This is a genomic window from Rhodobacter flavimaris (assembly GCF_021378075.1).
Lineage (GTDB): Bacteria > Pseudomonadota > Alphaproteobacteria > Rhodobacterales > Rhodobacteraceae > Rhodobacter > Rhodobacter flavimaris.
Genome location: NZ_JAJUOS010000010.1, coordinates 112,401 through 165,369 on the forward strand (window position 1 = coordinate 112,401; position 52,969 = coordinate 165,369).

The 52,969-nt window shown below is 64.3% G+C and carries 67 protein-coding genes (2 of these 67 only partly in view); 9 read left to right on the forward strand and 58 right to left on the reverse strand.

From position 1 onward, the window contains the following. Positions 1-446, forward strand: the 3' portion of a protein-coding gene (locus LZA78_RS13300) for a lytic transglycosylase domain-containing protein (protein WP_233677418.1). It extends 19 nt beyond the left edge of the window; the window shows 446 of its 465 coding nt (coding positions 20-465); its start codon lies off the left edge, out of view; it ends in the stop codon at positions 444-446. A 7-nt stretch (positions 447-453) separates the two neighbouring features. Here LZA78_RS13300 and LZA78_RS13305 read toward each other — a convergent pair whose 3' ends face one another. Both LZA78_RS13305 and LZA78_RS13310 read right to left on the reverse strand, forming a co-directional pair. Beyond that, positions 454-2,952: an ABC transporter permease gene (locus LZA78_RS13305; protein WP_233677419.1), complete on the reverse strand. Its 2,499-nt coding sequence runs from the start codon at positions 2,950-2,952 to the stop codon at positions 454-456. Continuing rightward, positions 2,949-3,629, reverse strand: a complete 681-nt coding sequence (locus tag LZA78_RS13310; RefSeq protein ID WP_233677420.1) for an ABC transporter ATP-binding protein — start codon at positions 3,627-3,629, stop codon at positions 2,949-2,951. The genes LZA78_RS13305 and LZA78_RS13310 overlap by 4 nt, the downstream gene beginning before the upstream one ends. Here LZA78_RS13310 and LZA78_RS13315 point away from each other — a divergent pair. After that, on the forward strand, positions 3,628-4,317 hold the full coding sequence (locus LZA78_RS13315) for an arylesterase (RefSeq protein ID WP_255697488.1): 690 nt from the start codon (positions 3,628-3,630) through the stop codon (positions 4,315-4,317). The genes LZA78_RS13310 and LZA78_RS13315 overlap by 2 nt on opposite strands. Position 4,318: 1 nt before the next feature. On the opposite strand, the gene LZA78_RS13320 is transcribed toward LZA78_RS13315, so the two are convergent. From LZA78_RS13320 to hemC, 3 genes are read right to left on the reverse strand one after another with little or no spacing between them, the layout of a single operon-like run. Next, positions 4,319-5,524, reverse strand: a complete 1,206-nt coding sequence (locus LZA78_RS13320; RefSeq protein WP_233677422.1) for an MFS transporter — start codon at positions 5,522-5,524, stop codon at positions 4,319-4,321. Positions 5,525-5,579: 55 nt separating this feature from the next. Further along, a complete protein-coding gene (locus LZA78_RS13325; protein WP_233677423.1) occupies positions 5,580-6,959 on the reverse strand; it encodes an FAD-binding oxidoreductase in 1,380 nt (459 codons plus the stop codon). Continuing rightward, a complete protein-coding gene (hemC, locus tag LZA78_RS13330) occupies positions 6,956-7,900 on the reverse strand; it encodes a hydroxymethylbilane synthase (protein WP_438811079.1) in 945 nt (314 codons plus the stop codon). The genes LZA78_RS13325 and hemC overlap by 4 nt, the downstream gene beginning before the upstream one ends. Positions 7,901-8,005: 105 nt before the next feature. Between hemC and hemE the strand changes: the two genes are divergently transcribed. Continuing rightward, positions 8,006-9,037: a uroporphyrinogen decarboxylase gene (gene hemE / locus LZA78_RS13335; RefSeq protein ID WP_233677425.1), complete on the forward strand. Its 1,032-nt coding sequence runs from the start codon at positions 8,006-8,008 to the stop codon at positions 9,035-9,037. A gap of 46 nt (positions 9,038-9,083) precedes the next feature. Here the strand turns inward: hemE and LZA78_RS13340 are convergent, their stop codons facing one another. Together LZA78_RS13340 and hemF are read right to left on the reverse strand one after the other, a co-directional pair. After that, positions 9,084-11,006 carry a DEAD/DEAH box helicase gene (locus LZA78_RS13340; protein WP_233677426.1) on the reverse strand — a complete coding sequence of 641 codons (1,923 nt, stop codon included), beginning with the start codon at positions 11,004-11,006 and terminating at the stop codon, positions 9,084-9,086. Positions 11,007-11,122: 116 nt separating this feature from the next. Then, entirely contained in the window at positions 11,123-12,004 is an 882-nt protein-coding gene (gene hemF / locus LZA78_RS13345) for an oxygen-dependent coproporphyrinogen oxidase (protein WP_233677427.1), read from the reverse strand. A gap of 111 nt (positions 12,005-12,115) precedes the next feature. Between hemF and LZA78_RS13350 the strand changes: the two genes are divergently transcribed. Next, positions 12,116-12,523 (forward strand): hypothetical protein, encoded by a 408-nt coding sequence (locus tag LZA78_RS13350; protein ID WP_233677428.1) that lies wholly within the window; start codon positions 12,116-12,118, stop codon positions 12,521-12,523. A 3-nt stretch (positions 12,524-12,526) separates the two neighbouring features. Here the strand turns inward: LZA78_RS13350 and LZA78_RS13355 are convergent, their stop codons facing one another. The 3 genes from LZA78_RS13355 to clpS are packed head-to-tail and all read right to left on the reverse strand — an operon-like array spanning position 12,527 to position 14,793. Continuing rightward, positions 12,527-13,336 (reverse strand): SDR family NAD(P)-dependent oxidoreductase, encoded by an 810-nt coding sequence (locus tag LZA78_RS13355; protein ID WP_233677429.1) that lies wholly within the window; start codon positions 13,334-13,336, stop codon positions 12,527-12,529. A gap of 41 nt (positions 13,337-13,377) precedes the next feature. Continuing rightward, positions 13,378-14,415: a class I SAM-dependent methyltransferase gene (locus LZA78_RS13360; protein ID WP_233677430.1), complete on the reverse strand. Its 1,038-nt coding sequence runs from the start codon at positions 14,413-14,415 to the stop codon at positions 13,378-13,380. 54 nt (positions 14,416-14,469) lie between these two features. Then, the gene (clpS, locus tag LZA78_RS13365; RefSeq protein ID WP_233677431.1) at positions 14,470-14,793 is read right to left on the reverse strand and encodes an ATP-dependent Clp protease adapter ClpS; all 324 of its coding nucleotides are present in this window, start codon (positions 14,791-14,793) and stop codon (positions 14,470-14,472) included. 152 nt (positions 14,794-14,945) lie between these two features. Between clpS and LZA78_RS13370 the strand changes: the two genes are divergently transcribed. After that, positions 14,946-15,641, forward strand: coding sequence for an HAD family hydrolase (locus LZA78_RS13370; RefSeq protein ID WP_233677432.1), 696 nt, complete (start codon positions 14,946-14,948; stop codon positions 15,639-15,641). Here the strand turns inward: LZA78_RS13370 and LZA78_RS13375 are convergent. Next, the gene (locus tag LZA78_RS13375; RefSeq protein ID WP_233677433.1) at positions 15,638-16,369 is read right to left on the reverse strand and encodes an SDR family NAD(P)-dependent oxidoreductase; all 732 of its coding nucleotides are present in this window, start codon (positions 16,367-16,369) and stop codon (positions 15,638-15,640) included. The two genes, LZA78_RS13370 and LZA78_RS13375, sit on opposite strands and share 4 nt — an antisense overlap. 133 nt (positions 16,370-16,502) lie before the next feature. On the opposite strand from LZA78_RS13375, the gene argB reads away from it, so the two are divergent. The 4 genes from argB (at position 16,503) to trpB (ending at position 19,735) form a co-directional block, all read left to right on the forward strand. Further along, on the forward strand, positions 16,503-17,381 hold the full coding sequence (gene argB / locus LZA78_RS13380; protein WP_233677488.1) for an acetylglutamate kinase: 879 nt from the start codon (positions 16,503-16,505) through the stop codon (positions 17,379-17,381). A 218-nt stretch (positions 17,382-17,599) separates the two neighbouring features. Beyond that, positions 17,600-18,004 (forward strand): hypothetical protein, encoded by a 405-nt coding sequence (locus LZA78_RS13385; protein ID WP_233677434.1) that lies wholly within the window; start codon positions 17,600-17,602, stop codon positions 18,002-18,004. Then, complete coding sequence (locus LZA78_RS13390) at positions 18,001-18,513, forward strand: SixA phosphatase family protein (RefSeq protein WP_233677435.1); 513 nt, start codon at positions 18,001-18,003, stop codon at positions 18,511-18,513. Before LZA78_RS13385 ends, LZA78_RS13390 begins: the two co-directional genes overlap by 4 nt. Before the next feature lie 22 nt (positions 18,514-18,535). Then, complete coding sequence (gene trpB / locus LZA78_RS13395) at positions 18,536-19,735, forward strand: tryptophan synthase subunit beta (RefSeq protein ID WP_233677436.1); 1,200 nt, start codon at positions 18,536-18,538, stop codon at positions 19,733-19,735. Positions 19,736-19,813: 78 nt separating this feature from the next. Here trpB and LZA78_RS13400 read toward each other — a convergent pair whose 3' ends face one another. The 47 genes from LZA78_RS13400 to LZA78_RS13630 all read right to left on the reverse strand — a co-directional run. Next, positions 19,814-20,605 carry an amino acid ABC transporter ATP-binding protein gene (locus tag LZA78_RS13400; protein ID WP_306798983.1) on the reverse strand — a complete coding sequence of 264 codons (792 nt, stop codon included), beginning with the start codon at positions 20,603-20,605 and terminating at the stop codon, positions 19,814-19,816. Between the two features lie 10 nt (positions 20,606-20,615). After that, on the reverse strand, positions 20,616-21,926 hold the full coding sequence (locus tag LZA78_RS13405) for an amino acid ABC transporter permease (protein WP_233677437.1): 1,311 nt from the start codon (positions 21,924-21,926) through the stop codon (positions 20,616-20,618). Position 21,927: 1 nt separating this feature from the next. Continuing rightward, a complete protein-coding gene (locus LZA78_RS13410; protein ID WP_233677438.1) occupies positions 21,928-23,193 on the reverse strand; it encodes an amino acid ABC transporter permease in 1,266 nt (421 codons plus the stop codon). A gap of 127 nt (positions 23,194-23,320) precedes the next feature. Further along, positions 23,321-24,337, reverse strand: coding sequence for an amino acid ABC transporter substrate-binding protein (locus LZA78_RS13415; protein WP_233677439.1), 1,017 nt, complete (start codon positions 24,335-24,337; stop codon positions 23,321-23,323). A gap of 209 nt (positions 24,338-24,546) precedes the next feature. Beyond that, positions 24,547-25,257: an ATP12 family chaperone protein gene (locus tag LZA78_RS13420; protein ID WP_233677440.1), complete on the reverse strand. Its 711-nt coding sequence runs from the start codon at positions 25,255-25,257 to the stop codon at positions 24,547-24,549. Next, a complete protein-coding gene (locus tag LZA78_RS13425) occupies positions 25,254-25,919 on the reverse strand; it encodes an HAD-IA family hydrolase (RefSeq protein WP_233677441.1) in 666 nt (221 codons plus the stop codon). The genes LZA78_RS13420 and LZA78_RS13425 overlap by 4 nt, the downstream gene beginning before the upstream one ends. Further along, positions 25,916-26,986, reverse strand: coding sequence for an RluA family pseudouridine synthase (locus tag LZA78_RS13430; RefSeq protein ID WP_233677442.1), 1,071 nt, complete (start codon positions 26,984-26,986; stop codon positions 25,916-25,918). The genes LZA78_RS13425 and LZA78_RS13430 overlap by 4 nt, the downstream gene beginning before the upstream one ends. Then, positions 26,983-27,363: a fluoride efflux transporter CrcB gene (gene crcB / locus LZA78_RS13435; RefSeq protein WP_233677443.1), complete on the reverse strand. Its 381-nt coding sequence runs from the start codon at positions 27,361-27,363 to the stop codon at positions 26,983-26,985. Before crcB ends, LZA78_RS13430 begins: the two co-directional genes overlap by 4 nt. Before the next feature lie 44 nt (positions 27,364-27,407). Continuing rightward, the gene (locus LZA78_RS13440; protein ID WP_233677444.1) at positions 27,408-28,715 is read right to left on the reverse strand and encodes a replication-associated recombination protein A; all 1,308 of its coding nucleotides are present in this window, start codon (positions 28,713-28,715) and stop codon (positions 27,408-27,410) included. Between the two features lie 71 nt (positions 28,716-28,786). Continuing rightward, complete coding sequence (locus LZA78_RS13445) at positions 28,787-29,143, reverse strand: Rid family hydrolase (protein WP_233677445.1); 357 nt, start codon at positions 29,141-29,143, stop codon at positions 28,787-28,789. A 109-nt stretch (positions 29,144-29,252) separates the two neighbouring features. Beyond that, positions 29,253-29,741: a GFA family protein gene (locus LZA78_RS13450; RefSeq protein WP_306798984.1), complete on the reverse strand. Its 489-nt coding sequence runs from the start codon at positions 29,739-29,741 to the stop codon at positions 29,253-29,255. Between the two features lie 187 nt (positions 29,742-29,928). Further along, complete coding sequence (locus LZA78_RS13455) at positions 29,929-30,513, reverse strand: acyl-homoserine-lactone synthase (RefSeq protein ID WP_233677447.1); 585 nt, start codon at positions 30,511-30,513, stop codon at positions 29,929-29,931. Positions 30,514-30,560: 47 nt separating this feature from the next. Next, positions 30,561-31,145, reverse strand: coding sequence for a helix-turn-helix transcriptional regulator (locus tag LZA78_RS13460; protein ID WP_233677448.1), 585 nt, complete (start codon positions 31,143-31,145; stop codon positions 30,561-30,563). 291 nt (positions 31,146-31,436) lie between these two features. After that, entirely contained in the window at positions 31,437-31,856 is a 420-nt protein-coding gene (gene rplQ, locus LZA78_RS13465; protein WP_218630861.1) for a 50S ribosomal protein L17, read from the reverse strand. A gap of 151 nt (positions 31,857-32,007) precedes the next feature. Then, positions 32,008-33,024, reverse strand: coding sequence for a DNA-directed RNA polymerase subunit alpha (locus LZA78_RS13470; RefSeq protein WP_233677449.1), 1,017 nt, complete (start codon positions 33,022-33,024; stop codon positions 32,008-32,010). Positions 33,025-33,144: 120 nt separating this feature from the next. Then, the gene (rpsK, locus tag LZA78_RS13475; protein ID WP_068765008.1) at positions 33,145-33,534 is read right to left on the reverse strand and encodes a 30S ribosomal protein S11; all 390 of its coding nucleotides are present in this window, start codon (positions 33,532-33,534) and stop codon (positions 33,145-33,147) included. A gap of 15 nt (positions 33,535-33,549) precedes the next feature. After that, positions 33,550-33,918: a 30S ribosomal protein S13 gene (gene rpsM, locus LZA78_RS13480; protein ID WP_233677450.1), complete on the reverse strand. Its 369-nt coding sequence runs from the start codon at positions 33,916-33,918 to the stop codon at positions 33,550-33,552. Between the two features lie 171 nt (positions 33,919-34,089). Beyond that, entirely contained in the window at positions 34,090-34,746 is a 657-nt protein-coding gene (locus LZA78_RS13485) for an adenylate kinase (protein ID WP_233677451.1), read from the reverse strand. Between the two features lie 14 nt (positions 34,747-34,760). Then, positions 34,761-36,119 carry a preprotein translocase subunit SecY gene (secY, locus tag LZA78_RS13490; protein ID WP_233677452.1) on the reverse strand — a complete coding sequence of 453 codons (1,359 nt, stop codon included), beginning with the start codon at positions 36,117-36,119 and terminating at the stop codon, positions 34,761-34,763. A 103-nt stretch (positions 36,120-36,222) separates the two neighbouring features. After that, the gene (gene rplO, locus LZA78_RS13495; RefSeq protein WP_218630866.1) at positions 36,223-36,693 is read right to left on the reverse strand and encodes a 50S ribosomal protein L15; all 471 of its coding nucleotides are present in this window, start codon (positions 36,691-36,693) and stop codon (positions 36,223-36,225) included. A gap of 149 nt (positions 36,694-36,842) precedes the next feature. Continuing rightward, positions 36,843-37,172, reverse strand: coding sequence for a hypothetical protein (locus LZA78_RS13500; RefSeq protein ID WP_233677453.1), 330 nt, complete (start codon positions 37,170-37,172; stop codon positions 36,843-36,845). 80 nt (positions 37,173-37,252) lie between these two features. Further along, the gene (gene rpmD, locus LZA78_RS13505; protein ID WP_218630868.1) at positions 37,253-37,441 is read right to left on the reverse strand and encodes a 50S ribosomal protein L30; all 189 of its coding nucleotides are present in this window, start codon (positions 37,439-37,441) and stop codon (positions 37,253-37,255) included. Between the two features lie 12 nt (positions 37,442-37,453). After that, positions 37,454-38,014, reverse strand: a complete 561-nt coding sequence (gene rpsE, locus LZA78_RS13510; protein WP_233677454.1) for a 30S ribosomal protein S5 — start codon at positions 38,012-38,014, stop codon at positions 37,454-37,456. A 123-nt stretch (positions 38,015-38,137) separates the two neighbouring features. Continuing rightward, the gene (gene rplR, locus LZA78_RS13515) at positions 38,138-38,497 is read right to left on the reverse strand and encodes a 50S ribosomal protein L18 (protein WP_233677455.1); all 360 of its coding nucleotides are present in this window, start codon (positions 38,495-38,497) and stop codon (positions 38,138-38,140) included. An 11-nt stretch (positions 38,498-38,508) separates the two neighbouring features. After that, positions 38,509-39,042, reverse strand: a complete 534-nt coding sequence (gene rplF / locus LZA78_RS13520) for a 50S ribosomal protein L6 (RefSeq protein WP_233677456.1) — start codon at positions 39,040-39,042, stop codon at positions 38,509-38,511. Positions 39,043-39,052: 10 nt separating this feature from the next. Beyond that, positions 39,053-39,451: a 30S ribosomal protein S8 gene (rpsH, locus tag LZA78_RS13525; RefSeq protein ID WP_218630872.1), complete on the reverse strand. Its 399-nt coding sequence runs from the start codon at positions 39,449-39,451 to the stop codon at positions 39,053-39,055. 12 nt (positions 39,452-39,463) lie between these two features. Continuing rightward, positions 39,464-39,769 (reverse strand): 30S ribosomal protein S14, encoded by a 306-nt coding sequence (gene rpsN, locus LZA78_RS13530; RefSeq protein ID WP_233677457.1) that lies wholly within the window; start codon positions 39,767-39,769, stop codon positions 39,464-39,466. Between the two features lie 18 nt (positions 39,770-39,787). Continuing rightward, a complete protein-coding gene (gene rplE / locus LZA78_RS13535) occupies positions 39,788-40,345 on the reverse strand; it encodes a 50S ribosomal protein L5 (protein ID WP_218630874.1) in 558 nt (185 codons plus the stop codon). After that, positions 40,345-40,650 carry a 50S ribosomal protein L24 gene (gene rplX / locus LZA78_RS13540; protein WP_233677458.1) on the reverse strand — a complete coding sequence of 102 codons (306 nt, stop codon included), beginning with the start codon at positions 40,648-40,650 and terminating at the stop codon, positions 40,345-40,347. The genes rplE and rplX overlap by 1 nt, the downstream gene beginning before the upstream one ends. Further along, the gene (rplN, locus tag LZA78_RS13545) at positions 40,650-41,018 is read right to left on the reverse strand and encodes a 50S ribosomal protein L14 (protein ID WP_022705624.1); all 369 of its coding nucleotides are present in this window, start codon (positions 41,016-41,018) and stop codon (positions 40,650-40,652) included. Before rplN ends, rplX begins: the two co-directional genes overlap by 1 nt. A gap of 91 nt (positions 41,019-41,109) precedes the next feature. Beyond that, positions 41,110-41,343: a 30S ribosomal protein S17 gene (rpsQ, locus tag LZA78_RS13550; RefSeq protein WP_113902045.1), complete on the reverse strand. Its 234-nt coding sequence runs from the start codon at positions 41,341-41,343 to the stop codon at positions 41,110-41,112. Positions 41,344-41,354: 11 nt separating this feature from the next. Next, positions 41,355-41,555: a 50S ribosomal protein L29 gene (gene rpmC / locus LZA78_RS13555; protein WP_038144431.1), complete on the reverse strand. Its 201-nt coding sequence runs from the start codon at positions 41,553-41,555 to the stop codon at positions 41,355-41,357. Between the two features lie 182 nt (positions 41,556-41,737). Beyond that, positions 41,738-42,151: a 50S ribosomal protein L16 gene (rplP, locus tag LZA78_RS13560; protein WP_233677459.1), complete on the reverse strand. Its 414-nt coding sequence runs from the start codon at positions 42,149-42,151 to the stop codon at positions 41,738-41,740. 13 nt (positions 42,152-42,164) lie between these two features. Further along, a complete protein-coding gene (gene rpsC, locus LZA78_RS13565) occupies positions 42,165-42,875 on the reverse strand; it encodes a 30S ribosomal protein S3 (protein WP_233677460.1) in 711 nt (236 codons plus the stop codon). Next, positions 42,875-43,255: a 50S ribosomal protein L22 gene (rplV, locus tag LZA78_RS13570; protein WP_218630879.1), complete on the reverse strand. Its 381-nt coding sequence runs from the start codon at positions 43,253-43,255 to the stop codon at positions 42,875-42,877. The genes rpsC and rplV overlap by 1 nt, the downstream gene beginning before the upstream one ends. A gap of 5 nt (positions 43,256-43,260) precedes the next feature. Further along, positions 43,261-43,539, reverse strand: coding sequence for a 30S ribosomal protein S19 (gene rpsS, locus LZA78_RS13575; RefSeq protein ID WP_218630880.1), 279 nt, complete (start codon positions 43,537-43,539; stop codon positions 43,261-43,263). A gap of 3 nt (positions 43,540-43,542) precedes the next feature. Continuing rightward, complete coding sequence (gene rplB / locus LZA78_RS13580; RefSeq protein WP_218630881.1) at positions 43,543-44,379, reverse strand: 50S ribosomal protein L2; 837 nt, start codon at positions 44,377-44,379, stop codon at positions 43,543-43,545. A 141-nt stretch (positions 44,380-44,520) separates the two neighbouring features. Then, a complete protein-coding gene (locus LZA78_RS13585; RefSeq protein ID WP_233677461.1) occupies positions 44,521-44,817 on the reverse strand; it encodes a 50S ribosomal protein L23 in 297 nt (98 codons plus the stop codon). After that, a complete protein-coding gene (gene rplD, locus LZA78_RS13590; protein WP_233677462.1) occupies positions 44,814-45,434 on the reverse strand; it encodes a 50S ribosomal protein L4 in 621 nt (206 codons plus the stop codon). Before rplD ends, LZA78_RS13585 begins: the two co-directional genes overlap by 4 nt. Then, entirely contained in the window at positions 45,431-46,150 is a 720-nt protein-coding gene (gene rplC, locus LZA78_RS13595) for a 50S ribosomal protein L3 (protein ID WP_233677463.1), read from the reverse strand. The genes rplD and rplC overlap by 4 nt, the downstream gene beginning before the upstream one ends. A 10-nt stretch (positions 46,151-46,160) precedes the next feature. Beyond that, a complete protein-coding gene (gene rpsJ, locus LZA78_RS13600) occupies positions 46,161-46,469 on the reverse strand; it encodes a 30S ribosomal protein S10 (RefSeq protein WP_013066043.1) in 309 nt (102 codons plus the stop codon). Positions 46,470-46,681: 212 nt separating this feature from the next. Then, the gene (gene tuf, locus LZA78_RS13605; RefSeq protein WP_233677464.1) at positions 46,682-47,857 is read right to left on the reverse strand and encodes an elongation factor Tu; all 1,176 of its coding nucleotides are present in this window, start codon (positions 47,855-47,857) and stop codon (positions 46,682-46,684) included. A 66-nt stretch (positions 47,858-47,923) separates the two neighbouring features. Further along, positions 47,924-50,047, reverse strand: a complete 2,124-nt coding sequence (gene fusA / locus LZA78_RS13610; RefSeq protein ID WP_233677465.1) for an elongation factor G — start codon at positions 50,045-50,047, stop codon at positions 47,924-47,926. A gap of 14 nt (positions 50,048-50,061) precedes the next feature. Then, on the reverse strand, positions 50,062-50,532 hold the full coding sequence (rpsG, locus tag LZA78_RS13615; protein WP_218630889.1) for a 30S ribosomal protein S7: 471 nt from the start codon (positions 50,530-50,532) through the stop codon (positions 50,062-50,064). 12 nt (positions 50,533-50,544) lie between these two features. Then, a complete protein-coding gene (rpsL, locus tag LZA78_RS13620) occupies positions 50,545-50,916 on the reverse strand; it encodes a 30S ribosomal protein S12 (RefSeq protein ID WP_010399029.1) in 372 nt (123 codons plus the stop codon). A 272-nt stretch (positions 50,917-51,188) separates the two neighbouring features. Continuing rightward, complete coding sequence (locus LZA78_RS13625; RefSeq protein WP_233677466.1) at positions 51,189-51,914, reverse strand: phosphatase PAP2 family protein; 726 nt, start codon at positions 51,912-51,914, stop codon at positions 51,189-51,191. Then, positions 51,901-52,969, reverse strand: the 3' portion of a protein-coding gene (locus tag LZA78_RS13630; protein WP_233677467.1) for an ArnT family glycosyltransferase. It continues 353 nt past the right edge of the window; 1,069 of the gene's 1,422 nt are visible here — the last part of the coding sequence; its start codon lies beyond the right edge, outside the window; it ends in the stop codon at positions 51,901-51,903. The genes LZA78_RS13625 and LZA78_RS13630 overlap by 14 nt, the downstream gene beginning before the upstream one ends.

A 52,969-nucleotide genomic window follows, 5' to 3' on the forward strand; every position in this document is an offset into this window, starting at 1 on the left:
CCGCGCTTTTGTCGCTGATCGCACTGGCCGCCTGTGGCACTGCCCCGCGCGAATCCTCCAAATCGGTCGAGTTTGACCTGCATCCGGGCGAGACCCCGGAACTGCGTCGCCTGATCAATCGCTATGCCGATGAATACGAGGTGCCGCGCAGCCTGGTGCATCGCGTGATCCAGCGCGAGAGCGGCTATAATGCCGGCGCGCGCAATGGCCCCTATTACGGCCTGATGCAGATCCTGCCCCAGACCGCGCGCGGCATGGGTTTCGACGGCACGCCGACGGACCTGCTCGACGCCGAGACCAACCTCAAATACGCGGTGAAATACCTGCGCGGCGCATGGCTTTGCGCCGATGGGTCGCATGACGCGGCCGTCAAATGGTATGCGAGCGGCTATTACTACGAAGCCAAGCGCCGCGGCATCCTACGCGAGGCTGGCCTGCGCGCCTGACGCCCGCCTATTCCCGGTCGCGCAGCACGCCTGCGGGGCGCTCGGCCAGCGGCCGTAGCGCGAAGGCAAGACCCGCGATCAGCGTGGCCAGAATCCCCCCTGCCACGATCGCCAGCGCGGGAAGCGGGGCAAAGCGGAACTCGGCCTCCATCACCAGATCAACCACGGCCCAGCCCGCGATCGCGCCAAACAGGATCGCGACCAGCCCTGCCGCGGCCCCCATCAGCGCCGCCCGCAGCGCGAAGGACGCAAGGATCGTCGAACGCGTGGCCCCAAGGGTCTTGAGCAGCGCGGCCTCCCAGGCGCGGGTACGCTCGCCCGCCGCGGCGGCCCCGATCAGCACCACGAAGCCCGTCAGCAAGGTCACCCCCGCCGCAAGCGAGGTGGCCCGCGCGATTGCACCAAGCGCCTCGGTCACGCGGTCGATGGCATCGCGCACCCGGATCGCGGTGATATTGGGGAATGCCCGCGCCAGATCGCGCAGGATCTGCGCCTCGGCGCTTGGCGGGGCGTAGATCGTGGCCAGCATGGTATGCGGCGCGCCCGACAGCGCGGCGGGGTTGAAGGTCAGCACGAAGCCGATCCCCATGGTCGAGAAATCGACATTGCGGAACGAGGCAATCCGCGCCTCGATATCGCGCCCGAGAATATTCACCGTCAGCCGATCCCCCAGCCTGAGGCCCAGTTCTGCCCCCTCCTTGGCCGACACCGAAACCAGCGGCTCGCCCGCGTAATCGGCAGGCCACCACTCGCCTTCGGTCAGGGCCTCGCGCGGGGTTTCGGCATAGGTCACGCCGCGGTCGCCGCGCAGGACCCAGTGTTCGCCCGCCAGTTCGCGTGCGTTCTGGCCGTTGATACGGGTCACGACACCGCGCAGCATCGGCACGGTCTCGACCCGCTCGACCTCTGGCATGGCATCGAGCGTGCTCAGGAAGGGTTGCAACTGGTCGGGCTGGATGTCGATCACGAAGTAGGCGGGCGCCTCGCTTGGCAGATCCTGCTGGATCGCGCCGCGCAGGCCCGCATCGACCTGCCCCACCGCCGCCAGCACCGACAGCCCCAGCCCGAGCGAGAGGATCACCGCCGTCGCCTCGGAGCGCGGGGCGCCAATGGCCGCAAGTGCCGCGCGCAGCGCGGGCCGCCCGCGCACGAGGTGGGCACTGGCCCGCGCGGCCCATCGCACCAGCAGGGCGGCGCCCGCAAGGATGATCAGCGCGAAGGCCACGCCGCCGAAGGTGCCAAGCGTCAGTTGCCACAACCCCGAGAACCAGACCGCCGCCGCCACAAGCACCGCGACCAGCCCGGCGACCACCCCGAAGGCCCGCCATGAGGGCAGGCGCCGCCCGCCCTGCGTCTCGCGATAGAGCAACGCCGCGCGCATCTGCGACATGCGCGCCAGCGGCCAGAGCGCGAAGATCGCCGCCACAAGCGCACCGTAAAGCGCTGCCTCCAGCATCGGCGGGGCGCTCAGGCGCACCTCGACCGGGATCGGCATGAGGCGCTCGATCACGCCCGCTGCGGCCAGAACCACTCCGGCGCCCAGGCCAAGGCCCGCCAGAATGCCGATCAGGCCCAGGACCGCCAATTGGATCAGGAAGGCCGCGCGAATGGTGCCCCCCTCGGCGCCAAGCGCGCGCAGCGTCGCAATGGTCTCTGCCTTGCGCTCCAGCCAGCCTGCGACGGTGGCCGAGATACCCACGCCGCCCACGGCCAGCCCCGCAAGGCCGACGAGCACAAGGAATGATCCCAGCCGGTCCACGAAACGCTCGGCACCCGGGCTGGCGCGGCGGCTATCGGACCAGCGCAGGCCGGCGTTTTCAAAGCGCGCCTCGGCGGCGGCTTTTGCGGCATCGACATCCGCACCTGCGGGCAGTAGCACGCGATATTCGCTTTCAAAAAGGGCGCCGGGCGCCAGTAGGCCAGAGCCCTCCAGCGCATCCAGCGCGATCAACGTGCGCGGTCCGAAGGCGACGCCCATGCCGGTCGAGTCCGGCTCTCGCAGGATGCGCGCCATCATCACGAAAGGCGTGCCGCCCAGCTCGAACCGATCGCCGGGGGCAAGGCCCAGCCGATCAGCCAGAACCGGGTCCAGAAAGGCGCCGGACAGGCCGTCCTGCCCCGCCAGCGCGTCCATGCCGACGGGCGGATCAAGTTCCAATTCCCCCAACAACGGATAGGCGCCATCGACAGCCTTGGCCTGCGTCAGCGCACGCTCATCCCCGACCGAAACCATCGAGCGGAAATCGACCACCTCGGACAGCGCCTCGGCACGAGAGGCGATCCAGTCGCGCTCTTCCGGGGTGGCCTGACGATAGGTGAATTCGTATTGCGCATCGCCCCCCAGAAGGGTCGCGCCCTGATCGGCAAGGCCCGTGCGGATCGCCCCGCGCACAAGGCCCACGGCGGCAATGGCCGCCACGCCCAGCATCAGGCACAGCAGGAAGACGCGAAAGCCGCGCACCCCGCCGCGCAACTCGCGCCGGGCGATGGTCAGGGCTGCGCTCATTCGGCCGCTCCGACGATCTTGCCGTCGAACAGTTGCACCACGCGGTTGCAGCGCTCGGCCAGTTCCGGGGCGTGGGTGACCATGATCAGCGTCGCCCCATGGCGCTCTTGCAGGCCGAACAGCAGGTCCATGATCGCCTCGCCATTGGCAGCGTCCAGATTACCCGTCGGCTCATCGGCGAGCAGGATGGCCGGGCGCGGCGCAACGGCGCGGGCCAGCGCCACGCGCTGCTGCTCGCCCCCCGACATCTCGGACGGGTAGTGCCCCCGGCGATGACCAAGGCCCACGGCCTCCAGCTCGGCCTCGGCGCGTGCAAACGCATCGCAGTGCCCGGCGATTTCCAGCGGCAGCGCGACATTTTCAAGCGCAGTCATCGTCGGGATCAGGTGGAAGGATTGGAAAACGATCCCCATATTCCCCCTGCGGAAGCGCGCAAGCTGGTCCTCGTCCATCGCGGACAGATCCTGCGACAGCGCCCGCACCGAGCCCCCGGTGGCGCGTTCCAGCCCACCCATCAGCATCAGGAGCGACGACTTGCCAGACCCCGAAGGCCCCGTAAGCCCCACGCTTTCGCCGCGCTCGATATCGAGGGTAATTCCCCGCAGGATCTCGACCGGCCCCGCGTTTCCATCTAGCGTCAGGCGGGCATCGGTCAGGGACAAAATGGCAGGGGTCATGCGGATCTTCCGGAAATGTCTTTCCTTCGCATATGGGGTGCGCGGCGCCCTCAGCAAGCTTGTTGTGGCGGCATTTCTTGTCGCACCGCTGCCAGCGGCGGCCGCGCCGCTCACGGTTCTGGCGCTTGGCGACAGCCTGACGCAGGGTTACGGGCTGGCCCCGGATGAGGGGTTGGTGCCCGCGCTCGGGCGCTGGCTTGAGGCGAATGGCGCCGAGGTCGAGCTGATCAACGCGGGTGTGTCAGGCGACACCACTGCGGGCGGGCGGGCGCGCGTCGCCTGGTCGCTGACGCCTGAAGTCGATGCCGTGATCGTGGAGCTTGGCGGCAATGACCTCTTGCGCGGTCTGCCGCCCGAGGAGGCGCGGGCGAACCTCGATGCGATCCTCGCCGAGGTCAGCGGGCGCGGACTGCCCGCGCTTTTGGTCGGCCTGCCCGCACCGGGCAATTACGGGCCGCGCTACAAGGCGGATTTCGACGCGATCTGGCCCGAACTGGCCGCGAAATACGATGCTGTGCTGCTGCCCGACCTGCTGGCGCCGATTGCCGAGCTGCCGCCCAAGGACCGCGCCGGGCGCAACCTGATGCAGGACGACAATATCCACCCCGCCCCCGCCGGGGTTGCGCTGGTGATCGAGGCGCTAGGGCCGAAGGTGCTGGAACTGTTGGCGAAAGTGCCTGCGGGCTGACCTAGTCGCGGCGGCGGTCGAGCGCCCAAAGTGCCCCGGCCCCCGCCAGCCCCAGCCCGGCCCCCAGAATCGCCGCCAGCCCATAGCCGCCAAGCGCCGTGCCAAGCGCGAAAACGCCTGCGCAGATCGCATCCCCGGCGAGCTTTTGCAGCGCCATGAGCGAGGCCCCCGCCCCCGGCCGCGCGGCCAGAAGCTCTTGCAGATAGGCCATCGGCTGGGTCAGCACGATGGCACCGCCCGCCGCTCCGGGGATGGTCAGCAGCCAGACATAGGGCGTCTCGGCCAAGAGCGGCAGGCCCGCTAGGTGCACACCATAAAGCGCCATGCCCCACCAGATCAGCGCGGTTTGCGAGGTGCGCCCCAGCACCATGGGCAGCGCGAGCATGAAGGGCACCTCAAGCCCCGCCAGAATGCCCGCGTAAAGCGCGGTATCGCCCGCACCGCGATGCGCGATCCCGGCAAAGACAAGGCCGACTACCACGAGATACAGCGTCACCGCCCCGTGGATCGTGCCAAGCGCCAGCACCCGGATCAGCACCCGCGCCTCGGCCATTTCGCGCAGCGATTGGGCAAAGCTGAGGCCCGATTTCGGGTCGGGCCAGCGGGTTGCCCCGTCGCGCGGCCAGAACCGCCAGACCAGCGCCAGAAGGACTCCGGCCACCACCAGCGAGACCGGATAGACCGTGATCAGCGGCACGCCCGCGCCAAAGACCACCGACCAGATCGGCAGCACGCAGACCCAAGGCAGTGCGAATGCGGCGCGCAGGGTTGCCTGAATGCCGGGGCGGTCGCGCTCGGGGTGAAGCGTCGCCGCCAGCCGCGCCAGCGCGAAGAACTGCCCGAAGAGCGAGCCTGACAGCGGCAGAATCAGCGCATGGGCCAGAACGAAGCTGGTGACCGCGGGGCCAAAGGTCATCAGCCCCGTGCCCGCCAGCAAGAACCCGCCCGAGGCAAGCGCGATCACCCTGCGGTTCGCACGCTGATCGGCCAGAATGCCAAACCCCACCGAGGCCGAGACCGAAAGCACCGAAGCCACCACCAGAAGCGCCGAATAAGCGCCATCGGACAAGCCGAACACCGTCACCGCCAGCGCCGAGGCATAGGGCGCCAGCGTCGCCGCATGGGCACCGAACAGGATCAAAAGCGCCCCCGAGAGCATCAGCATCGGGTCACGCAGGATCGGACGGAGGAAGGACGGAAGCGCCATGAAAAGCCTTAGGGTGAAGGCCCTGTGTGCGCTCCTCCGCCCCCGAATGCAAGGGTCAGGGAATGGTCTTGCCGGGGTTCAGGATGCCCTTGGGATCAAGGGCTACCTTGATCGCGCGCATCACATCTAGCGCAACGGGGTCCTTATGCGCGGCCATGGTGGCGCGCTTGGACAGGCCCACGCCATGCTCGGCGCTGAAGGTGCCACCAAGGGCCACGGCTTCCTCGGCCACGGCGGCGCGGATCGTGTCGTTCAGCGCCGGGTCGGTGCGGGTCGGATAGGCGGTGTAATGGATATTGCCGTCGCCAAGGTGAGCGATCACCAGCTCTTCGGCGCCCGGGTCGATGGTGGCCAGCCGCGCCGTCATCCGGTGCAGGAAGGTCTCGAGCCGATCAAGCGGGAAGGCCACGTCGCAATCCACCAGATCGGGGGTGGTGAAGGTGATCTCGGCGGCCGACTCGCGCATCTGCCACAGCTTGCGGCGCTGTGCCTCGGAGGTGGCGATGACGGCCTCGGCCACCTGCCCTGCGTCCAGCGCCGCGCCAAGCACCTCTTCGAGCAGCGTGGACGGGTCATCGCCCGCGCGGGTCGTCGCGATCTCAAGCAGGACATTCACCGGCTGCGGGTGGAAGGGGCAGGCGAGTTCAGGACGCAGACGGGCCAGACGCGCCATGTAATGGGCGGGCATGTATTCGAAGGCCTCGACCGCACCCCCCGTCGCCGCCTGCACGCGGTTGAGCAGATCGAGCGCGACGCCAAGGCTTTCAACGCCCAGAAGCGCTGTGCCATAGGCCACCGGCGCGGGCACCAGCCGCAGCACCGCTGCGGTGATGATGCCAAGCGTGCCCTCGGCGCCGATGATCAGGTCGCGCAGGTCGTAGCCGGTGTTGTCCTTGTGCAGCTGCGTGAGCAGGTTCAGTACCCGCCCATCGGCCAGCACGACCTCAACCCCCAGGCACAGCGCGCGGGCCGAGCCGTAGCGGATAACGTTCGAGCCCCCGGCATTGGTGGACAGAAAGCCCCCCACCATGGCCGAACCCTTGGCGCCGTAGGTGAGCGGAAAGGCCAAGCCGTGCTCGGCCGCGATCCCGTGCAGCGCCTCAAGCACCACGCCCGCCTCGGCCACCACGGTGCGGGCGGTGGGGTTGACCTCGCGCACACGGTTGAGGCGCGCCAGCGACAGCATCAGCGCGCCCTCGGCGTAAGTACCTCCGTTGAGCCCGGTATTGCCGCCCACCGGCACGACCGGGGTGCCCGTCTCATGCGCAAGGCGCAGGATGGCCGAGACCTCGGCCACCGTCGCGGGGCGCAGAACCGCCAGCGGGGTCCAGTGATAATGGCCCGTCCACTCGCGCCCATAGGCCGCCGCATCGGTGCCGCTCAGCACATGCGTCGGACCGATCAGGTCGCGCAGGCGGGCGAGCAGATCGCTCATCGCCAGTCGAAGAAGCCCTTGGGCGCCTGCGCCAGCAACCGCCGCGCAAGATCCGCGCCCAGTTCCGCCGCATCGGCAATCGGGGCCCGTGCCTCGCCCGAGATCGCCTCGGAGCCATCGGGCCGCAGGATCTCGCCGCGCAGCCAGAGCTGGTCGCCCTCAAGCATCGCAAGCCCGGCGATCGGCGTTTCGCACGAGCCGTCAAGCGTCGCGAGGTAGCTGCGTTCGGCGGTCAGACGATGGCCTGCGGGCGCATCGTGGATCGCCGCCAGCAAACGTTCGGTCATCGGGTCGGCCAGGCGCCGCTCGATCCCGATGCAGCCCTGCGCCACGGCGGGCAACATCTCATCGACCTCGATGGCCGAGCGCGCAACGTGGCTCATGCCCAGACGGTTCAGGCCCGCCATCGCGAGGAAGGTGGCAACCGCCACGCCCTCATCCAGCTTTTTCAGCCGGGTCTGCACGTTGCCGCGGAATTCCACCAGCTTCAGATCGGGGCGCTTGTTGGCCAGCTGCGCGCGGCGACGCAGGCTCGAGGAACCCACCGTCGCGCCCTGCGGCAGATCGGCCAGACGCGCGACACCGGGGCTGACGAAAGCATCGCGCACATCCTCGCGCGGGAGGTAGCAGTCAAGCACCAGCCCCTCGGGCTGCGCGACCGGCATGTCCTTCATGGAATGGACCGCGATGTCGATGCGGCCCTCCAGCATCGCCTCTTCGATTTCCTTGGTGAAGAGGCCCTTGCCGCCAAGCTCCTTCAGCGGCTTGTCGGCCGCGATCAGCGCGGCATTGTCGCCGGTCGTCTTGATCACCACGATCTCGAAGGCCGCCTCGGGCAGATCATGGGCGGCCATCAGCCGTGCGCGGGTTTCATGGGCCTGCGCCAGCGCCAGCGGGCTGCCACGCGTGCCGATCTTCAGCGGGTCCGTAATGGAAGGCATCTTGGTCATGGCCAAGCGATAACTGCGGCAATCGGCCCGCGCAAGCGCCGAACGCTTGACATCGCGCCGCAGGGCGGGCTTGTGGGGGCAATTGAGGAGACAGCGATGACCGAAAAGACCATCCTTCGTGCCCTGCGGGGCGAGGTTCTGCCCACCCCGCCGGTCTGGATGATGCGGCAAGCGGGCCGCTATCTGCCGGAATACCGTGCGACTCGCGCCGAGGCAGGCGATTTCCTGTCGCTGTGCTACAATTCCGACCTTGCCGCCGAGGTCACGCTTCAACCGATCCGCCGTTACGGCTTCGACGCGGCGATCCTGTTTGCCGACATCCTGCTGCTGCCGCAGGCGCTTGGCGTCGATCTATGGTTCGAGACCGGCGAAGGCCCGCGGATGACCACGGTCACGACGCCCGCCGAACTGGCCGCGCTGAAGGGCAAGGACGATATCCACGACACGCTTGGCCCGATCTATGAGACCGTGCGCATCCTGTCGCGCGAACTGCCCAAGGAAACTACGCTGATCGGTTTTGCTGGTGCGCCCTGGACGGTGGCTACCTACATGATCGCCGGACGCGGCACCAAGGATCAGGGCCCGGCCCATGCGCTCAAGGCCGCCGACCGCGCGACCTTCGCCGGGCTGATCGACCTGCTGACCACCTCGACCATCGAATACCTCTCGAAGCAGGTCGAGGCCGGCGCCGAGGTCATCAAGATATTCGACAGCTGGGCGGGCAGCCTCAAGGGACAGGATTTCGAGGATTTCGCCGTCGAGCCCGCCCGCCGCATCATCACGGAACTGAAAGCACGCTTCCCCGGCCTGCCGATCATCGCCTTCCCGCGCGAAGCGGGTGAGGGCTACATCGGCTTTGCCAAGAAGACCGGCGCGGACTGCGTGGCCATTGACAATTCGGTCTCGGCTGAATGGGCGGCGGCGAATGTGCAGAAAGACGGCTGCGTGCAGGGCAATCTTGATCCGCGCCACATGGTCACAGGCGGTCAGCCGCTGATCGACGCCACGCGTGAGGTGGTGCGCGCCTTCTCGAAAGGGCCGCATATCTTCAACCTCGGGCATGGCATCACGCCCGACGCCGACCCCGAGAATGTCGCGCTGATGATCGAGACGATCCGCAAGAGCTGAGAACCGCCCGTACAGCATGAAAAAAGGGGCCTCGCGGCCCCTTTTCTTATCCCTTGAACTTCTTCGGGCCGGGTTTGCCTGCCTTGGCACCCGGCTTGCCGAAGGGCTTGCCACCCGGTTTGCCGAAGGGCTTGCCTGCCGGTTTCTCGCCCGGCTTGCCATCAGACTTGCCGTATTTCGCCTTGGGTTTATCGAATTTCTGCGCTTCGCCATGGCCGCCTTCGCGGGCCCACGGGGCAGCCTTGCGGCCCTTGGGTGCGCCGAAGTCCTCGTCGCGGTCACGCGGTGGGCCCTTGCGGTGCGGTTTCTTCGGGCCGCGGTCGTCGCCGCCCTTGCTCCAGCGCGCGGGCTTGGGCGCGGGACGGTCGAGCCCCTCGGGCGCCTCGGCCAGAACCTCGACCTTGCACTTGTCCTCAAGCCGCATCGCGGGGCCGAGGCCGGTCATGAAGCGCGCGGCGGCGTCTTCATGGATCTGCACGAAGGTGTGGTCCTGCATCACGCGGATCGCACCGATGTCGCGACGGGTCAGGTCACCCGCGCGGCAGAGCATCGGCAGAAGCCACTTGGGATCGACCCATTCGTCATGGCCCATGCCAAGGCGCAGCCAGGTGGCGCGGTCGAACTCGGCGCGGGCGCGCGGCTTCGGGCCGTCAACCGTCACCGGAGTCAGATCCTCGGGGGCCGAACGCGCGGCGCGGAAGTTGCGCAGCACGGCAGCGGCCAGCTGGCGCGGCTCGAACGCCTCAAGCAACTGCGCAATCCCGTCGAATTCATCGGCGGTAGCGGCAGCGGTCAGCGCCGGATCTTGCAGGATACGCTGCTGATCTTTCGCCAGGATTTCCTCGGGGCCAGGCGCGCTGTCCCAATTCGCCGTGATCTGGGCCTCGCGCAGCAGACGCTCGGCCTTGGCGCGGACGTTCAGCGGAACGATCAGCGCCGAGACGCCTTTCGAGCCTGCCCGCCCGGTCCGGCCTGAGCGGTGCAATAGCGCCTCTCGGTTAACCGGCAGATCGGCATGGACCACCAGCTCAAGGCCCGGCAGGTCGATGCCGCGCGCGGCCACGTCGGTCGCGATACAGACCCGCGCCCGGCCGTCACGCATCATTTGCAGCGCGCGCGAGCGTTCGTCCTGCGACAGCTCGCCCGACAGCGCCACGACCGACAGGCCGCGGTTCAGCAGGCGCCCGGTCAGGTGCGTCACCGCCGCGCGGGTCGAGCAGAAGACGATGGCGCGCTCGGCCTCGTAGAAGCGCAGCACGTTGACGATGGCGTTCTCGCGGTCAGACTTGTCCACCATCAGCGCGCGGTAGTCGATATCGGCGTGCTGCTCGCGCGCGGCGATGGTCGAGATCCGCTGCGCATCGCGCTGGTAGGTCGCGGCCAGCTTGGCGATCGGCGGGGAAACGGTGGCAGAGAACATCAGCGTGCGGCGCTCTTCCGGGGCGGCTTCGAGAATGAATTCGAGGTCTTCACGGAAGCCGAGGTCAAGCATCTCGTCGGCCTCGTCCATCACGACGACTTGCAGGTCAGACAGATCCAGCGCGCCGCGACGGATATGGTCGCAGATCCGGCCCGGCGTGCCCACGACGATGTGGCAGCCACGCTCCAGCGCGCGACGCTCGTTGCGGGCGTCCATGCCGCCAACGGCACCGGCGATCACCGCGCCCGCCTTGGCATAAAGCCACGCCAACTCGCGGCTGACCTGTTGCGCGAGTTCACGGGTGGGGGCGATGATCAGCGCGTGCGGCAGGTCGGCATAGGGGGCAAAGGCGCCCTCAGCCAAAAGTTCCGACGCCATTGCCAGACCGAAGGCCACCGTCTTGCCCGAGCCGGTCTGCGCAGACACCAGCAGGTCTGCCCCTGCCAGCGCGGGGTCCGAGACCGCCTCCTGCACCGGGGTCAGAGTGGTGTATCCCTTCTCGGACAACGCCGCGGAAAGGGCGTCGGGAAGGTGCGGAAACTGGGTCATGGCGGGGCCTTCTGAAAACACGAAGGCCGCGTTCTAGTCCAAACCCCGCCGGGTGTATAGGGCGAATCGCCTGTGCAGCGGGCGAGCCCGCCAAGCGTTTAACGCGCGGCAGCGCCTTACGGCCACTTGGCCAGCGGCGGCAGGCTCATCAGCACGGCATCGGCATTGTGTCCGGTCTCAAGCCCGAACTTGGTGCCCCGGTCATAGACAAGGTTATATTCGGCATAGAGCCCGCGATGGATCAGCTGGGTGTCGCGGTCGGCCTCGGATGAGGGCGTGCCAAGGCGGCGCTCGGTCACCGGGACGAAAGCTGGCAGGAAGGCCGCGCCCACCGAGCGGGTAAAGGCGAAATCCGCCTCCCAGTCGCCGGTGTTCAGATCGTCGTAGAAGATGCCGCCCACGCCGCGCGCGCGGCCCCGGTGCGGGACGAAGAAATACTCATCCGCCCAGGCCTTGAAACGGGGGTAGTATTCCGCGTCATGCGCATCGCATGCGCCCTGCATCTGCGCGTGGAAATGCGCGGTATCCTCGGCGTATTCGATGCAGGGATTAAGGTCGGCACCGCCGCCGAACCACCAGGCACTAGGCGTCCAGAACATGCGGGTGTTCATGTGAACGGCGGGGGTGTGCGGGTTTTGCATATGGGCAACAAGGCTGATCCCCGAGGCCCAGAAGCGCGGGTCCTGCTCCATCCCCGGCACGCCGCGCGCCGCCATCGCCTTTTGCGCGCGCGGGGCCAGCTCGCCCCAGACGGTCGAGATATTGACGCCGACCTTCTCGAAGACGCGCCCGCCGCGCATCACGCTCATCTTGCCGCCGCCGTGATCTTCGCCGGCGGGGCCAGTGCGCGTGGTGGGGGTGACCTCGAACCGGCCCGGCGCGGCGGAACCCGGACCGCGATCCTCCAGATCCTCGAAAGCCGCCACGATACGGTCGCGCAGATCCGAGAACCACTGGCTGGCCTGCGCCTTGCGCGTCGTGAAATCGGTGTCGGTCATGCGCGGCTCCTCCTGATCACTTTTGGGTTCCTTAACAGGCGCGGGCCTCGGGCGGAATTGCCTTTTGCACCGCGCGGACGCAGGATAGGCCGTGGTTTTCAGGAGGTAGCTATGTTTTCGCGCGTGACCCTGGCGGTTCTTGGTGGGCTGATGTTTCTGGGCGCCTGCGGCACCCCGCAGGAACAATGCATCGGCCGCTCGACGCGCGAGCTGCGCAACCTCGAATACCTGCTGAAGGAAACCGAGGGCAACCTCGCGCGTGGTTACGCCTGGGAAGAATACGAGGTTCCTGTCTGGCGGCGCGAGATTTGCGGCACCGAACTGGTGCAGGGCAAGGACGGGCCGGTCGAGCGGCCGCGCTATTGCCTTGTGCATGACACCGAGACAAAGCGCCGCATCAAGTCGATCGACCCGGCGGAAGAGACCCGCAAGCGCGATGCGCTGAAAGCCAAGATCGCGGCGATCATGCCGCAGGTCGAGGCCAATATCGCCGCGTGCCGCGCAACCTACCCCGAGTAAGGATCAGAACATCGGCACCGCGATCGGATCGACCACGCTGCGCCCGCCATCGACCTGAAGAATCTGGCCGGTCATGAAGGACGCGCCCGGCGAGGCAAGGAATTGCACCGCCTCGGCCAGTTCCGTTGCCGGGGCGATGCGGCCAAGCGGAGTGCCTTCGGTCAGGGCCGCGCGCCACTCGGGGTTTTCCTTGATACCGGCGAGCAGCGATGCGCTCATGACCGAACCGAACGAGACGCCGTTCACGCGGATGCGGTGCGGTGCCAGAGCGACCGCAAGGCTGCGCGTTGCCTGATCCTGCGCGGCGCAGGCGATGGAATAGGCCAGCAGTTCGGGCTGCGCGCGCAGCGAGGCCTGGGTCGAGATATTGATGATGCAGCCCACCTCGCCCTCGGTGCGGTTTTCCTTCTCGGCCTGGCCCATCATCCGCTTGGCGGTCATCTGCGACAGGCGCAGCGCGCCGCGCATGTTCTGACGCATCATGTCGTCCAGGATATCCTGCGCCGGGTCCAGCGGATCGCAGGGCGTCACCGCCCGCGCCGCGTTGACCAAGATGTCGATCCGGTCGAAGGCGTCGATCGTGGCCGAGAGCAGGTTGTTCACCGTCAGCTTCTCGCACAGGTCGCCCGCGAAATAGCGCGCGGGGCCTTCGGTCTTGGCATTCTCGCCCAGTTCCGCGATCAGCTTGGTCTCGTCGATATCGGCGCACATGACATTGGCGCCACGGTCCAGAAAGTGGCGCGCGATGGCCAGACCGATGCCATGGGCGGCGCCGGTGATGATCGCAGTCTTGCCGGTGATGGAAAGCGACATGGGCTGTCCCCTGAGAGTGGTTTGCGGGTTTTTACCCGATTTTAACGGCGCGGACGAGCCATGCGCGTGCGTGGCGCAGCGACCGGCTTGGATCCGCCGACGATGGGCTTGGTGGCGCGGATGATCTTGAAGCCGCCATCCCCGCCGAGTTCCTCGAGCTCGTGGAAACTGGCGCGCAGGGCCTCCTCATAGGGCAGGTGGCGGTTGGCGACCATCCAAAGCGTCCCCGAGAGCGAGAGCATCGAGGCCGCCGCACGAATGAAGGCCGCGCCCAGCGCCGGATCGGCCGCGCGCGAGGTATGGAAGGGCGGGTTCATCACGATGCCCGAATAGCGCGCCTCGGGCACGTAGGCGGTGGCATCGGCCCAGACGAAGCGCGCGCGCGGGTCGGTGATGTTACGCCGCGCGCAGTCCAGTGCGGCGTGTTCGGCCTCGATCAGGTCGATGCTTTCAACGCCCTCGCGGGCCAAAACCTGCGCGGCAAGCCAGCCCCAACCCGCGCCCAGATCGGCCATCCGGGCGGGCAGCTTGGCCGGAAGCGCCTCGGCTAACAGCGCAGAGCCACGGTCGATGCCATCGGCGGAAAAGACGCCGGGCGCGGTGACAAAGCCCGGCGCGGGCTCGCCCGGACGGGCCTGCCACTCGGCCGGGGCGGCAGCGCCTGCGGCGAAGGCAAAGATCTTGCCATGCGCCTTGGCGAGCGGCGGGGTGACGACGGCCCAGGAGCGCAGATCCTTGAGCACCGAATCCACGCCATCATGCTTGGCGCCATCGACCCAGACCGCGCCGTTGGGTGCAACGCGCGCATTCGCCTCGAACAGGATCGCGCGGGCCTCGGCCTTGGCGCGGGGCAGGAACACGACAGCGGCGGCGTAACCGGTGTCCGGTTCGGCCACGACATCGAAGCCGCGCGCCTTCAGCGCGTCGAAATCGGGCGCGAAGCCCTGAATGACCTGCACACGCTCGCGCGGCAGGTCGGACAGGTCGGTGTCGCGGGTGGCGCGCCAGACGGCGATACGCCCCTCGGCGGGCAGGGCATCAGGCGCGGCAAGCGCGAGGGAAACTCGGGGATGGCTCATGGGGACCTTCGGGTCTGGCAATGGGGGCTGGCATCTGCGCATAGGCGCGATGCGTCATTCCTTTTCCATCGTGCATTGCAGCGGGTGTTGGTGGCGGCGGGCGAAATCCATCACCTGGGCCACCTTGGTCTCGGCCACTTCGAACGAGAAGACGCCCACCACGGCAAGCCCCTTCTTGTGCACGGTCAGCATGATCTCGAACGCCTGCGCATGGGTCATGCCGAAGAACCGCTCAAGGATATGCACGACGAATTCCATCGGCGTGTAATCGTCGTTGAGCAGCAGAACCTTGTACATGGGCGGGCGCTGCGTCTTGGGACGCGTCTTGAGCGCGACGCCGGCTTCGCCTTCGGCATCGTCCTTTCGGTCGGCCATCATGTGAATGGGCTCGCGCAAGTCGCTCTCTCGCAGGAATCGGATCCGTCTGTCCGGCGAATATAGGCGCATCTTCCCATATGAAAAGCCTTTTGCGGAAAGGGAATTGCCTTTTGCCCCCGCATCGGGCCACTCTCGCCGCCCGGGAGGCGCCCATGACCCTGACCACGATTGGCTTCGATGCCGACGATACGCTCTGGCACAACGAGCGGTTCTTTCACCTCACGCAGGAGCGGTTTCACGACCTGCTGGCCGCCCACGCCCCGCGCGAGCATCTGGCCGAACGGCTGCTGGCGGCCGAGCGACGCAATATCGGCCATTACGGCTTTGGCGTGAAGGGCTTCACCCTGTCGATGATCGAGACCGCCATCGAGGTCAGCGAGGGGCGCGTGCCCGCCTCGGTCATTGCCGAGATCATGGCCGCCGGGCGCGAGATGCTGGCCCATCCAATTGAGTTGCTACCCCATGCCCGCGAGGCGATCGAGGCCTTAGCGGGGCACTACCGAATCGTGCTGGTCACCAAGGGCGACCTGCTGGACCAGGAGCGCAAGCTGGCGCAATCGGGGCTGGGGGAGTTGTTCAACGCAGTCGAGATCGTCTCGGACAAGAAGCCCGAGGTCTATCGCACCGTCTTCGCCCGCCATGGCACCGGACCCGCCGAGGGCATGATGGTGGGCAATTCGCTGAAATCCGACGTGATCCCAATGATCGAGGCCGGGGGCTATGGCGTGCATGTCCCCCATGACCTGACATGGGCGCTGGAACATGCCGAGCCGCCAACCGCCGACCCGCATTTCGCCGAACTGCCCGATCTGGGCGCCCTGCCCGATCTGGTGGCGCGGCTGGCCTAGACGTGCTGGCCCGCGTTCACCTCGATCTCGGTCCCGGTGACATAGCTTGAGGCATCCGAGCACAGGAACCAGATCACATCGGCCACCTCACGCGGCTGGCCGAGGCGGCGCAGCGGCAGGTTCTCGACGATCTTCTCGGTGCCGGGGGACAGGATAGATGTCTCGATCTCGCCAGGCGCGATGGCGTTGACGCGCACGCCAAGCGGCCCGAAGTCATGCGCCATCTCGCGCGTCAGCGCCTTCAGCGCAGCTTTCGAGGTCGCATAGGCCGCGCCCGCGAAAGGATGCACCCGACTGCCCGCAATCGAGGTGACGTTGACCACCGCCCCCTTTGCCGCCGACAGCTCTTCCTTCAGCCCGCGCGCCAGCACGATCGAGGCGAAGAAGTTGACGTGGAACACCTGCCCCCAGGTGCTCAGATCGGTATCGAGCGTATTCAGCCGACTCCCCCCCGGCCCCTTCGGCGAGATGCCCGCGTTATTGACCAGCGCGTGCAGTTTGCCATCCAGCCGCGCGCGGATCTCGGAGATCGACTCGATGGTCTTCTTGGGGTCAGCAAGGTCGATCTCGATGTGATCTTCGCGGCCACCGCCCCAGGGGCATTGCTCGGGAAAAGGTTGGCGCGAGCAGGTGATGATCCGCCACCCCTCGCGGGCGAATCGTTTAACCGTGGCATGGCCGATCCCCCGGCTTGCCCCCGTCAGCAGCATCACCTTGCGGTCGTCCATTCCGGCCTCCATTCTGCATTTGCAGCAAACCTAATCCCCTGCGCGGCAATGGCAATGCCCTTGGCATGGGACGCGTTTGCCCGTAACACTGGGCGCCGACTTTTCCCGGGGGCAAGACATGAGAAAGCAGACCATGGACCGTGACTGGATCGCCACCGCCCGGACCCTCTCCGAGGCGCTTCCCTACCTGCAACGCTACACGGGCGCCGTTGTCGTCGTGAAATTCGGCGGCAACGCGATGGGCGACGATGACGCCATGGCCGAGTTCGCCCGCGACGTGGTGCTGATGAAGCAGGTCGGCATGAACCCGGTCGTCGTGCATGGCGGCGGCCCGATGATCAACGAGATGTTGGCCAAGCTGGGCATCAAGTCGGACTGGGTGCGCGGCAAGCGCGTAACCGACAAAGCCACCGTCGAGGTGGTCGAGATGATCCTGTCGGGCCTTGTGAACAAGCGCATCGTGCAGGCGATCAACGATCAGGGCGGACGCGCCGTCGGCATATCGGGCAAGGACGACGACCTGATGGTCTGCGAGGCCGATGACCCGGAACTGGGCTTCGTGGGCCGCCCGGTCGAGATGAACGTGCAGGTGATCCGCGATCTTTACAGCGCGGGCATGATCCCGGTGATCGCCCCGGTCGCGACCGGCGTGAACGACAACGAGACGTTCAACGTCAACGGCGACACCGCTGCGGGCGCCATCGCGGGCGCGCTGCAAGCCGACCGCCTGCTGCTGCTGACCGATGTCGCGGGCGTCAAGAACAAGGACGGCGAGGTCATCACCAACATGACCCCCGACGAGGTGCAGGCCCTGATCGCCGACGAAACCATCTCGGGCGGCATGATCCCCAAGGTCGAGACCGCGCTGAAAGCGGTCAAGGAGGGTGTGCGCGCCGTGGTCATCCTTGATGGCCGGGTGGCGAATGCCTGCCTGCTGGAGCTGTTTACTGAACATGGCGCGGGCTCGATGATCCGCTCCACCATTCCGAAGGTGAAGCCACGTCGCGGATAAGCGCCGATTTCCTGAATGATCTGGATGCCGAGCGGCTTTTCGTCGCCGGCACCCTTGAGGATGCGGGCAGGCATATCGCCCTGCTCGCCCCCGCCGAGCCCGGCTTCTGGGCGCATCTGACCGCCAGCCCCGAGTATCGCGACGGCGCGCCCGACCCGATCGACCGCTGGTCCACCCGTGTAATCAGCGCGCTGGCGCAGCGCCATGGCGGCACGGCGGTGTTTCCCTCGGATGGGCCGCCCTACCCGCCCTTTATCGACTGGGCGCTGCGCTCGGGGCGGTTTCACCGCTCGCCCGTGCAATTGCTGGTGCATCCGCAGATGGGTCTTTGGGCCAGCCTGCGCGGCGCCATCCTGTTTGACGCCTTGCCCTGTGCCCCCCTGCCCGCCGCCCCAAGCCCCTGCGCGGGCTGCCCTGCCCCCTGCCTTACGGCCTGCCCGGTCGGCGCGCTGCGCGAGGGCGCGCCCTATGACGTGCCCGCCTGCCACGATTTCCTCAATGAACCCGAAGGCATAGACTGTCTTTCTCGGGGTTGCGCCGTTCGGCGCGCTTGCCCCGCAGGGCGAAGCTATGGCAGGCTCGACGAGCAGTCCGCTTGGCATATGAGGCACTTCCACAAATGACACCGCTCGGCCACCGCCGCCTGATCCTGACGCGTCACGCGAAATCCAGCTGGGATGACCCGCTGATGGAGGATCACGACCGCCCCCTGAACGCGCGGGGCAATGCCGCCGCGCGCGAGCTGGGCGACTTTCTGGCCTCGCGCGGGCTCGAACCCGAAGAGGTGCTCTGCTCCACCGCCAAACGCACCCGCGAAACCTGGGATCGCGTCGCCGGCGCCGTGATCGAGACGCGCCCCGAAGTACGTTACCTTGACGCGCTCTACCACGCCTCGGCCGACACCATGCTCGAGGTTTTGAAGACCGCGACACAGCCCTGCGTGATGATGATCGGGCACAACCCCGGCATCGCCGAATTCGCGGCGCGGCTGCCCTCTCGCCCGGTCTTCGACCCCGAGTTCCGCAAATACCCGACTTGCGCCACGCTGATCGTCGATTTCCAGATCGACGACTGGTCACAGGTCAAACCCGGCTTCGGTTCGATGCTGGAATTCTTCCGCCCTACGCGATGACTATCAGAAGTGAGGATTTTTCATGGGGTATCTGAAATCGACACCCAACACCGAAGGTTTCTTCGGTGAATATGGCGGCGCGGACCTGCCGCCGCCGCTCGTCCCGCATTTCAAGGAAATCACGGACGCCTATCTGCGCCTGTCGAAATCAGCCGATTTCATCGCCGAGCTGCGCTATATCCGCAAGCATTTCCAGGGCCGCCCGACCCCGGTCAGCCACCTCAAGAACCTGTCCGATCTGTGCGGCGGCGCCCAGATCTATGCCAAGCGCGAGGATCTGAACCACACCGGCGCGCATAAGCTCAACCACTGCATGGCAGAGGGGCTTCTGGCCAAATATATGGGCAAGAAGAAGCTGATGGCCGAGACCGGCGCGGGCCAGCACGGCGTGGCGCTGGCCACTGCGGCTGCCTATTTCGGGCTCGAATGCGAGATCCACATGGGCGAGATCGACATCGCCAAGGAAGCGCCGAACGTCACCCGGATGAAGCTTCTGGGCGCAACCGTCGTGCCCGTGGGCTTCGGCGGGCGCTCGCTCAAGGAGGCGGTGGACAGCTGCTTCCAAAGCTACGTCTCGCAAGCCGACACGGCGCTCTTCGCGATCGGCTCGGTCGTGGGGCCGCACCCCTTCCCGCGCATGGTGCGCGACTTCCAGCATGTGATCGGCGTCGAGGCGCGCGAGCAATTCCTGGAAATGACCGGCGAGCTGCCCGACATGGTCGCGGCCTGCGTCGGCGGCGGGTCGAACGCGATGGGCCTCTTCTCGGGCTTCATCGAGGACAAGGACGTGGCGCTCTACGGGGTCGAACCGCTCGGCACCTCGTCGAAACTGGGCGAGCATGCCGCCACCATCACCTATGGCGAGGATGGCGACATCCATGGCTTCCGCACCATCGTGCTGAAGGATGCCGAGGGCAACCCGGCCCCGGTCCATACCGTGGCCTCGGGCCTCGACTACCCCGGCGTCGGCCCCGAACACGCCCACCTGCACCGCACCGGTCGCGTCACCTACACGGCCGCCAGCGACACGGAGGCGCTCGACGCCTTCTACAAGCTCTCGCGCCACGAAGGCATCATCCCCGCCCTCGAAAGCGCCCACGCGGTGGCCTTCGCGATCCGCGAGGCCAAGGCCCATCCCGGCAAATCGATCCTGATCAACCTCTCGGGACGGGGCGACAAGGATATCGACTACGTGACCGAAACCTACGGCTTCGGCGAATGACAAAAGTGGCCCTGCGGGGCCCCTTCTTCTTGGTCCAAATACCTCGGGGGTCCGGGGGCGGCGCCCCCGGCCTTGGCCTCAGTGTCCCAGGATCTGGCTGAGGAACAGCTTGGTGCGTTCCGACTGCGGGTTGTTGAAGAAGTCGTGCGGGTTGTTCTGCTCGACGATCTGCCCCTGGTCCATGAAGATCACCCGGTTCGCCACGGCCTGGGCAAAGCCCATCTCGTGGGTCACGCACAGCATCGTCATCCCCTCTTCGGCCAGCTCGATCATGGTATCGAGCACTTCCTTGATCATCTCGGGGTCAAGCGCCGAGGTCGGCTCGTCGAAGAGCATGATCCGCGGCTTCATGCACAGCGAGCGCGCGATTGCCACACGCTGCTGCTGGCCGCCCGAAAGCTGGCCGGGATATTTCAGCGCCTGATCGGGAATCTTCACCTTCTCGAGGAAATACATCGCCGTTTCCTCGGCTTCCTTCTTCGGGATCTTGCGCACCCAGATCGGTGCCAGCGTGCAGTTCTCAAGGATGGTCAGATGCGGGAAGAGGTTGAAGTGCTGGAACACCATCCCCACTTCCGAGCGCACCTTGTCGATGTTCTTGAGGTCCGAGGTCAACTCGGTCCCGTCCACGATAATCTTGCCCGACTGGTGCTCTTCCAGGCGGTTGATGCAGCGGATCATCGTCGATTTGCCCGAACCCGAAGGCCCGGCGATAACGATCCGCTCGCCCCGGTTCACGGTCAGGTTGATGTCGCGCAGAACATGGAACTGGCCATACCACTTGTTCATGTTCTCGATCTGGATTGCGACCTCGTCGCTGACCTGCATGTGGCTGCGGTCGATGTCACGTTCGAAATGCGGCTCCGTCATGGGTCGCTCCTTAACGGTGGTCACGCTTCAGCTTGCGCTCAAGATACATTGCGTAGCGCGACATGCTGAAGTTCAGGATGAAGAAAATGGCGCCGACGAAGACGAAGGGTTCCCAATAGATCCCTTTCCAGTTGAAGTCGGCACGGATGAAGTCGGGGATGCCCTTGAGCGGGTCGAAAAGGCCCACGAAGGTCACAAGCGTGGTGTCCTTGAACATGCCGATGAAGGTCGACACGATCCCCGGGATCGAGATTTTCAGCGCCTGCGGCAGAATGATCAGCCGCTGCGCCTTCCAGTAATCCAGCCCCAAGGCGTCGGCCGCCTCATACTGCCCGCGCGGAAGTGCCGCGAGACCACCGCGGATCACCTCGGCGATATAGGCCGCAGCGAACATCGTCACCAGGATCATGACGCGCAGGATGATGTCGAAGTTCGTTCCCGGCGGCAGGAAGTAGTTCAAGAGCAGCGAGGCCACGAACAAGAGCGTGATCAGCGGCACGCCGCGGATGAACTCGATGAACATCACCGAGAAGCTCTTGATCAGGAACATGTTCGACTGCCGGCCCAGCGCCAGGATAATCCCGAGCGGCAGCGACAGCGCGATGCCCCCGGCGCCAATAGTGATTGCCAAAAGGAAGCCGCCGAAGCGGTCCGAGGCAACAGGCTCGATCGCCAGAGGGATCACCTTGGTCAACACCTCGTCCAGCGGCCCCACGGCAAACAGCCAGAACAGGACGGGTGCGACGATTGCCACGACCACGGCCAGGATCGCGCTGATATCGCCAAGGATGCGCAGCGCGAGGTAGCCGATCCCGAAGCCCGCGGCGATCATGATCACCGGCCAGGCCGAGCCGCCCCAGAGCAGCCAGATCGCCAGCAGCGGATAGGTCAGGCTGAACAGCAGCATTTGCCGCGGCAGTTGCGTGAACAGCACCGGCGCCACGGCAAGCAGCAGGCCCAGGAAGACCGCAATCGGGCGCCAGTAAAGCTCCGGCGGGTAGAAGCCGAAGATGAACTGGTGCCAACGCTCGCGCAGCATGGCCCAGCAGGCGCCGGTCGCACCCTCCCCCCAGGTCGCGGCGATGGCGGTGCGGCATTCGGCGATCGAATTCGCATTCCAGACGGAGTGGCGGAACCACGGGTAGAAATGCGTCACCAGCAGATAGATCACGAACAGGCTCGCCAACGTCAGCACGGTGTTGAGCCAGCTTGCGAACAGGTTCTCGCGCAGCCATTTGACCAGACCGGCCTGCGAGGTCGGCGGATCTTTCGGCGGCAGCATATCCTTGCGCACGAAGGCGGCGGTTTGCGAAGTGCTCATCTTACCGCTCCTTCAGCTTGACGGATTTGTTGTAGATGTTCATCAGCCCCGAGATCGTCAGCGAGATCGCCAGGTAGATCAGCATCATCAACAAGATGGCCTCGAGCTCGCGCCCGGTCTGGTTCAGCGTGATGCCCCCCAGCGTGCCGCGCAGGTCCATGTAGCCCACGGCGATGGCCAGCGACGAGTTCTTGGTCAGGTTCAGATATTGCGAGATCAGCGGCGGGATGATCACCCGCAGCGCCTGCGGCAGGATCACCAGCTTCATCGTGCGGTTCGGACGCAGGCCGAGCGCGAAGGACGCCTCGGTCTGGCCTTTCGAGATGGCCATGATGCCCGCGCGGACGATCTCGGCGATGAAGGCCGCAGTATAAAGCGTCAGCCCCAGCCAGAGTGCCACGAAGGCGTTCGAGACGTTGACGCCGCCGGTGAAGTTGAAGCCCTTGAGCGTCGGCGAAACCAGATGGAAGCCCAGGGCCACCAGCACGACAAGAAGCGGGCCGAACAGGATCAGCAGGCTTTTCCACCAGGTCACCGGGCGCACGCCGGTGTCATCCTGCACCTTGTGGGCATGGGCCTGAAGCCGACGGTTGGCCCAGATCGAGACGATCAGGACGACGGCGATCAGCAGGAAATTCAGCGAAATCGGCGCGAAGGCCGTGTCGATCGCGCCCAACGAATTGCTGAACTCGATCGCCGGGATCGCGGTGTAGCGGTTGGTCAGCGCAATCGAGTCGAAGAGCAGCATCGAAACTGCGGACTCGCCGGTTTCCGGGTTGATCTTATAGGCATTCGGCGAAGGCGTGATCTCGGTCAGCAGGGCGAGGCAGACGAGGATCCACAGCAGCACCGGGATGTTGCGGAACATCTCGACGTAGAAGGTCATCAGTCGCGCAACCAGCCAGTTGTGCGACAGGCGCAGAACACCCACGAAGATGCCCAGTACGGTTGCTGCCGCACAGCCGAGGATTGAGACCCATAAGGTGTTGAGCAGGCCCACCAGCAAGGCGCGGGCGTGCGTGTTATCGTTGGTGTAGGGGATCAACTGCTGGCCGATATCGTAACCTGCACGGTTACTCAGAAAGCCGAAGTTGAAGTCCTTGCCAAGCTGATTGAGGTTCTGGATCGTGTTGTCCACGAGCCAAGCGGCCCCTGCCATCACCAGGATGAAGGTCACGACCTGAATGGTCAGCGAGCGATAGCGGGTATCGTAAATGAGCTGACTGAGCCGGAAGCCTTGCTCCGGCGCATCCGATGCGCTTGTCATTCGTGTATCCCCTGTTCCTGCCGCGCGTCCCGGGCTTGGGCCCATGTTGCGAGGTCATGCCTCCGCGCGCAGGATCTTGTTCAATGAGAGGGGCGCGCCGACATCCGGCGCGCCCGTCCTGAGTTTCTTAGCGGAACGGCGGAGCGTAGAGCAGGCCGCCCTGGGTCCATTGCGCGTTCAGGCCGCGCGCCAGAGCGATCGGCGTCGCTTCACCGATGGTCGCGGCGAATATCTCGCCGTAGTTCCCGCCGGCCTTAATGGCGCGCACAGCCCAGTCGTTGTCAAGACCGGTCATCTTGCCAAGCTCGCCTTCCACGCCGAGCAGACGGTTGATTTCCGGGTTGTCGGTGCCCTTGGCCAGTTCATCGACATTGGCCGAGGTTACGCCGTATTCTTCAGCGGCGATCAGCGCGTTGAGCGTCCAACTCACGATGTCGCCCCACTGGTTGTCGCCATGGCGCACTGCCGGCCCGAGCGGCTCTTTCGAGATCACTTCGGGAAGGATGATGTGGTTTTCCGGATCCGCGTAGGAGGCGCGGGTGGCGGCGAGGCCCGAGATGTCGGTCGTGTAGGCGTCGCAAGCGCCAGCCAGGTACTGCTGTTCACCTTCGGCGTTCGAGTCGATGGTGATCGGCTGGTAGGTCATGTTGTTGGCCTTGAAGAAGTCGGCCAGGTTCAGTTCGGTCGTGGTGCCAGTCTGGATGCAGACCGAGGCGCCATCAAGCTCTTTCGCCGAGGTCACGCCCAGATCCTTGCGGACCATGAAGCCCTGACCGTCATAGTAGTTCACGCCGATGAAATCGAGCTTGAGGTCTGTATCGCGCGAGAAGGTCCAGGTGGAGTTGCGCGCGAGCATGTCGACCTCGCCCGAAGCCAGCGCGGTGAAGCGGGTCTGGCCGGTGGTCGGCACGTATTTGACCTTGGACGGATCGCCCAGAACGGCAGCAGCCACGGCCTTGCAGACGGCCACGTCAAAGCCAGACCAGTTACCATTCGCGTCCGGCGCGGCAAAGCCGACAAGACCGGTATTCACGCCGCAGTTCAGCTCGCCACGGGCCTTCACGTCTTCCAGGGTGCCGGCAGCAGCCACACCCGCAGAGACCGCGGCCACAGCCAGCGTGCCGAGAAATACGGATTTTTTCATTTTTACCTCTTCCTGAGTTGCCGCCCTCGTGGGGCGGTTCTTACGCCCGTCTTCGGGCAGGAACATTCGTGAGGTTGATCCCCAGTGGGCCGAGTTTGGGCCATTTGATCAAAGAAGGTCAAGATAGATTGCAGTTTTGGATCGGACTCTTGTCCAATTTGCGAGCAAACGCTTAAACAGCCGACAGAAGTTTTACGCCTGCCGCTGCGTCAACCGTGACGCAATGCCCAGAATCGCTCGGCCTCAAGCAGGGCTTCGCGCTTGTGCGCGGCCTGTTCGGCGGCCTCTTCATCCTCGCCCCATTGCTCGATCTGCCAGGTCTCGTCGATCCGCGCGAGGTCCCAGGCCGTGGCCGCATCCAACCGCCTCGTCGCAACCGCCAATCCCAGAACGAGCGAGCCGGTGATTCCCACCAGATCGTGCACCGAGGCCATCTCGTATTCATCGAGCGCAGCGACACGCGCGGCCAGCGTGGCCAGCGCGGCCTCGGGCTGCGCAACGGGGATCACCCCCTTGGTCACCGCGAGGCGCGCGCCCAGTTCGGCCTCGGCCCAATCAAGCAGCGCGTCCCAGGCCGCCGCCTGACGCGCGACCAGTTCCTCGGGCCGCTCGGCGCGGTAGCAAAGCAGGTCGGTGCCGCCATAGGCGGCGATCAGTTCGGCCACTTCGGCGTGCTGATGGCGCACCTTGTCGATGGCCGCATTGGCCGAACGCGTCACCGGCATGGTCGTCGGGTCGATCTTTTCGCCCTGCGCATCCCATTCCGCGGCAATCGCCTCGGCCATGGCACGGGTGGGCACCTCAAGCAATGCCTTCGCCGGGGTCTTGAGCGCCCGCCCGTCGAGCGAAACGCCGAACCCGCCGGGCTGCTCGGTGACCGTTGCCGCCTTCCAGAACCGCTTTGCCGTCCAACCGCTCATGCATGCATCTCCACGAAATCGCCCAACACGGCCTCAAGCGCCGCGAATGTGTCCACAAGCCGGTCCGCGCCCGCTGCCAGCAGATCGGCCACCGGGTGATACCCCCAGCTGACCCCGATCGTGCCGCAGCCCGCCGCGCGACCCATCTCGATGTCAAAGGTCGTGTCGCCGATCATCACCACATCGCGCGCGTCAATCCCGGTATCGGCCAGCGCGGCAAACAGCATCTCGGGGCTCGGTTTCGACGGGTGGTCATCCGCGACCTGCCGCGTCACGAAAATCCCCTCGAGCCCGTGATGGCGCAAAAGCGCATCGAGCCCGCGCCGCGATTTGCCCGTTGCCACGCCCAGAAACAGATCGTCGCGCTGCGCGAGCTTGCGCAGCAGCTCCGCCGCCCCCGGATAGAGCGGCGCGGGCGAGGCCGCGCGGCTGGTGAAGTAGCTGGCCTTGTAGCCCTCGACGATGGCGGCCTGCGTGGCTGCATCCTGATCCGGCGCTAGCCGCGCGATGGCCACCGGCAGCGAAAGCCCAACGATCGACAGCGTCGCCACGCGCGAGGGCGCGGGCAAACCGACCGTTTCGAACCCGAGCGCCATGGCGTGACAGATATGCGCCTGGCTGTCCGAGATCGTGCCGTCCACGTCGAAGACGATCAGCTTCATTCGAGATCCTCGAACGGATCGGCGGGCACCTCGTTTTCATGCCAGCCTAGCGTCTTCCAGGTGCGCTTCATGTGATCGGGCAAGGGCGCGCTGATGGTGACTCGCTTCTTGGTGATCGGGTGGTCGAAGCTGATCTGGCGGGCATGCAGGTGCAGCTTGCGGCTGATCTCGCCGCCCAGTTGCGCGCCCCAACCGTCGCCCAGGTTCTCCTGCCCCGAGCCGCCATACTTGCCGTCGCCCACGATCGGATGGCCAAGTTCCGCCATATGCGCGCGCAGCTGGTGCGTGCGCCCGGTGATCGGCACCAGCGCGACCCAGCTGACCCGCGTTCCGAGCGCATCGAGCACCGCGTAATCGGTCGTGGCGCGCTTGGCATCGGGGTAATCGCCGATCTTGGCGGGGTGGATGCAGATCATCTTCTCGCCCTCGCCGCCCCGGCCATGGCCCGGCGCCTTCATCAGGGCAAAGCGCACCGTGCCCATCTTGGGGTTGGGCACGCCCGCGACCGCCGCCCAGTAGATCTTGCGCGTGGTCTTGTGGCGGAATGCCTCGGACAAGGCCCGCGCGATGCGGTCGGTGCGCGCGATCAACAGAACGCCCGAGGTGTCCTTGTCGAGCCGGTGCACCATCTTCGGCTTATCCTTGTAGCCAAAGCGCAGCGCATCCAGCAGGCCATCGACGTGCCGATCCCCCTGCCCCGAACCGCCCTGCGAGGGCAGCCCCGGCGGCTTGTTCAACGCGATGATATGCTCGTCACGCCACAGCACGCAGGACTGGATCATCTCTTCATCGGCGGCCGAGATGCGAACGCCGCCATCCTTGGCGCGCTCGGCAGCGGCGCCCTTCGGCGTCGCGGTCGCGGGCGGCAGCGGCGGCACGCGCACCTCTTGCCCCGGCTCCACCCGGCTGTTGGCCTTCACCCGCCCGCCATCGACGCGCAGCTGGCCCGTGCGGCACATCTTCTCGACCGCGCCCTGCGTCAACTGCGGGAAGCGTTTCTTCAACCAGCGATCGAGGCGCTGCTCGCCCTCGTTCTCGGTCACCTTGATCAGTTGCACAGCGCTCATGCCAACACCCACCGCATGAAATGAACTCCAAACATCAGCCCCGACAGAGCGCCGATCACCGAGATTGCGACATAGAAGGCCGCATGACCCACATCACCACGTTCGATCAGCGTCCATGCCTCGAGCGAGAAGGACGAGAAGGTCGTGAAGCCGCCCAGCACGCCCGTCGCCAGAAGCGGGTTGAGATGCGTCATCGCCCGCTGCCCGAGGAACACAACCAGCGCCCCCATCACGAAGGACCCCACGATATTCACGAAGATCACCCCCAGCGGGATGGTCTGCGGCCCGAACAGCCGCAGGATCGCCACCCCCGAGAGGTAGCGGCCCGAGGCCCCGATGGCGCCGCCGATGGCGACCTGTAGAATGGTGGACAGCATGGAGTTCTCCTTTGGCGCCGAGAAACCCTCGGGGGGGCCAAATGTCAACCGTTACGCTTGTCTCGCAGCTTTGCGAACCACTCGACACGCTTTTTCAGCTCGCGTTCGAAGCCGCGTTCGACCGGATTGTAATAGACCGGGCGCTTCATCGTGTCGGGGAAGTAGTTCTGTCCCGAGAAGCCATCCTCGGCGTCGTGGTCATAGGCATAGCCCGCGCCATAGCCCTGCTCTTCCATCAGCCGGGTCGGCGCGTTGAGGATATGCTTGGGCGGCGGCTCGGACCCGGTCTTGCGCGCCCCGTCGCGCGCGGCCTTGTAGGCGACGTAGCCCGCATTCGATTTCGGCGCGAGGGCGAGGTAGATCACCGTCTGCGCCAGCGCCAACTCGCCCTCGGGCGAGCCGAGGCGTTCATAGATCTCCCAGGCGTGCAGCGCCTGGGTCTGGGCCTGCGGATCGGCAAGGCCAATATCCTCGACCGCCATGCGCACGAAGCGCCGCGCAAGGTAGCGCGGATCCTCGCCGCCTTCGAGCATCCGGGCAAACCAGTAAAGCGCCGCGTCCGGGTCTGACCCGCGCACCGATTTGTGCAGGGCCGAGATCAGGTTGTAATGCTCATCCCCCGACTTGTCGTATTTCGCCGCCCGCCGCATCAGCCGCGCCGAGAGCGCCTGCGTATCGAGGGGCGCCGAGACCTTCCAAGCCATCACCTGCTCGATCAGATTTAGCAGCGCCCGCCCGTCGCCATCGGCCATCTCCATTAGCGCCTCGCGCGCCGGGGCCTTGAGCGGCAGCGCCCGGCCCAGGGTCTGCTCGGCTCGCTGCGCCAGCCGTTCGAGACTGGCGAGGTTCAAACGCTCCAGCACGATCAACTGCGCGCGGCTGAGCACGGCGGCGTTCAGCTCAAAGCTCGGGTTCTCGGTTGTGGCTCCGACCAGCAGGATCGTGCCGTCCTCCATATGCGGCAGGAAGCTGTCCTGCTGCGCCTTGTTGAAGCGGTGGATCTCATCGACGAAAAGCAGCGTGCCCCGGCCCTGCTGGAAGCGCAGCTTGGCGGCCTCGAACACCTTGCGCAATTCCGGCACGCCCGAGAAGATCGCCGAGATCTGAACGAAGCTGCGGTCGGTTTCCGAGGCCAGCAGCCGCGCGATGGTGGTCTTGCCCACGCCCGGCGGCCCCCAGAGGATCAGCGAACTCAGCGACCCCGCCGCCAGCATCGCGCCCAAGGGTCCCTCGGGGCCCAACACATGCTCCTGCCCGATCACCTCGGAAAGGTGCTGCGGACGGATGCGGTCCGCGAGGGGGCGATGGGCCGGAGCCTCTTTCGCCGGTTGGGTATCGAACAGGTCAGACATGGCCCATAGGTAATCCGCGCGCCGGCGGTGCGAAAGCCCCCTTGCCGCAAGAAACGCGGACGCTGCACGCCTCAGTCGGGGACGACGGCATCCGCCTCGATCTCGACCAGCCACTCGGGATTCACGAAGCGGTTGATCGCCATGATCGTATCGACTGGTCGCGAGTCGAGGCAGTAAAGCTTTCGGGCCTCGATGGCCGGTTTCCAGTTGTCGATATCGGTCAGGATCACCCGTGTGCGCACTACGTCCTGAAGACCGGATCCGGCCTGCTCCAGCGCAGCCTTGATGATCTCGAAACACTGCCTGGTCTGCAAGAACACGTCGCCGACGCCGACGGTCTTTCCGTCCGTCCCAACCGGTGCCGTACCGCCGACCGCGATGAAGTTCCCAACCCTGACGGCCCGACTGAACCCCACGATGTTTTCCATGGGATTGCCGTTGGAAATTAGCTGTCGCCCCTGACCCATAGCTCGTCCTCCCCAAAGGTGTCTCCAGACGCTGTGAGGCCCTCGTGGTTTCTCATCCCGCGCGCTTGCCTTACAAATCCCCAATTCGGCGGCAGGTTTCGAAGATCGTCGCCTGCTGCGGTGTGCCGTCGCTCGTCGTCGCATGCTCGGTGAATGTCGGCACCCCGGCGGGCACGACGGTGTCCGGGCGAGCCACCCCAAGAAAGATGTGCTTTGAGGTCTCAGGGGCGAGCGGGAACCAGCCGGGGTCATCAAATGTTCCGGCGTATATACCGACGGCGCCGGGAAACCGCTCAAAACTGAGCCAGAGCTTGGTGCCGCAATCCGGGCAGAAATGAACATGGACAACCTTGCCGGAGCCCGCGGAGACCTGATCGTAGATCTTGGGCGCGCCCGAAAGCACGACAAGATCGCGATCATCGAAGATCGGCTCGACCATATAGGCTGATCCGGTGGCCCTTTGGCAAAACCGGCAATGGCAAATCGTGACCCGGCTTGGCATGGCAAGCGTTGCGTAGCGAACGGCTCCGCATAGGCATCCCCCTTCGTGTCGTGTCATTGCGCTTCCTCCTTGTCACGGAAGTGAACCCGACAGGCGCCGCGCTCACTCCCAGCCTAGCACGGAACAGGCTCACCCGCCGAAACATCCGTGACAGACGGTCCACCAAAAAGAAAAGGCCCCCGCGATTGGCAGGGGCAAGTTAGTCATACAGGCTGCGGCGCGTTGGGTTCGGCCGCATGAAGGATCAGTGCATCTTGGTGGCGAGACTGATCTCGACGCAGACATGCGCGCCGCCGATGTCCAATACCGGTCCCGTCGGCTCACAATCGAGCCCCACCCGGCGCGCCAGACGCGGCGCAAGGGCCGGGATCAGTCCCAGCACCTGCGTCGCGCCGAAGGTGCGTGCCGAGATGACCATCTCGTGGATCAGCTGCGACTGCACGCGCATGCGCTGCCCCGAGGGCACGTGCTCGGACACGAAGATGCGCGAGCATTCCCAGATGTGCTCGCCGATCGGCGCCTCCTGCCAGAGCAGGTTCGACGGGATCGACTCGAGCAGCCCGCGTTGTGCATCGCGGATCATGTAGCTGTAGATCCCGCACTGATGCGTGGTCGGCAGCAGCCGGACCCCGGCCAGAACCCGGCCATTTTCGTGAACGGCGACCCAACGGCTTGCCGCCGTGTCATATTGGTCGAACTCCATCCCGTCGACCTGCGGCAGATCCCACCGCTTACGACCGATGAAAGTTTCGTGTCGTGCGCGAAAGAAATTCGCGAACAACTCGCCATGGTTGTGCAGATTGGCGTAAGAAAGAGTGGTAGCTTCCATAGTAGTGCCTCCTTGGGGTTGAAACCTGGCAGGAAGCGCCACAGAGCTCAGAGCAATCTGTATTCTCGCGCTTTTCGCACGGCCTCGGAGGTGGTGCGGGCCTCAAGTCGGATCCGAGCCGACTTCAACCTCGCTTTCAACGCACTCTCCGATATCCCCAGTTTGGCAGCGGCAGCAGTGTGGCGATCCCCGTTCGAAATGCATTGCAGGGCCTCGATCTGAGCTGATGTCAGCTCAGTCGGTGGCGTGTTCTCCTCATGCAGGCGCAACGCTATTTCCAGAAGCTTCGCCAACTCGGCGTCGGTGAATTCCCGGTCCCCCCGACCGATACCGACGATGGAGCGCGAAGAGATCGGCCCGCACGAGGCCGATGCTCCGAATTTCATGCCGAAAGCCGCCGCCTGTTTGATGACATCAAACGGGTCGGGAAAGGTAATCTCGCTCCAACGGGTGACACCCGTGCAGCCAATCCCCCAGAAGACGAGGGGATCGCGCAGGTAGTAAGAGTTGTCATTGTAGAGACGGACCCAACCGGGCGGAAACGTGCTGTGATAGATCAGCGGCGTGGCGAAGCGTATGTGCAACCCTACGGTGAATCCGAGAGGTGACAGCTGGGCCAGTTCGTTCAGCATTTCAGACGTCGCGCGATTAAAAGACATATCCTTTTAGACAGGTCGCTGAGGGGTCCGTCAACTTTTAATTGAATTTGCTGACTTTCCCGGGTGGGTATTAACCATCTATAAACTTAAAGGCGCAGGAATTGCACACCCCTTTGGCGTGCTTAGAGGGTCGCAGGAGGGGCTATTTCGTATAGCGCGGCACCGGATGCAGATTGCGCGGCCACGATTCTGCCCCGGCGCGAAAAAGAAAAATCCCGCCAAAGGGCGGGATTTTCAGTTCGGTCGGACCAAGCGGCCAGAGGATTATTCCTCGGCGGCTTCCTCGGCGGCCAGGCGGGCCTTGTCGGCAGCGCCCTTGGCGGCGGGGTCACGGTCAACCAGTTCGATGATCGCCATCGGAGCCATGTCGCCATAGCGGAAGCCGGCTTTCAGAACGCGGGTGTAACCACCGTTGCGCTCTTTGAAACGCGGGCCGAGAACGTCGAACAGCTTGGCGACGTACTGGTCTTCCTTAAGCTGCGAAGCAGCCAGACGGCGCGCGTGCAGGTCGCCACGCTTCGCCAGGGTGATCAGCTTTTCGATGATCGGGCGCAGTTCCTTGGCTTTCGGCAGAGTGGTCTTGATCTGCTCGTGCTCGATGAGCGAGCCAGCCATGTTGGCGAACAGCGCCTTGCGGTGTTCGTGGGTACGGTTCAGACGGCGGTAGCCGCGAGCGTGACGCATCTTATTTCTCCAGACTTGCGTTTTGCTTTGTGTTGCGCCGCCTGCGTTGGACGGTGCGTCGTTGGGGCATTTGCCCATGGTTCCCGGGACGTCCCGGCATTGGATGGGGGGCGTTTAGCCCACGCCCCCCGAATGAGTCAAGCCACGAGGATCAGAACTGATCTTCGAAACGCTTGGCCAGATCCTCGATGTTCTCCGGCGGCCAGTCCTCGACTTCCATGCCGAGGTGCAGACCCATGCCCGAGAGCACTTCCTTGATCTCGTTGAGCGACTTGCGGCCGAAGTTCGGGGTGCGGAGCATCTCGGCTTCGGTCTTCTGGATGAGGTCGCCGATATAGACGATGTTGTCGTTCTTGAGGCAGTTGGCCGAACGCACCGAAAGTTCCAGCTCGTCCACCTTCTTGAGGAGGAGCGGGTTGAACTCGAGGCCCTCGTCGGCGTCCTGCTTCGAGGCCGATTCCGGCTCGTCGAAGTTCACGAAGATCGACAGCTGGTCCTGCAGGATGCGCGCGGCGTAGGCCACGGCGTCCTCGGGGGTCAGCGAGCCGTCGGTTTCGATTTTCATCGTCAGCTTGTCGTAGTCGAGCACCTGGCCCTCGCGGGTGGGCTGAACTTCGTAAGCGACTTTCTTCACCGGCGAGTAGATCGCGTCGATGGCGATCAGGCCGATCGGCGCATCTTCCGGCTTGTTCTTGTCGGCGGCCACATAGCCCTTGCCGGTGTTCACGGTGAGTTCCATGAACAGGTCAGCGCCGTCGTCGAGATGGCAGATCACGTGATCCTTGTTCAGGACCTCGATGCCGTTCGATTCCGAGATGTCGCCACCGGTCACAACGCCCGGACCCTTGGCCGAGATCGACAGGCGCTTCGGCCCCTCGACTTCCATCTTCAGCGAGATGCCCTTGAGGTTCAGGATGATGTCGGTGACATCCTCACGCACACCGGCGACCGAGGAGAACTCGTGCAGCACGTTGTCGATCTGCACCGAGGTGATGGCCGCGCCTTGCAGCGACGACATCAGCACGCGGCGCAGCGCGTTGCCCAGCGTCAGACCGAAGCCGCGCTCAAGCGGTTCGGCGATCACGGTCGCCTGACGTTGCGGATCATTGCCAGCCTTGACTTCAAGCTGCGTCGGCTTGATCAGCTCGGCCCAATTCTTATGGATCATGCGCTCTGCCTCCATACTTGTTCCGGACCCATGTCCAATAGCCCGGAACGCCCGAGGAAAAATGCGAAAGCGGTCGGGCCGTGCAGGAACCCCCGCACGGCCCGACCGTCGAAACCTTGATTAGACGCGGCGACGCTTGGGCGGGCGGCAGCCGTTGTGCGCGATCGGGGTCACGTCACGGATCGAGGTGATCGTGAGACCGACAGCGGCCAGCGCGCGCAGCGCCGACTCACGGCCCGAACCCGGGCCCTGCACTTCAACGTCGACCGTTTTCAGGCCGTGCTCCTGCGCCTTGCGGGCAGCGTCTTCAGCAGCCATCTGGGCGGCATACGGGGTCGATTTGCGCGAGCCCTTGAAGCCCATGGTGCCCGAGGACGACCACGAAATGGCGTTGCCCTGAACGTCAGAGATCAGGATCTTGGTGTTGTTGAACGACGAGTTCACGTGAACGACGCCAGCGGCGATGTTCTTGCGCTCTTTGCGTTTAACGCGGGTTTTATCGCGAGCCATTAGTTCACCCTCCCCTTACTTCTTCTTGCCGGCGATCGGCTTGGCCGGGCCCTTGCGGGTACGGGCGTTGGTGTGGGTGCGCTGACCGCGAACCGGCAGGTTGCGACGGTGGCGCAGGCCGCGGTAGCAGCCAAGGTCCATCAGGCGCTTGATGTTCATCGACACTTCACGGCGCAGGTCGCCCTCGACCGTGAGGTTGGCGTCGATGTATTCGCGGATCGCGAGCACTTCGGCGTCCGAGAGTTCATTCACACGGCGCGTCGGCTCAATGCCAACGGCTTCGACGATCTGGTTGGCGAACATCGGGCCGATGCCGTGGATGTACTGAAGAGCGATCGGGACGCGTTTCCCGGTCGGAATGTTGACGCCAGCAATACGTGCCAAAGCGACTTTCCTTATGTTGCGGTTCCGTAGCACCAGAACCTTTTTTCACAACAACCCCGGTCAGATGTCCGGGATCACGAAAGCCCGAGACTGCATCGCAGACTCAGGCGATTCTCAAGCGAGACGCCGTGACCTAGAGGGATTTGTCCACCGGGTCAAGCGCCTTCGCGTTTATTTGGAGACGGCATCCAGAATGGTGTCGATCTGACCCGCAACCTCGTCGATCTCAGCCAGACCATCGACGGTGCTCAGCGCGCCGGCGTGGTAGTAATAGCCGATCAGCGGCGAGGTCTTCTTGTAGTATTCCATCAACCGGGTCTTGAGGCTGTCCTCGTTGTCATCGGCGCGCCGCTTCATGTCGTGGCTGCCGCAGACATCGCAGGTGCCCGCAACCTTGGTCGGCTTGGTCTCGTCGTGATAGACCTCGCCGCAGTTGCCGCAGGTGAAGCGGCCGGTGATGCGCTTGACCAGCGCCTCGTCGTCCACCCGCATCTCGATCACCGCATCCAGCGTCTGGCCGGTCTTGGCCAGCAGCGCGCCAAGCGCGTCCGCCTGCGGCAGGGTGCGCGGGAAGCCGTCGAAGATGAAGCCATTGCCCGAGGTCGAGGCCATCTTTTCCTCGATCAGGCCGATGACGATCTCGTCGGTGACCAGCTCGCCGCGGCTCATCACCCCGGCGACCTTTTGACCCATCTCGGTGCCCGAGGCCATTGCCTCGCGCAGCATGTCCCCGGTGGAGAGCTGAACCATGTTCCGCTCGTCCACCAACTTGCGTGCCTGCGTGCCTTTACCGGCGCCGGGCGGGCCCAGAAGGATGATATTGGTCATGCCGGCCCCTTCCGTCAGCGACGCGCCGGAGCCTTGCGGCCCGTTTTCTTCTTGCCGCGCAGCTGCGACTTCTCGATCAGGCCCTCATACTGATGGGCCAACAGATGCGACTGCACCTGATTGATCGTGTCCATCGTCACCGACACGACGATCAGCACCGACGTGCCGCCGAAGTAGAACGGGATCGACAGCTGCGAGCGCAGGATCTCGGGCAGCAGACACACGGCGGCCAGATAGGCCGAGCCGATGACCAGCACGCGGGCGACGACATAGTCGAGGTAGTCCTCGGTCTTCTTGCCGGGGCGGATACCCGGGATGAAGCCACCTTGGTTCTTGAGATTGTCGGCAACCTCGTCCGACTTGAACGCAACGTTCGCGGTGTAGAAATACGCGAAGAAGACGATCATGACCGTGAAGAACAGCAGGTAAAGCGGCTGACCCGGGCCGAAATAGGCCAGAACCGTCGACATGATCGGGCCGGTCGAAGCGCCCGAGAAGGTCGAGATCGTGGTCGGCAGCAGCAGCAGCGACGAAGCGAAGATCGCCGGAATGACGCCCGCCGGGTTCACCTTGATCGGCAGGTGCGACGAGCCGCCGTCATAGATCTTCATGCCGACCTGGCGACGGGGATACTGGATATGGATCTTGCGCAGCGCACGCTCCATGAACACCACGAAGGCGATCACGGCCACCACCATCACGATCACGCCCAGGATCACCGGGGTCGAGATGGCGCCCGCACGGCCCTGCGCGAAGAACTGCGCCAGGGCGGCCGGGATCTCGGCGACGATACCGACGAAGATGATCAGCGAAACGCCGTTGCCGATGCCGCGCGCGGTGATCTGCTCACCCAGCCACATCAGGAACATGGTGCCGCCGACGAGCGTGATGACCACGGAGGCCAGGAAGAACATGCCCGGGTTATGCGCAAGGTCGCCCGCCTCAAGCGAGCGTGCCAGACCGAAGGCCTGGAAGGTCGCAAGACCCACGGTCGCGTAGCGGGTGATCTGGTTGATCTTCTTGCGGCCCTGCTCGCCCTCTTTCTTCAACTGCTCAAGCGAGGGGACCAGCGCGGTCAGCAGCTGAACGATGATCGAGGCCGAGATGTAGGGCATGATGCCGAGGGCGAAGATGCCCATCCGGCCAAGCGCACCGCCGGTGAACATCGACAGGATGCCACCGATGCCGGAGGCCGCGCCTTCCATGAATTCACGCAGCGCGACCGTATCGATACCCGGCACCGGGATATAGGTGCCGAGGCGATAGATGATCAGCAGGCCGATCGTGAAGAAAATCCGTTGGCGCAGCTCGGTGGCCTTGCCCAGGGCGCCCCAGCTGAGGTTCGCCGCCATTTGCTCTGCAGCAGATGCCATATGCCCGTCTCTTTCATGCAAAACGCCGCCAGACCGTTCCCCGGTCGGCGGCGCCTGGAAAACTATTGCCTATGTAAGCGGGCCGGGGCCCGCCCACAACCGCTTATTCCGCAGCGGCGGCGGCAACGGTCAGCGTGCCACCGGCCTTCTCGACGGCTTCGATAGCCGCTTTCGAAGCGCCCGTGACGTTCAGGGTCACCTTCGAGGTGATCTCGCCCTTTGCCAGAACGCGCACGCCGTCCAGCTTGCGGCGCACCAGACCCGAGGCGACCAGCGCGTCTTCGGTGATGGCTTCAGCGGCGTTCAGCTTGCCTTCGGCGATGAACTTCTCGATCAGGCCGAGGTTCACGACGGCGAACGACAGGCGGTTCGGCTTGGTGAAGCCGCGCTTCGGCAGACGACGGTAGAGCGGCATCTGGCCGCCTTCGTAACCGTTCAGAGCCACGCCCGAGCGCGATTTTTGACCCTTGATACCGCGACCGGCGGTTTTACCCTTGCCCGAGCCCGGACCACGCGCAACGCGCTTGGATTTCTTGGCGGCGCCCGCGTTGTCGCGGAGTTCATTCAGTTTCATGTCGCTTCTCCTTTGCCGGAAATGCCCCCACAAGCGACAGAGGGGCACACGCGGCGTTTCTTGATTGATTCTTGTGGCCACAGACGGCCACCGGGGGCGTATAGACGAGGTGCTGGCGGGGGGTCAAGTAACATAGAGCCCCCACCGGTTCAGACCGCCTCGATCGCCCAGCCTTCGGTCGCAAAGCCATGCAGCGCGCCAAGCAGGATCAGCGGCTCTTCCCAGCTCCAGAGCCAGGTGAGCGACGGGGCGCCGGGCGGCGTCTCGACCTCGATGCAGGCGTCGTCCTCACCCTCGGCATCATACCAGGAGACGTCGAAGCCCGCATCCTCGGCCGCCTCGGAAAAGGCGTCCCAGTCTGCATCCGGCCCCTCGGGCGCGAAGCGGAAAACGGCGACGGCGAGCGCGGGCAGATCGCCCTGCCCTTCGAATTCTGCAAAAAACTTCGCCGTCTCGGCCTTCAGTTCCTCGAGTTCCATGACATTCATCCTTCCAATGGGGTCATGAAAAACGCCCCGGCCTTGCGACCGGGGCGTTTTCCCAAGCGTATGCGCTGAAATCAGCCGCGCTCTTCGACGATGGTCACCAGATGCGGGATTTTGTTGACCATGCCGCGGACCGAGGGGGTGTCCTCGAGCTCACGGGTGCGGTTGATCTTGCCGAGGCCCAGACCCTTGAGGGTCGCGGCCTGGATGGCCGGACGGCGGGCGGCCGAAGCGATCTGTTTCACAACGATGGTTTTTGCCATGGTTCAATCTCCTCAGGCTTCAACCGAAGCTTCGGCTTCGGGCTTGGCGAGGATGTCCGCAACCTTCTTGCCGCGACGCTGCGCGACCTGACGGGGCGACGATTCCTTCTTGAGGCCATCGATCGTCGCACGGATCATGTTGTAGGGGTTCTGCGAGCCGAGCGACTTCGCAACAACGTCCTGAACACCGAGCATTTCGAAAACGGCACGCATCGGACCACCGGCAATGATACCGGTACCGGCCGGGGCGGTGCGCATCACGACGCGACCAGCGCCATGACGGCCTTCGACGTCGTGGTGCAGGGTGCGGGCGTCTTTCAGAGCGACGCGAACCATCGAGCGTTTTGCTTGCTCGGTGGCCTTGCGGATCGCTTCCGGCACTTCTTTCGCCTTGCCCTTGCCGAAGCCGACGCGACCACGCTGGTCACCGACAACGACGAGCGCGGCGAAGCCGAAGCGCTTACCACCCTTCACGGTTTTCGACACACGGTTGATCGCAACGAGACGATCGGCGAATTCCGGGGCCTCTTCGCGCTCGGCGCGACGGTCCCGACGGTTCTCACGTTCTGCCATGAGGCATTCCTTTCGTGATGGCGTGGTTTCACGCCGTTACATCCAATCCTAGTGGGCGCCCGGAACAGCGTTCTGGGCTGACCCCCGGATCATCGGGGTGGCGCGAACGCCACCCGCCGGTTCTTAGAACTTCAGACCAGCTTCGCGGGCCGCATCGGCCAGAGCCTTGATCTTCCCGTGGAACAGGAAGCCGCCACGGTCGAAGTAGCACTCTTCGACACCGGCTTTCTTGGCACGCTCGGCGATGGCAGCACCGATCTTGGCGGCTGCTTCGACGTTGTTCTTGCCGACGACACCGAGATCCTTTTCGAGGGTCGAGGCCGAGGCAAGGGTCACGCCGTTCACGTCGTCGATCAGCTGAACGCTGATGTTCTTGGACGAGCGATGCACCGACAGACGGGCACGGCCATTGGCCATTGCTTTCAGTTTGTTCCGGACGCGCAGGCGGCGCTTGAGGAACAGCTCTCTTTTGTTGTTCGCCATTTTCGCTACCCTTACTTCTTCTTGCCTTCTTTGCGGAAGACATACTCGCCCTTGTAGCGGATCCCTTTGCCCTTGTAGGGCTCGGGCTGCCGCCACTCGCGGATATTCGCCGCCACCTGGCCGACCAGTTGCTGGTCGATGCCTTCGATGGTGATCTCGGTCTGCTTCGGGGTCGCGACGGTGACACCGGCGGGAACCTCGAAGTTGACCTCGTGCGAGTAGCCGAGCGACAGCTTCAGAACGTTGCCCTGCATCGCGGCGCGGTAACCCACACCCTGAATTTCGAGCTCTTTCTTGAAGCCGGTGGTGACGCCGACGCCGAGGTTCTCGATCATCGAGCGGGTCATACCCCACTGCTGACGCGCACGCTTCGAAGTACCGCGCGGCGTAACAGTGACGGTCGTGCCGTCGATGGCGATGGTCACATCGTCGGTAGCGGTGAAGCTGCGGGTCCCTTTCGGGCCCTTCACTTCGATGGTCTGACCAGCCAGCGTGGCAGAAGCGCCAGCGGGCAGCTCGACCGGTTTCTTACCAATACGAGACATGCTTCCCTCCTTAGAACACGGTGCAGAGCACTTCACCGCCAACGTTGGCAGTGCGCGCAGCCGCGTCCGTCATGACGCCCTTCGGCGTGGAGACGATCGACACGCCCAGGCCCTGACGGACCGTCGGGATGTCCTTCACCGAAGCGTAAACGCGACGACCGGGGGTGGACACGCGCTTGAGTTCGCGGATCACCGGGGTGCCTTCGTAATACTTCAGGCTGATCTCGAGCTGGGGCAGGCCCTTCTCGCAGGTCACTTTCTCATAGCCACGGATGTAGCCTTCCGCTGCAAGCACGTCGAGAACCCAGGCGCGAAGCTTCGAAGCCGGGGTGCGGACGGTGGACTTGCCGCGCAGTTGCGCGTTGCGGATGCGGGTCAGCATATCGCCGAGGGGATCGTTCACAGACATTCCCTGACTCCCTTACCAGCTCGACTTCACCATGCCGGGGATCTGGCCGAACGAGGCCAGTTCGCGCAGCATGATCCGCGAGAGTTTGAGCTTACGGTAGTAAGCGTGGGGACGGCCGGTGAGCTGGCAACGGTTGTGCAGACGCACGGCCGACGAGTTGCGGGGCAGTTCCGCCAGTTTCAGAGACGCCATGAAGCGCTCTTCCATCGGGCGGTCCTGATCGGCGACGATCGCCTTGAGTTCTGCGCGCTTGCCAGCGTACTTGGTCACAAGACGCTGACGCTTCACTTCGCGCGCAACCATGGATTTCTTAGCCATAAGTGTTGTCTCCCGCGATCAAGCGTTGAAGGGCATGTTGAAAGCTTTCAACAGCGCCTTGGCTTCAGCGTCCGATTTCGACGAGGTCACCATGATGATGTCCATGCCGAGAACTTCGTCCACCTTGTCGAAGTCGATTTCCGGGAATACGATGTGCTCTTTGAGGCCCATCGCGAAGTTGCCACGGCCATCGAACGAAGGCTTCACGCCGCGGAAGTCGCGAACGCGCGGCATCGCCACGTTGATCAGGCGGTCCAGGAATTCGTACATGCGGTCGCCACGCAGGGTCACCTTGCAGCCGAGCGGCATTTCCTCACGAACGCGGAAGCCGGCGATCGACTTCTTGGCCTTCGTGGTGACAGCCTTCTGACCGGCGATGAGCGACAGCTCCTCGGCGGCCTGCTTGACCTTCTTGGTGTCCTTGACAGCTTCGCCAACGCCCATGTTGAGAACGATCTTCTCGAGCTTCGGGATCATCATGTCGTTCTTGTAGCCGAACTGCTCTTTCAGAGCGGCGCGGATGGACGAATGATACAGCGCCTTGAGGCGCGGGGTATAGGTCGCTTGATCCAGCATCAGATCGCCTCCCCGGTGGACTTGGCGAAACGCACCTTCTTGCCGTCTTCGAAGCGGAAGCCGACGCGGGTGGCCTTGCCGTTGGCATCAACCAGAGCCAGGTTCGACAGGTCGATCGGCATCGCCTTCGACACGCGGCCGCCCTGGGTGGTCTGGGTTTGACGCTGGTGACGGATGGCGGTGTTCACGCCTTCCACGATCGCCTTGTTGTCCTTGGGCATAACCGAGGTGATTTCACCCTGTTTGCCCTTGTCCTTGCCGGCGAGCACGACGACCTTGTCGCCTTTGCGGAGTTTAGCAGCCATCACAGCACCTCCGGAGCGAGCGAGATGATCTTCATGAAGTTCTTGGCGCGCAGCTCACGCACGACCGGCCCGAAGATACGGGTGCCGACCGGTTCGCCCTGGTTGTTCAGGATGACGGCGGCGTTGCGGTCGAAGCGGATGGCGGTACCATCTTCACGACGGACTTCTTTGGCGGTGCGCACGACGACGGCCTTGCGGACGTCACCTTTCTTCACGCGGCCGCGCGGGATGGCTTCCTTAACGGAAACGACAATGATGTCGCCGACCGACGCATAGCGACGGTGCGAACCACCCAGGACCTTGATGCACTGAACTCGGCGAGCGCCGGAGTTGTCAGCAACATCCAGATTGGTCTGCATCTGGATCATTTGGTTACTCCCGACCTTTGGGGACGCCTATGCAGTTAGCCGCCCCAGGGTTTCGATAAACTGAAAGTTTATCGCCGGGACCTGAGAGAACTCAGGCCTCGACGACGACCTTCCAGCGCTTGGTTTTCGAGATCGGCGCGCACTCTTCGATGCGAACGGTGTCACCGGTCTTGAAAGTGTTTTCCGCATCGTGAGCGCGATATTTCTTCGACTTACGAACGGTTTTTTGCAGCAGCGGGTGCTTGAAGCGGCGCTCGACGAGAACGGTAACGGTCTGGTCGTTCTTGTCCGAAGTCACGACGCCTTGGAGGATACGTTTGGGCATGGAAGGGCTCCTTACTTCGCGGCTTCAGCGGCTTTTTGGTTCAGAACCGTCTTCACGCGGGCAACGTCACGACGGACGGCGCGCATGCGGGCGGTGTTCTCGAGCTGACCGGTGGCCTGCTGGAAGCGGAGGTTGAAGGCTTCCTTCTTGAGCGCGACGAGCTGGTCACGCAGCTCATCAGGCGTTTTCGCCTTGAGTTCTTGGGCGTTCATCCCATGGTCCTTTCTTGGCACCAGAGGGCCCCGAAGGGTGACCCTTTGTCTGGTGGGTTATGTCTGTCCTGCCTGCAGGACCTGCGCGCTCTAACACCGGCGCGCCAATCATGCAAGCGATTCCGAAGAAAAAGTGAACCCCCGGCGACGAGGCCGGGGGTTCGTGTTCTTTCGCGCGGATATTACCAGTCTTCGCGAGCGACGATGCGGGTGGTCACCGGCAGCTTGTTCGCGCCGAGACGCAGGGCCTCGCGGGCGATCACTTCCGAGACACCATCGATCTCGAACATGATGCGGCCCGGTTTGACCTTCGCCGCCCAGAAGTCCACCGAACCCTTACCTTTACCCATGCGGACTTCGGTCGGCTTCGAGGTGACCGGGGTGTCCGGGAAGATACGGATCCAGACGCGGCCCTGACGCTTCATGTGACGAGTGATCGCACGACGCGCAGCTTCGATCTGGCGGGCGGTCACACGCTCCGGCTCGGTCGCCTTGAGGGCGAACGACCCGAAGTTCAGGTTGAAGCCGCCTTTGGCCTCACCGTGAATCCGGCCCTTGTGCAGTTTGCGGAACTTCGTCCGTTTCGGTTGCAGCATCTTTCAGTACTCCTCAGCGCGCGTCACGACGCGGGCCGCGCGGAGCCGGGCCATCCTGGGCCTCGGCGGCCTTGCGGTCGCGTGCTTGCGGATCATGTTCCATGATCTCGCCTTTGAAGATCCAGACTTTCACGCCGATGATCCCGTAGGGGGTCGTCGCTTCGTCCAGGGCGTAGTCGATGTCGGCGCGCAGGGTGTGCAGCGGCACACGGCCTTCACGGTACCACTCGGTACGCGCGATCTCGGCACCGCCCAGACGGCCGGCGACGTTCACGCGGATACCCAGGGCGCCCATGCGCATCGCGTTCTGCACGGCGCGCTTCATGGCACGACGGAACGAGACACGACGCTCGAGCTGCTGGCAGATCGACTCAGCAACAAGCTGGGCGTCCAGCTCGGGCTTGCGGACTTCAACGATGTTGAGGTGCAGTTCCGAGTCGGTGAAGTTCGCCAGCTTCTTGCGCAGGACTTCGATGTCAGCGCCTTTCTTGCCGATGATAACGCCCGGACGCGCAGCGTGAATGGTCACGCGGCACTTCTTGTGCGGACGCTCGATGATGACGCGCGAGATGCCCGCCTGCTTGACTTCCTCGTGGATGAACTCACGCATCTTGAGGTCTTCGAGCAGCAGGTTGCCGTAGTCCTTGCTGTCGGCATACCAGCGGCTGTCCCAGGTGCGGTTGACCTGGAGACGCATCCCAATGGGGTTAACCTTCTGTCCCATTACGCACGCTCCTCGACTTGACGCACCTTGATGGTGATTTCCGAAAACGGCTTCATGATCTTGCCGAAGCGGCCACGCGCACGCGGACGGCCACGCTTCATCACGAGGTTCTTGCCAACCCAGGCTTCGGCGACGACGAGGCTGTCGACGTCCAGACCGTGGTTGTTTTCAGCGTTCGCGATGGCCGACTGCAGGCACTTCTTCACGTCCGCAGCGATCCGCTTGTTCGAGAAGGTCAGATCGGCCAGAGCGCGATCGACTTTCTTGCCGCGGATCAGGGCGGCGACGAGATTCAGTTTCTGCGGCGAGGTGCGAAGCATCTTGGTCTTGGCCATTGCTTCGTTATCCGCCACGCGGCGCGGATTCTGTTCCTTACCCATGGCTCTTACTTCCTCTTGGCTTTCTTGTCGGCAGCGTGCCCGTAGTAGGTACGGGTCGGCGAGTATTCACCGAACTTCTGACCGATCATCTCTTCGGTCACCGCGACCGGGATGTGCTTCTGACCGTTGTAGACCCCAAAGGTGAGGCCCACGAACTGCGGCAGAATGGTGGAGCGACGCGACCAGATCTTGATCACTTCGCCTTTGCCCGACGCGCGCGCTTTTTCCGCTTTCTTCAGCAGATAGGCGTCAACGAAAGGGCCTTTCCAAACAGAACGTGCCATATCTTAACGACCCTTCTTAGCGTGACGCGAACGGAGAATGTACTTGTCCGTTTTCTTGTTCGAGCGGGTGCGCTTGCCCTTGGTGGGCTTGCCCCACGGGGTCACCGGGTGACGGCCACCCGAGGTGCGGCCTTCACCACCGCCATGCGGGTGGTCGATCGGGTTCATCGCGACGCCGCGGACGGTCGGGCGGATGCCCATGTGACGCTTGCGGCCTGCTTTACCGAGGTTCTGGTTCGAGTGATCAGCGTTCGACACGGCACCGATGGTCGCCATGCATTCCTGACGCACCAGACGCAGTTCGCCCGACGAAAGGCGGATCTGCGCGTAGCCACCGTCACGGCCGACGAACTGGGCGTAGGTGCCCGCGGCACGTGCCAGCTGACCGCCCTTGCCGGGCTTCAGTTCGACGTTGTGCACGATCGTACCGATCGGCATGCCCGAGAACGGCATCGCGTTGCCCGGCTTGATGTCCTGCTTCGCGCCCGCGATCACGGTGTCGCCGACAGCCAGACGCTGCGGGGCGAGGATGTAGGCCAACTCGCCGTCCTGGTACTTGACCAGCGCGATGAAGGCGGTGCGGTTCGGGTCGTATTCGATACGCTCGACCGTAGCCGGAACGTCGAATTTGCGACGCTTGAAATCAACGACGCGGTAGAGACGCTTCGCGCCACCACCCTTGTGCCACATCGTGACGCGCCCGGTATTGTTCCGGCCGCCGGTCTTGGTGAGGCCTTCAACGAGGGCCTTGACCGGGCGACCTTTCCAAAGCTCCGAACGGTCGATCAGAACCAGCCCACGCTGGCCCGGCGTCGTCGGTTTATACGACTTGAGTGCCATGCTCTCTGTCTTCCGTTGCTTTGGACCTATAGGTCCGTTTCGTATGGGGCGCCGTAGCTCCCCGCTCACGTTTCAGTTTCCTGAAATCATAAAGCTCGACGGGCCCGGATGGCCGGGCCCGCGAGATTCGTGCGGCTTCTATCAGAGGCCGGTGGAGACGTCGATGGTGTTTCCGTCTTCCAGCGTCACGTAGGCTTTCTTGACGTCCGAGCGCACGCCCGGCTGACCGCGAAAGCGCTTCGTCTTGCCTTTGGTGATGGTGGTGTTGACCGCTTTCACCTTGACGCCAAAGAGAGCCTCGACGGCCTCCTTGATCGCGGGCTTGGTTGCGGTCTTCGCCACCTGGAACACGACCGCGCCATTTTCCGAGGCCATGGTGGCTTTCTCGGTGATGACGGGCTTCACGATCACGTCGTAATGTTCGGGTTTCGCGCTCATTTCAGGCGAGCCTCCAGAGCTTCGACACCGGCCTTCGTGATGACCAGGGTCTCACGCTTGAGGATGTCATAGACGTTGGCGCCCATCGACGGCAGAACGTCGAAGCCTTCGATGTTGCGCGCGGCTTTGAGGAAGTTCTCGTTGACTTCAGCGCCGTCGATCACGAGGACCTTTTTCCAGCCCAGCTCCTTGGCGGCTTTCGCCAGCAGCTTGGTCTTGGCTTCGGCCAGATCGGCAGCTTCCAGAACCACGAGGTTGCCCGCCTGGGCTTTCGCCGAGAGAGCGTGCTTGAGGCCCAGGGCGCGGAACTTCTTCGTCAGGTCATGGGCGTGCGAACGCGGGGTCGGGCCCTTGTACACACCACCGTGACGGAAGATCGGAGCCTTCTTGGAACCGTGACGAGCGCCGCCGGTGCCTTTCTGGCGATAGATCTTCTTGGTCGAGTACGACACGTCCGACTTGCCCAGCACCGAGTGGGTGCCAGCCTGCGCCTTGGCGCGCTGCCAACGGACAACGCGGTGCAGGATGTCGGCGCGCGGCTCGAGGCCGAAGATGTCATCCGACAGTTCGATCGAACCGGCTTTGCCGGCGTCGAGCTTGATCACATCGAGTTTCATGCTTCACCCCCTTCGACCGAAACTTCTTCAGCCGGAGCAGCAGCGCCCTTCAGAGCGGCCGGCATCGGAACGTCCGACGGCAGCGGCTTCTTCACGGCGTCCTTGATGGTGACCCAGCCGCCCTTGGCGCCCGGAACCGAGCCCTTGACGAGGATCAGGCCACGATCGGCGTCGGTCTTGACGACCTGGATGTTCTGGGTGGTCACGCGGACCGCACCCAGATGACCCGCCATCTTCTTGCCCTTGAACACCTTGCCGGGGTCCTGGCACTGGCCGGTCGAACCGTGCGAACGGTGCGAGATCGACACACCGTGCGAGGCACGCAGACCACCGAAGTTGTGGCGCTTCATCGCACCGGCAAAGCCTTTACCGATCGAGGTGCCGGCGATGTCGACGAACTGACCGTTGTTGTAGTGTTCGGCCGAGATCTCGGCGCCCACTTCGATCAGGTTCTCCGGCGACACGCGGAACTCGGCCAGCTTGCGCTTGGGCGCCACGTTCGCTTTCGCGAAGTGGCCGCGCATGGCGGCGGTGGTGCGCTTGGCCTTCGCTTCGCCCGCGCCGAGCTGAACGGCGGTGTAGCCGTCCTTCTCTTCGGTGCGCTGCGCGACGACCTGAAGGTTTTCGAGTTGGAGAACGGTCACAGGAACCTGCTTGCCGTCCTCAAGGAACAGCCGGGTCATGCCCAGCTTCTTGGCGATAACACCAGAACGCATTGTCGCCTCCTTAGACCTTGATCTCGACGTCGACGCCGGCAGCCAGGTCGAGCTTCATCAGCGCGTCCACGGTTTGCGGGGTCGGATCGACGATGTCGAGAAGACGCTTGTGCGTCCGGATTTCCCACTGGTCGCGCGACTTCTTGTCGATGTGCGGACCACGGAGAACCGTGAATTTCTCGATCTTGTTCGGCAGCGGGATCGGCCCGCGAACCTGAGCACCGGTACGCTTGGCGGTGTTCACGATTTCCTGGGTGCTGGCGTCCAGCACGCGGTAATCGAACGCCTTGAGCCGGATGCGGATGTTTTGACCACTCATTTAGTCTTGCCTCTCGCAGGGGCTTTCAGGTTGAGAGGCAGACACCGCCGAATGCGACGCCTGCATCGAACCACAATCTCTTGGAGATCAGGGGCGCTCCCTACGGGTGTTGCCTGAGTCTGTCAAGAGCAAATGGCGCGCCTTTCGGCGCACCATTCAAATTCACTCGCGATGTCGCGGACGGGCCCGTTACAGGCCCGTCAGGACGTCGATCACTCGATGATTTTCGAGACGACGCCAGCGCCGACGGTGCGGCCGCCTTCACGGATAGCGAAGCGCAGCTTCTCTTCCATGGCGATCGGGGCGATCAGTTCGACTTCGAACTTCAGGTTGTCGCCCGGCATCACCATCTCGGTGCCTTCCGGCAGCTTCACGGTGCCGGTGACGTCCGTGGTGCGGAAGTAGAACTGCGGACGGTAGTTCGCGAAGAACGGCGTGTGACGGCCACCTTCCTCTTTCGTGAGGATGTAGGCTTCAGCTTCGAACTTCGTGTGCGGCTTCACCGAACCCGGCTTGCACAGAACCTGACCACGCTCAACGCCGTCACGGTCAACGCCGCGCAGCAGCGCGCCGATGTTGTCGCCAGCTTCACCGCGATCGAGCAGCTTGCGGAACATCTCGACGCCCGTGCAGGTGGTCTTCTTGGTCGCGCGGATACCGACGATCTCGAGTTCGTCGCCCACGTTCACAGCGCCACGCTCAACACGGCCGGTCACAACGGTGCCGCGGCCCGAGATCGAGAACACGTCTTCGATCGGCATCAGGAACGGCTGGTCGACAGCGCGCTCCGGGGTCGGGATGTATTCGTCGACAGCGGCGATCAGCGCGCGGATCGAGTTCTCGCCGATTTCCGGATCACGGCCTTCCATCGCGGCCAGCGCCGAGCCCGTGATGAGCGGAATATCGTCGCCGGGATAGTCGTACGACGACAGCAGTTCGCGGATTTCCATCTCGACGAGCTCGAGGAGTTCCTCGTCGTCGACCTGGTCAACCTTGTTCATGTACACGACCATGTACGGAATGCCGACCTGACGGCCGAGCAGGATGTGCTCGCGCGTCTGCGGCATCGGGCCGTCGGCCGCGTTCACCACCAGGATCGCGCCGTCCATCTGCGCAGCACCCGTGATCATGTTCTTCACGTAGTCGGCGTGGCCGGGGCAGTCGACGTGCGCGTAGTGACGGTTCGCCGATTCATATTCAACGTGGGCCGTCGAGATCGTGATCCCGCGAGCCTTCTCTTCCGGCGCGCCGTCAATCTGGTCGTAAGCCTTGAATTCACCAAAGTACTTGGTGATCGCAGCCGTCAGCGTCGTCTTGCCGTGGTCAACGTGGCCAATCGTGCCGATGTTGACGTGCGGTTTCGTCCGTTCAAACTTTGCCTTTGCCATAATGGCCTCCTGTAGTCCTTAAAACCTGTGGGAAAGGCGCCCGGGTTGCCCCGGACGCCGTCGCCCTTAGGCGTATTTCTTCTGGATTTCGTCCGAGATGTTCTGCGGAACGGCTTCGTAGTGATCGAAGATCATGGTGAAGACCGCGCGGCCCGAGGACATCGAACGCAGGTTGTTGATGTAGCCGAACATGTTCGCCAGCGGCACCATTGCGTTGATCACGTTGGCGTTGCCGCGGGTGTCCTGGCCCTGCACCATGCCGCGACGGCTGGTCAGGTCGCCGATGATGCCGCCGGTGTATTCTTCCGGGGTCACCACTTCGACTTTCATGATCGGTTCGAGCAGCTTCGCACCGGCCTTCTTCAGGCCTTCGCGCATGGCCGCACGGGTCGCGATTTCGAAGGCCAGCACCGACGAGTCGACGTCGTGGAACGCACCGTCAATGAGCGCGACCTTGAAGTCGATAACCGGGAAGCCCGCGAGCGGACCCGAGTCCATGACCGACTTGATGCCCTTTTCGACGCCGGGGATGTATTCCTTCGGCACCGCACCGCCCACGATCTTCGATTCGAACGAGTAGCCCTCGCCCGGCTCGGTCGGGGTGATGATGAGCTTGACGCGCGCGAACTGGCCGGTACCACCGGTCTGTTTCTTGTGCGTGTAGTCGATCTCGGCTTCGCGCGAGATGGTTTCGCGGTAGGCCACCTGCGGAGCACCGATGTTCGCCTCGACCTTGAACTCGCGACGCATACGGTCGACGAGGATGTCGAGGTGAAGTTCGCCCATGCCCTTCATGATGGTCTGGCCCGACTCGAAGTTGGTCTCGACGCGGAACGACGGGTCTTCGGCAGCCAGGCGAGCGAGGGCGAGGCCCATCTTCTCCTGGTCGGCTTTCGACTTCGGCTCGACCGCGATCTCGATAACCGGATCGGGGAAGGTCATGGTTTCCAGAACCACCGGCTTGGAGGCGTCGCACAGCGTGTCGCCCGTGGTGGTTTCTTTCAGACCGGCCAGCGCGATGATGTCGCCAGCGAACGCTTCTTCGATCTCTTCACGGTTGATCGAGTGCATCATCATCATACGACCGATGCGCTCTTTCTTACCTTTGGTCGAGTTCAGGACCGAGTCGCCCTTCTTCATCACGCCCGAGTAGATGCGCGTAAAGGTCAGCGAGCCGACGAAGGGGTCGTTCATGATCTTGAACGCGAGGCCCGAGAAGGGCTCGTCGTCCGTCGCATGACGCTCGATGTTGCGGGTCTCAGACTCGTCGCCCGGGGCGAAGCCGACATATGCCGGAACGTCCAGCGGACCCGGCAGGAAGTCGATCACCGCGTTGAGCAGCGGCTGAACGCCCTTGTTCTTGAAGGCCGAGCCCGCGAGAACCGGGAAGAACGCCATCGCGAGCGTCCCCTTGCGGATCAGCTTGCGCAGGGTCGCCTCGTCGGGCTCGTTGCCCTCGAGGTAGGCTTCCATCGCGTCGTCATCCATTTCGACGGCGAGTTCGACCATCTTGCCGCGCCATTCTTCGGCGAGGTCCTGCAGCTCTTCACGGATCGGCTGACGGGTCCAGCTTGCGCCGAGATCTTCGCCCTTCCAGACCCATTCTTCCATCTTGATCAGGTCGATCTGACCTTCAAGCTGGTCTTCGGCGCCGATCGGGAGCGCAACGGGGCACGGGGTGCCGCCGGTGCGGTCCTTGATCATTTCGACGCACTTGAAGTAGTCCGCGCCAATCTTGTCCATCTTGTTGACGAACACGATCCGCGGAACCTTGTAGCGGTCAGCCTGACGCCACACGGTTTCGGTCTGGGGTTCGACACCGGCGTTGGCGTCGAGCAGGCAGACCGCACCGTCGAGAACCGCCAGCGAACGCTCGACTTCAATGGTGAAGTCCACGTGGCCGGGGGTGTCGATGATGTTGAAGCGGAACTGGGTGTCCGAGGTGCCCTCTTTGGTCGGATCTTCCTGGCGCTGCCAGAAAGTGGTCGTCGCAGCCGAGGTGATGGTGATACCGCGTTCCTGCTCCTGCTCCATCCAGTCCATCGTCGCGGCGCCGTCGTGGACTTCGCCGATCTTGTGGGACTTGCCGGTGTAGTAGAGGATCCGCTCGGTCGTGGTCGTTTTGCCCGCATCGATGTGGGCCATGATCCCGAAGTTGCGGTAGCGGCTCAGCGGATAGGCGCGTGCCATTTTTCGTGCTCCTGTTACCAGCGGTAATGGCTGAACGCTTTGTTCGCGTCGGCCATCTTGTGGGTGTCTTCGCGCTTCTTCACGGCCGAACCGCGCGAGTTCACGGCGTCGAGCAGCTCGCCTGCGAGGCGCTCTTCCATGGTGTTCTCGTTACGGTTCTTGGCGGCAGTGATCAGCCAACGGATGGCCAGCGCTTCGCGGCGGGTCGGGCGAACCTCGACCGGCACCTGGTAGGTCGCACCACCCACACGACGCGAACGCACTTCGACCGAAGGCTTCACGTTGTCGAGGGCTTCGTGGAACACTTCGATCGGCTCGCGCTTGAGCTTGCCTTCGACGCGCTCCAGGGCGCTGTAGACGATGCGTTCGGCGGCCGATTTCTTGCCGTCGATCATCAGGTTGTTCATGAACTTGGTCAGCACGCGATCGCCATACTTGGCGTCCGGCAGAACTTCGCGCTTCTCAGCAGCGTGACGACGAGACATCTGGTGCTCTCCTTATTTCGGACGCTTCGCGCCGTATTTCGAACGACGCTGGCGACGGTCTTTGACGCCTTGGGTATCCAGCACACCGCGCAGGATGTGGTAACGGACACCCGGAAGGTCTTTCACACGGCCGCCGCGGATGAGCACAACGGAGTGCTCCTGCAGGTTGTGCTTTTCGCCCGGGATGTAGGAGATGACCTCGAAGCCGTTCGTCAGGCGCACTTTGGCAACCTTACGCATAGCCGAGTTCGGTTTCTTCGGCGTCGTGGTGTAGACGCGGGTGCAGACGCCGCGCTTCTGCGGGCACGACTGCAGGTGCTGCGACTTCGAGCGCTGCACCTTGGGCTGCCGCGGTTTGCGGATCAGCTGTTGGATGGTAGGCATTCCGGTTCCCCGTATTTGCTCTGTCAATACTCGCAGCCCGGCGGGTGGGACCCAAACTGGACTGCGCCGCTTCTCGACGACGCTCCACGCGGACCGTGAAACGCCAAACCGCACCCTTCCCTGCCAAGCGGCCGGGTCGAATGCGCCTTAATTTCAGAGGATCGAGGGTAAACCCCGGGATAGTGCCGCTGAAATCTGTCGCCCTCGGGACATACTACGCCCGTCGGGTAGCGGCGCTATATGGGGAGTCGCGGGTCTTGTCAACCGCAGGGTCAGGCCCTGTCCTTGCCACCCGCGCGAAACCAGCCAAGGCGCCCGTCGAAGACCGCGTAAAGCAGCCATGCCCCGCTGAGCGTGATCAGCGCCGCGAAGGCCGCGTCCGAGACGAAATGCCGCCCCGTGACAACTCGCTGCGCGAGGATGAAGGCCGGGATGAAGAGGGCCACGACGATGGCATAATTGCCCACCCAACGCTCGATCCGCTCGTTTGATAACCGCCAGATCAGGATCACCAGCGCCAGAGCGACCGCCGCAGACACCTCGCCCGACACGAACGAGCAGTTGCGCGTGCATTGATCGACGAAGCTCCAGGCCGGCGTGAAGGTCAGATCGCCGCCAAACTCAGTCACCGTCGCCGGGCGGGCGCGGCCCGAATAGGCTTTTAGAAAGCCGTTCACCAGCAGGCCGGGCAGCAGCAGATAGAGCGTGAAGACAAAGCCCCAGGCCCGCGCCGACAACCCAAGCACGTTGCGGCGACGTGCAAGGGCGCGCCACATCGCGAAGGGTGACAGGATAAAAACGAGGATTGAGAGATCCCAGATCCTCTGGCGCAGGAACTCCCACGTCGGGTTTCCGATCACGCGAAAGCCGTCCCATGGGTTCCAGAACAGGTTGGACAGCGCGAGATCGACCGAGGGCGCGCCGACAAACAACGCCAGCGCCGCCAGCCATCCGGCCAGCAGCCAGCGCCCCGTCATCTGGTAATCAATCGGCGGCATTCAGACACTCCGCATCCACAAGGTAAGGCGCAACTGCCCGGCTCGACCAGTATCCCGACAGGGAAAAGGCCGCGACCGGGGCAAGGGGCCCCGCCCCACAATCCGGGGCTGCGGCCTGAATTGCAAGGATGCGTGCGGTAAAGCCTTCGGGAAGCGCGTAGTTCTGCTCGTAATAGTGCCGCGCACGGCCCTCGGGGCGCGGGGCATAGATCGGGATACCGCTGTCGCGCCCGGTGTAGAGCAGATCGGCCAGGATATCGCGGTTCGCGGCCAGCACCGGAACACCCTCGGCGCGGGCGAGATCGAGGATCTCGCGGCTCAGCTCGGCCCGGCCGAGATAGCGGCGCAAGAGCGGCTCGCCATCGCGCTCGGGCCAGGGGGCCAGAACGGTCAGCAGCGGGAAGGCCACCACGACGATCAGGTTCAGCGCCAGCGCCACGCGGCGCCAGATCGTCCGCAGGATCATCGCCGCAAGAACCGTCCCCGGGAAATAGGCGGCCACCGCCCAGTTGGCATAGGCCTGCGACAGAAGCGCTTGCACTGTCACCGCGACGAGCGGCGGCAGGCTTAACACCGCCAACGCGCCGCGCACGCTCCGGCGGGCCGTGACGACGCCCCAGATCAGGGCAGCCATGGCGATCGGCCCGAAGACCGCGAACTGGCTGGCCAGAAACTCGGCCATCGAGGCGAAATTCAGCACGGCCCCGCCCCGCACCCAGCCGACATTGTCCATCGTATGCTCGACGGTGGTCAGATCATGGGTGAGGTTCCACAGAACGTTGGGCGAGATCACGGCGCCGAAGGCCAGTGCCGCCAGCAGCGCATTGCGCCAGCCGATGCGGAACTGCGGGGCCAACAGCATAGCGAGCACAAGGCCCGGGATCAGATAGATAGCCGCGTATTTTGCCAGAAACGCCGCGCCCGCGCTCGCCCCGGCCAGTGCGGCGTCAACCGCCCTGCCCCCTTGCGCCGCGCGCAGCCAGAACAGCAGCGCCAGCGCGTAGAACGGCGCCATGATCGTATCGGTCGAAATCAGCAGCGAGCCGACAACCACG

What these genes read in the sequence shown, in the direction of transcription:
- LZA78_RS13305 (WP_233677419.1), bottom strand. Translation starts at nt 2,952, where the DNA reads ATGAGCGCAGCCCTGACCATCGCCCGGCGCGAGTTGCGCGGCGGGGTG.
- LZA78_RS13315 (WP_255697488.1), top strand. Translation starts at nt 3,628, where the DNA reads ATGCGGATCTTCCGGAAATGTCTTTCCTTCGCATATGGGGTGCGCGGC.
- LZA78_RS13310 (WP_233677420.1), bottom strand. Translation starts at nt 3,629, where the DNA reads ATGACCCCTGCCATTTTGTCCCTGACCGATGCCCGCCTGACGCTAGAT.
- LZA78_RS13320 (WP_233677422.1), bottom strand. Translation starts at nt 5,524, where the DNA reads ATGGCGCTTCCGTCCTTCCTCCGTCCGATCCTGCGTGACCCGATGCTG.
- LZA78_RS13325 (WP_233677423.1), bottom strand. Translation starts at nt 6,959, where the DNA reads ATGAGCGATCTGCTCGCCCGCCTGCGCGACCTGATCGGTCCGACGCAT.
- hemC (WP_438811079.1), bottom strand. Translation starts at nt 7,900, where the DNA reads ATGCCTTCCATTACGGACCCGCTGAAGATCGGCACGCGTGGCAGCCCG.
- hemE (WP_233677425.1), top strand. Translation starts at nt 8,006, where the DNA reads ATGACCGAAAAGACCATCCTTCGTGCCCTGCGGGGCGAGGTTCTGCCC.
- LZA78_RS13340 (WP_233677426.1), bottom strand. Translation starts at nt 11,006, where the DNA reads ATGACCCAGTTTCCGCACCTTCCCGACGCCCTTTCCGCGGCGTTGTCC.
- hemF (WP_233677427.1), bottom strand. Translation starts at nt 12,004, where the DNA reads ATGACCGACACCGATTTCACGACGCGCAAGGCGCAGGCCAGCCAGTGG.
- LZA78_RS13350 (WP_233677428.1), top strand. Translation starts at nt 12,116, where the DNA reads ATGTTTTCGCGCGTGACCCTGGCGGTTCTTGGTGGGCTGATGTTTCTG.
- LZA78_RS13355 (WP_233677429.1), bottom strand. Translation starts at nt 13,336, where the DNA reads ATGTCGCTTTCCATCACCGGCAAGACTGCGATCATCACCGGCGCCGCC.
- LZA78_RS13360 (WP_233677430.1), bottom strand. Translation starts at nt 14,415, where the DNA reads ATGAGCCATCCCCGAGTTTCCCTCGCGCTTGCCGCGCCTGATGCCCTG.
- clpS (WP_233677431.1), bottom strand. Translation starts at nt 14,793, where the DNA reads ATGATGGCCGACCGAAAGGACGATGCCGAAGGCGAAGCCGGCGTCGCG.
- LZA78_RS13370 (WP_233677432.1), top strand. Translation starts at nt 14,946, where the DNA reads ATGACCCTGACCACGATTGGCTTCGATGCCGACGATACGCTCTGGCAC.
- LZA78_RS13375 (WP_233677433.1), bottom strand. Translation starts at nt 16,369, where the DNA reads ATGGACGACCGCAAGGTGATGCTGCTGACGGGGGCAAGCCGGGGGATC.
- argB (WP_233677488.1), top strand. Translation starts at nt 16,503, where the DNA reads ATGGACCGTGACTGGATCGCCACCGCCCGGACCCTCTCCGAGGCGCTT.
- LZA78_RS13390 (WP_233677435.1), top strand. Translation starts at nt 18,001, where the DNA reads ATGACACCGCTCGGCCACCGCCGCCTGATCCTGACGCGTCACGCGAAA.
- trpB (WP_233677436.1), top strand. Translation starts at nt 18,536, where the DNA reads ATGGGGTATCTGAAATCGACACCCAACACCGAAGGTTTCTTCGGTGAA.
- LZA78_RS13400 (WP_306798983.1), bottom strand. Translation starts at nt 20,605, where the DNA reads ATGACGGAGCCGCATTTCGAACGTGACATCGACCGCAGCCACATGCAG.
- LZA78_RS13405 (WP_233677437.1), bottom strand. Translation starts at nt 21,926, where the DNA reads ATGAGCACTTCGCAAACCGCCGCCTTCGTGCGCAAGGATATGCTGCCG.
- LZA78_RS13410 (WP_233677438.1), bottom strand. Translation starts at nt 23,193, where the DNA reads ATGACAAGCGCATCGGATGCGCCGGAGCAAGGCTTCCGGCTCAGTCAG.
- LZA78_RS13415 (WP_233677439.1), bottom strand. Translation starts at nt 24,337, where the DNA reads ATGAAAAAATCCGTATTTCTCGGCACGCTGGCTGTGGCCGCGGTCTCT.
- LZA78_RS13420 (WP_233677440.1), bottom strand. Translation starts at nt 25,257, where the DNA reads ATGAGCGGTTGGACGGCAAAGCGGTTCTGGAAGGCGGCAACGGTCACC.
- LZA78_RS13425 (WP_233677441.1), bottom strand. Translation starts at nt 25,919, where the DNA reads ATGAAGCTGATCGTCTTCGACGTGGACGGCACGATCTCGGACAGCCAG.
- LZA78_RS13430 (WP_233677442.1), bottom strand. Translation starts at nt 26,986, where the DNA reads ATGAGCGCTGTGCAACTGATCAAGGTGACCGAGAACGAGGGCGAGCAG.
- crcB (WP_233677443.1), bottom strand. Translation starts at nt 27,363, where the DNA reads ATGCTGTCCACCATTCTACAGGTCGCCATCGGCGGCGCCATCGGGGCC.
- LZA78_RS13440 (WP_233677444.1), bottom strand. Translation starts at nt 28,715, where the DNA reads ATGTCTGACCTGTTCGATACCCAACCGGCGAAAGAGGCTCCGGCCCAT.
- LZA78_RS13445 (WP_233677445.1), bottom strand. Translation starts at nt 29,143, where the DNA reads ATGGAAAACATCGTGGGGTTCAGTCGGGCCGTCAGGGTTGGGAACTTC.
- LZA78_RS13450 (WP_306798984.1), bottom strand. Translation starts at nt 29,741, where the DNA reads ATGACACGACACGAAGGGGGATGCCTATGCGGAGCCGTTCGCTACGCA.
- LZA78_RS13455 (WP_233677447.1), bottom strand. Translation starts at nt 30,513, where the DNA reads ATGGAAGCTACCACTCTTTCTTACGCCAATCTGCACAACCATGGCGAG.
- LZA78_RS13460 (WP_233677448.1), bottom strand. Translation starts at nt 31,145, where the DNA reads ATGCTGAACGAACTGGCCCAGCTGTCACCTCTCGGATTCACCGTAGGG.
- rplQ (WP_218630861.1), bottom strand. Translation starts at nt 31,856, where the DNA reads ATGCGTCACGCTCGCGGCTACCGCCGTCTGAACCGTACCCACGAACAC.
- LZA78_RS13470 (WP_233677449.1), bottom strand. Translation starts at nt 33,024, where the DNA reads ATGATCCATAAGAATTGGGCCGAGCTGATCAAGCCGACGCAGCTTGAA.
- rpsK (WP_068765008.1), bottom strand. Translation starts at nt 33,534, where the DNA reads ATGGCTCGCGATAAAACCCGCGTTAAACGCAAAGAGCGCAAGAACATC.
- LZA78_RS13485 (WP_233677451.1), bottom strand. Translation starts at nt 34,746, where the DNA reads ATGACCAATATCATCCTTCTGGGCCCGCCCGGCGCCGGTAAAGGCACG.
- secY (WP_233677452.1), bottom strand. Translation starts at nt 36,119, where the DNA reads ATGGCATCTGCTGCAGAGCAAATGGCGGCGAACCTCAGCTGGGGCGCC.
- rplO (WP_218630866.1), bottom strand. Translation starts at nt 36,693, where the DNA reads ATGAAACTGAATGAACTCCGCGACAACGCGGGCGCCGCCAAGAAATCC.
- LZA78_RS13500 (WP_233677453.1), bottom strand. Translation starts at nt 37,172, where the DNA reads ATGGAACTCGAGGAACTGAAGGCCGAGACGGCGAAGTTTTTTGCAGAA.
- rpmD (WP_218630868.1), bottom strand. Translation starts at nt 37,441, where the DNA reads ATGGCAAAAACCATCGTTGTGAAACAGATCGCTTCGGCCGCCCGCCGT.
- rpsE (WP_233677454.1), bottom strand. Translation starts at nt 38,014, where the DNA reads ATGGCAGAACGTGAGAACCGTCGGGACCGTCGCGCCGAGCGCGAAGAG.
- rplR (WP_233677455.1), bottom strand. Translation starts at nt 38,497, where the DNA reads ATGGCGAACAACAAAAGAGAGCTGTTCCTCAAGCGCCGCCTGCGCGTC.
- rplF (WP_233677456.1), bottom strand. Translation starts at nt 39,042, where the DNA reads ATGTCTCGTATTGGTAAGAAACCGGTCGAGCTGCCCGCTGGCGCTTCT.
- rpsH (WP_218630872.1), bottom strand. Translation starts at nt 39,451, where the DNA reads ATGTCTGTGAACGATCCCCTCGGCGATATGCTGACCCGCATCCGCAAC.
- rpsN (WP_233677457.1), bottom strand. Translation starts at nt 39,769, where the DNA reads ATGGCTAAGAAATCCATGGTTGCGCGCGAAGTGAAGCGTCAGCGTCTT.
- rplE (WP_218630874.1), bottom strand. Translation starts at nt 40,345, where the DNA reads ATGCTGGATCAAGCGACCTATACCCCGCGCCTCAAGGCGCTGTATCAT.
- rplX (WP_233677458.1), bottom strand. Translation starts at nt 40,650, where the DNA reads ATGGCTGCTAAACTCCGCAAAGGCGACAAGGTCGTCGTGCTCGCCGGC.
- rplN (WP_022705624.1), bottom strand. Translation starts at nt 41,018, where the DNA reads ATGATCCAGATGCAGACCAATCTGGATGTTGCTGACAACTCCGGCGCT.
- rpsQ (WP_113902045.1), bottom strand. Translation starts at nt 41,343, where the DNA reads ATGCCCAAACGTATCCTCCAAGGCGTCGTGACTTCGGACAAGAACGAC.
- rpmC (WP_038144431.1), bottom strand. Translation starts at nt 41,555, where the DNA reads ATGAACGCCCAAGAACTCAAGGCGAAAACGCCTGATGAGCTGCGTGAC.
- rplP (WP_233677459.1), bottom strand. Translation starts at nt 42,151, where the DNA reads ATGCTGCAACCGAAACGGACGAAGTTCCGCAAACTGCACAAGGGCCGG.
- rpsC (WP_233677460.1), bottom strand. Translation starts at nt 42,875, where the DNA reads ATGGGACAGAAGGTTAACCCCATTGGGATGCGTCTCCAGGTCAACCGC.
- rplV (WP_218630879.1), bottom strand. Translation starts at nt 43,255, where the DNA reads ATGGGTAAGGAACAGAATCCGCGCCGCGTGGCGGATAACGAAGCAATG.
- rpsS (WP_218630880.1), bottom strand. Translation starts at nt 43,539, where the DNA reads ATGGCACGTTCTGTTTGGAAAGGCCCTTTCGTTGACGCCTATCTGCTG.
- rplB (WP_218630881.1), bottom strand. Translation starts at nt 44,379, where the DNA reads ATGGCACTCAAGTCGTATAAACCGACGACGCCGGGCCAGCGTGGGCTG.
- LZA78_RS13585 (WP_233677461.1), bottom strand. Translation starts at nt 44,817, where the DNA reads ATGAGCGCGAAACCCGAACATTACGACGTGATCGTGAAGCCCGTCATC.
- rplD (WP_233677462.1), bottom strand. Translation starts at nt 45,434, where the DNA reads ATGAAACTCGATGTGATCAAGCTCGACGCCGGCAAAGCCGGTTCGATC.
- rplC (WP_233677463.1), bottom strand. Translation starts at nt 46,150, where the DNA reads ATGCGTTCTGGTGTTATCGCCAAGAAGCTGGGCATGACCCGGCTGTTC.
- rpsJ (WP_013066043.1), bottom strand. Translation starts at nt 46,469, where the DNA reads ATGAGTGGTCAAAACATCCGCATCCGGCTCAAGGCGTTCGATTACCGC.
- tuf (WP_233677464.1), bottom strand. Translation starts at nt 47,857, where the DNA reads ATGGCAAAGGCAAAGTTTGAACGGACGAAACCGCACGTCAACATCGGC.
- fusA (WP_233677465.1), bottom strand. Translation starts at nt 50,047, where the DNA reads ATGGCACGCGCCTATCCGCTGAGCCGCTACCGCAACTTCGGGATCATG.
- rpsG (WP_218630889.1), bottom strand. Translation starts at nt 50,532, where the DNA reads ATGTCTCGTCGTCACGCTGCTGAGAAGCGCGAAGTTCTGCCGGACGCC.
- rpsL (WP_010399029.1), bottom strand. Translation starts at nt 50,916, where the DNA reads ATGCCTACCATCCAACAGCTGATCCGCAAACCGCGGCAGCCCAAGGTG.
- LZA78_RS13625 (WP_233677466.1), bottom strand. Translation starts at nt 51,914, where the DNA reads ATGCCGCCGATTGATTACCAGATGACGGGGCGCTGGCTGCTGGCCGGA.